This window comes from Microvirga splendida, assembly GCF_016427565.1.
GTDB classification, from domain to species: domain Bacteria; phylum Pseudomonadota; class Alphaproteobacteria; order Rhizobiales; family Beijerinckiaceae; genus Microvirga; species Microvirga splendida.
In genome coordinates this window covers 55,773-104,809 of record NZ_JAELXT010000014.1, presented here as the reverse complement: position 1 = coordinate 104,809, position 49,037 = coordinate 55,773, and the positions used below count along the sequence as shown (strand labels likewise).

General features: G+C 66.5%; 57 protein-coding genes and 1 tRNA gene (1 of these 58 only partly in view). 37 read left to right on the top strand and 21 right to left on the bottom strand.

Features of this window, described 5'->3' with window-relative positions:
- The first annotated feature begins 87 nt into the window (after positions 1-87).
- On the top strand, positions 88-972 hold the full coding sequence (locus tag JAO75_RS14615) for an RluA family pseudouridine synthase (protein ID WP_199049869.1): 885 nt from the start codon (positions 88-90) through the stop codon (positions 970-972).
- 161 nt (positions 973-1,133) lie between these two features.
- On the opposite strand, the gene mtaB is transcribed toward JAO75_RS14615, so the two are convergent.
- From mtaB to JAO75_RS14600, 3 genes are all read right to left on the bottom strand, one after another.
- Complete coding sequence (gene mtaB / locus JAO75_RS14610) at positions 1,134-2,444, bottom strand: tRNA (N(6)-L-threonylcarbamoyladenosine(37)-C(2))-methylthiotransferase MtaB (protein WP_246742509.1); 1,311 nt, start codon at positions 2,442-2,444, stop codon at positions 1,134-1,136.
- Positions 2,444-3,328 (bottom strand): diaminopimelate epimerase, encoded by an 885-nt coding sequence (gene dapF / locus JAO75_RS14605; protein ID WP_199049868.1) that lies wholly within the window; start codon positions 3,326-3,328, stop codon positions 2,444-2,446. Before dapF ends, mtaB begins: the two co-directional genes overlap by 1 nt.
- Positions 3,329-3,395: 67 nt before the next feature.
- A complete protein-coding gene (locus tag JAO75_RS14600; RefSeq protein ID WP_199049867.1) occupies positions 3,396-4,136 on the bottom strand; it encodes a sulfite exporter TauE/SafE family protein in 741 nt (246 codons plus the stop codon).
- Between the two features lie 214 nt (positions 4,137-4,350).
- Between JAO75_RS14600 and JAO75_RS14595 the strand changes: the two genes are divergently transcribed.
- Positions 4,351-5,145: a GyrI-like domain-containing protein gene (locus JAO75_RS14595; protein WP_199049866.1), complete on the top strand. Its 795-nt coding sequence runs from the start codon at positions 4,351-4,353 to the stop codon at positions 5,143-5,145.
- Between the two features lie 8 nt (positions 5,146-5,153).
- Positions 5,154-5,825 carry an HAD family hydrolase gene (locus JAO75_RS14590; protein ID WP_199049865.1) on the top strand — a complete coding sequence of 224 codons (672 nt, stop codon included), beginning with the start codon at positions 5,154-5,156 and terminating at the stop codon, positions 5,823-5,825.
- On the opposite strand, the gene JAO75_RS14585 is transcribed toward JAO75_RS14590, so the two are convergent.
- Positions 5,782-6,846: an MBL fold metallo-hydrolase gene (locus JAO75_RS14585; protein ID WP_199049864.1), complete on the bottom strand. Its 1,065-nt coding sequence runs from the start codon at positions 6,844-6,846 to the stop codon at positions 5,782-5,784. The genes JAO75_RS14590 and JAO75_RS14585 overlap by 44 nt on opposite strands.
- Positions 6,847-7,229: 383 nt before the next feature.
- Here JAO75_RS14585 and JAO75_RS14580 point away from each other — a divergent pair, with 383 nt between their 5' ends.
- The 5 genes from JAO75_RS14580 (at position 7,230) to trmD (ending at position 10,858) form a co-directional block, all read left to right on the top strand.
- Positions 7,230-7,445: an eL24 family ribosomal protein gene (locus tag JAO75_RS14580; RefSeq protein ID WP_199049863.1), complete on the top strand. Its 216-nt coding sequence runs from the start codon at positions 7,230-7,232 to the stop codon at positions 7,443-7,445.
- 2 nt (positions 7,446-7,447) lie between these two features.
- On the top strand, positions 7,448-8,995 hold the full coding sequence (gene ffh, locus JAO75_RS14575) for a signal recognition particle protein (RefSeq protein ID WP_199049876.1): 1,548 nt from the start codon (positions 7,448-7,450) through the stop codon (positions 8,993-8,995).
- A gap of 68 nt (positions 8,996-9,063) precedes the next feature.
- Positions 9,064-9,429, top strand: a complete 366-nt coding sequence (gene rpsP, locus JAO75_RS14570; protein ID WP_199049862.1) for a 30S ribosomal protein S16 — start codon at positions 9,064-9,066, stop codon at positions 9,427-9,429.
- 8 nt (positions 9,430-9,437) lie between these two features.
- Complete coding sequence (rimM, locus tag JAO75_RS14565; protein WP_425523192.1) at positions 9,438-10,169, top strand: ribosome maturation factor RimM; 732 nt, start codon at positions 9,438-9,440, stop codon at positions 10,167-10,169.
- Positions 10,166-10,858, top strand: a complete 693-nt coding sequence (gene trmD, locus JAO75_RS14560) for a tRNA (guanosine(37)-N1)-methyltransferase TrmD (protein ID WP_199049861.1) — start codon at positions 10,166-10,168, stop codon at positions 10,856-10,858. The genes rimM and trmD overlap by 4 nt, the downstream gene beginning before the upstream one ends.
- On the opposite strand, the gene JAO75_RS14555 is transcribed toward trmD, so the two are convergent.
- Entirely contained in the window at positions 10,839-11,747 is a 909-nt protein-coding gene (locus JAO75_RS14555) for a DMT family transporter (protein WP_246742508.1), read from the bottom strand. The two genes, trmD and JAO75_RS14555, sit on opposite strands and share 20 nt — an antisense overlap.
- A gap of 96 nt (positions 11,748-11,843) precedes the next feature.
- Between JAO75_RS14555 and JAO75_RS14550 the strand changes: the two genes are divergently transcribed.
- On the top strand, positions 11,844-12,320 hold the full coding sequence (locus tag JAO75_RS14550) for an Lrp/AsnC family transcriptional regulator (RefSeq protein ID WP_199049860.1): 477 nt from the start codon (positions 11,844-11,846) through the stop codon (positions 12,318-12,320).
- 10 nt (positions 12,321-12,330) lie between these two features.
- Here the strand turns inward: JAO75_RS14550 and JAO75_RS14545 are convergent, their stop codons facing one another.
- Complete coding sequence (locus tag JAO75_RS14545; RefSeq protein WP_199049859.1) at positions 12,331-13,284, bottom strand: PLP-dependent cysteine synthase family protein; 954 nt, start codon at positions 13,282-13,284, stop codon at positions 12,331-12,333.
- A gap of 105 nt (positions 13,285-13,389) precedes the next feature.
- Here JAO75_RS14545 and JAO75_RS14540 point away from each other — a divergent pair, with 105 nt between their 5' ends.
- The 4 genes from JAO75_RS14540 (at position 13,390) to JAO75_RS14525 (ending at position 16,859) form a co-directional block, all read left to right on the top strand.
- Positions 13,390-14,061, top strand: a complete 672-nt coding sequence (locus JAO75_RS14540) for a winged helix-turn-helix transcriptional regulator (RefSeq protein ID WP_199049858.1) — start codon at positions 13,390-13,392, stop codon at positions 14,059-14,061.
- 333 nt (positions 14,062-14,394) lie between these two features.
- On the top strand, positions 14,395-14,772 hold the full coding sequence (rplS, locus tag JAO75_RS14535) for a 50S ribosomal protein L19 (RefSeq protein ID WP_199049857.1): 378 nt from the start codon (positions 14,395-14,397) through the stop codon (positions 14,770-14,772).
- A gap of 228 nt (positions 14,773-15,000) precedes the next feature.
- Positions 15,001-16,404, top strand: coding sequence for a 3-isopropylmalate dehydratase large subunit (gene leuC, locus JAO75_RS14530; protein ID WP_199049856.1), 1,404 nt, complete (start codon positions 15,001-15,003; stop codon positions 16,402-16,404).
- A 14-nt stretch (positions 16,405-16,418) separates the two neighbouring features.
- Positions 16,419-16,859 (top strand): hypothetical protein, encoded by a 441-nt coding sequence (locus tag JAO75_RS14525; RefSeq protein ID WP_199049855.1) that lies wholly within the window; start codon positions 16,419-16,421, stop codon positions 16,857-16,859.
- A 66-nt stretch (positions 16,860-16,925) separates the two neighbouring features.
- Here JAO75_RS14525 and JAO75_RS14520 read toward each other — a convergent pair whose 3' ends face one another.
- Entirely contained in the window at positions 16,926-17,219 is a 294-nt protein-coding gene (locus JAO75_RS14520; protein ID WP_199049854.1) for a hypothetical protein, read from the bottom strand.
- Between the two features lie 119 nt (positions 17,220-17,338).
- Here JAO75_RS14520 and JAO75_RS14515 point away from each other — a divergent pair, with 119 nt between their 5' ends.
- The 11 genes from JAO75_RS14515 (at position 17,339) to leuB (ending at position 25,456) form a co-directional block, all read left to right on the top strand.
- Entirely contained in the window at positions 17,339-17,614 is a 276-nt protein-coding gene (locus JAO75_RS14515; RefSeq protein WP_199049853.1) for a hypothetical protein, read from the top strand.
- 3 nt (positions 17,615-17,617) lie between these two features.
- The gene (locus tag JAO75_RS14510; protein WP_199049852.1) at positions 17,618-18,025 is read left to right on the top strand and encodes a metallopeptidase family protein; all 408 of its coding nucleotides are present in this window, start codon (positions 17,618-17,620) and stop codon (positions 18,023-18,025) included.
- Positions 18,026-18,170: 145 nt separating this feature from the next.
- Positions 18,171-18,386: a hypothetical protein gene (locus tag JAO75_RS14505; protein ID WP_199049851.1), complete on the top strand. Its 216-nt coding sequence runs from the start codon at positions 18,171-18,173 to the stop codon at positions 18,384-18,386.
- Between the two features lie 200 nt (positions 18,387-18,586).
- Positions 18,587-19,189 carry a 3-isopropylmalate dehydratase small subunit gene (gene leuD, locus JAO75_RS14500; RefSeq protein ID WP_199049850.1) on the top strand — a complete coding sequence of 201 codons (603 nt, stop codon included), beginning with the start codon at positions 18,587-18,589 and terminating at the stop codon, positions 19,187-19,189.
- 31 nt (positions 19,190-19,220) lie between these two features.
- Positions 19,221-19,601 (top strand): cupin domain-containing protein, encoded by a 381-nt coding sequence (locus tag JAO75_RS14495; RefSeq protein ID WP_199049849.1) that lies wholly within the window; start codon positions 19,221-19,223, stop codon positions 19,599-19,601.
- Positions 19,602-19,683: 82 nt separating this feature from the next.
- The gene (locus JAO75_RS14490) at positions 19,684-20,874 is read left to right on the top strand and encodes a lytic murein transglycosylase (RefSeq protein WP_199049848.1); all 1,191 of its coding nucleotides are present in this window, start codon (positions 19,684-19,686) and stop codon (positions 20,872-20,874) included.
- Positions 20,875-20,978: 104 nt separating this feature from the next.
- Positions 20,979-21,458 (top strand): hypothetical protein, encoded by a 480-nt coding sequence (locus tag JAO75_RS14485; RefSeq protein ID WP_199049847.1) that lies wholly within the window; start codon positions 20,979-20,981, stop codon positions 21,456-21,458.
- Between the two features lie 87 nt (positions 21,459-21,545).
- Complete coding sequence (locus JAO75_RS14480; protein ID WP_199049846.1) at positions 21,546-22,286, top strand: metallophosphoesterase family protein; 741 nt, start codon at positions 21,546-21,548, stop codon at positions 22,284-22,286.
- Between the two features lie 3 nt (positions 22,287-22,289).
- Positions 22,290-23,699: a serine/threonine protein kinase gene (locus JAO75_RS14475; RefSeq protein ID WP_199049845.1), complete on the top strand. Its 1,410-nt coding sequence runs from the start codon at positions 22,290-22,292 to the stop codon at positions 23,697-23,699.
- A 92-nt stretch (positions 23,700-23,791) separates the two neighbouring features.
- Positions 23,792-24,181: a RidA family protein gene (locus JAO75_RS14470; RefSeq protein ID WP_199049844.1), complete on the top strand. Its 390-nt coding sequence runs from the start codon at positions 23,792-23,794 to the stop codon at positions 24,179-24,181.
- A 168-nt stretch (positions 24,182-24,349) separates the two neighbouring features.
- On the top strand, positions 24,350-25,456 hold the full coding sequence (leuB, locus tag JAO75_RS14465; protein WP_199049843.1) for a 3-isopropylmalate dehydrogenase: 1,107 nt from the start codon (positions 24,350-24,352) through the stop codon (positions 25,454-25,456).
- Positions 25,457-25,500: 44 nt separating this feature from the next.
- Here the strand turns inward: leuB and JAO75_RS14460 are convergent, their stop codons facing one another.
- Positions 25,501-25,821: a hypothetical protein gene (locus JAO75_RS14460; protein ID WP_199049842.1), complete on the bottom strand. Its 321-nt coding sequence runs from the start codon at positions 25,819-25,821 to the stop codon at positions 25,501-25,503.
- Positions 25,822-25,963: 142 nt separating this feature from the next.
- Between JAO75_RS14460 and JAO75_RS14455 the strand changes: the two genes are divergently transcribed.
- Positions 25,964-27,079, top strand: a complete 1,116-nt coding sequence (locus tag JAO75_RS14455) for a sulfite oxidase (protein ID WP_199049841.1) — start codon at positions 25,964-25,966, stop codon at positions 27,077-27,079.
- Here JAO75_RS14455 and JAO75_RS14450 read toward each other — a convergent pair.
- Positions 27,057-27,851: a hypothetical protein gene (locus JAO75_RS14450; RefSeq protein WP_199049840.1), complete on the bottom strand. Its 795-nt coding sequence runs from the start codon at positions 27,849-27,851 to the stop codon at positions 27,057-27,059. The two genes, JAO75_RS14455 and JAO75_RS14450, sit on opposite strands and share 23 nt — an antisense overlap.
- Before the next feature lie 117 nt (positions 27,852-27,968).
- Between JAO75_RS14450 and JAO75_RS14445 the strand changes: the two genes are divergently transcribed.
- The gene (locus JAO75_RS14445) at positions 27,969-28,451 is read left to right on the top strand and encodes a GNAT family N-acetyltransferase (protein WP_199049839.1); all 483 of its coding nucleotides are present in this window, start codon (positions 27,969-27,971) and stop codon (positions 28,449-28,451) included.
- Between the two features lie 265 nt (positions 28,452-28,716).
- Positions 28,717-29,748 (top strand): aspartate-semialdehyde dehydrogenase, encoded by a 1,032-nt coding sequence (locus JAO75_RS14440; RefSeq protein WP_199049838.1) that lies wholly within the window; start codon positions 28,717-28,719, stop codon positions 29,746-29,748.
- Between the two features lie 48 nt (positions 29,749-29,796).
- Here JAO75_RS14440 and JAO75_RS14435 read toward each other — a convergent pair whose 3' ends face one another.
- From JAO75_RS14435 to JAO75_RS14415, 5 genes are all read right to left on the bottom strand, one after another.
- Positions 29,797-30,477, bottom strand: a complete 681-nt coding sequence (locus JAO75_RS14435; RefSeq protein WP_199049837.1) for a carbonic anhydrase — start codon at positions 30,475-30,477, stop codon at positions 29,797-29,799.
- Between the two features lie 66 nt (positions 30,478-30,543).
- Positions 30,544-30,855 carry a DUF190 domain-containing protein gene (locus tag JAO75_RS14430; RefSeq protein WP_036346595.1) on the bottom strand — a complete coding sequence of 104 codons (312 nt, stop codon included), beginning with the start codon at positions 30,853-30,855 and terminating at the stop codon, positions 30,544-30,546.
- A gap of 26 nt (positions 30,856-30,881) precedes the next feature.
- A complete protein-coding gene (locus JAO75_RS14425; RefSeq protein WP_343234620.1) occupies positions 30,882-31,862 on the bottom strand; it encodes a sodium-dependent bicarbonate transport family permease in 981 nt (326 codons plus the stop codon).
- 49 nt (positions 31,863-31,911) lie between these two features.
- Positions 31,912-32,850, bottom strand: coding sequence for a threonine/serine dehydratase (locus JAO75_RS14420; RefSeq protein WP_199049835.1), 939 nt, complete (start codon positions 32,848-32,850; stop codon positions 31,912-31,914).
- Complete coding sequence (locus tag JAO75_RS14415; RefSeq protein WP_199049834.1) at positions 32,847-33,587, bottom strand: DUF429 domain-containing protein; 741 nt, start codon at positions 33,585-33,587, stop codon at positions 32,847-32,849. The genes JAO75_RS14420 and JAO75_RS14415 overlap by 4 nt, the downstream gene beginning before the upstream one ends.
- Before the next feature lie 169 nt (positions 33,588-33,756).
- Here JAO75_RS14415 and JAO75_RS14410 point away from each other — a divergent pair, with 169 nt between their 5' ends.
- Positions 33,757-34,638 (top strand): HpcH/HpaI aldolase/citrate lyase family protein, encoded by an 882-nt coding sequence (locus JAO75_RS14410; protein ID WP_199049833.1) that lies wholly within the window; start codon positions 33,757-33,759, stop codon positions 34,636-34,638.
- A gap of 54 nt (positions 34,639-34,692) precedes the next feature.
- On the opposite strand, the gene JAO75_RS14405 is transcribed toward JAO75_RS14410, so the two are convergent.
- From JAO75_RS14405 to JAO75_RS14390, 4 genes are read right to left on the bottom strand one after another with little or no spacing between them, the layout of a single operon-like run.
- Positions 34,693-34,908 carry a Trm112 family protein gene (locus JAO75_RS14405; protein ID WP_199049832.1) on the bottom strand — a complete coding sequence of 72 codons (216 nt, stop codon included), beginning with the start codon at positions 34,906-34,908 and terminating at the stop codon, positions 34,693-34,695.
- 11 nt (positions 34,909-34,919) lie between these two features.
- Positions 34,920-35,591 carry an LON peptidase substrate-binding domain-containing protein gene (locus JAO75_RS14400; RefSeq protein WP_199049831.1) on the bottom strand — a complete coding sequence of 224 codons (672 nt, stop codon included), beginning with the start codon at positions 35,589-35,591 and terminating at the stop codon, positions 34,920-34,922.
- Between the two features lie 28 nt (positions 35,592-35,619).
- Positions 35,620-36,516 carry a thioredoxin gene (gene trxA / locus JAO75_RS14395; protein WP_199049830.1) on the bottom strand — a complete coding sequence of 299 codons (897 nt, stop codon included), beginning with the start codon at positions 36,514-36,516 and terminating at the stop codon, positions 35,620-35,622.
- A gap of 38 nt (positions 36,517-36,554) precedes the next feature.
- Positions 36,555-37,094, bottom strand: coding sequence for a prolyl-tRNA synthetase associated domain-containing protein (locus JAO75_RS14390; protein WP_199049829.1), 540 nt, complete (start codon positions 37,092-37,094; stop codon positions 36,555-36,557).
- A gap of 149 nt (positions 37,095-37,243) precedes the next feature.
- On the opposite strand from JAO75_RS14390, the gene JAO75_RS14385 reads away from it, so the two are divergent.
- Positions 37,244-37,318 (top strand) — tRNA-Gly (locus tag JAO75_RS14385).
- A gap of 70 nt (positions 37,319-37,388) precedes the next feature.
- Here JAO75_RS14385 and JAO75_RS14380 read toward each other — a convergent pair.
- Positions 37,389-37,883 (bottom strand): Lrp/AsnC family transcriptional regulator, encoded by a 495-nt coding sequence (locus tag JAO75_RS14380; protein ID WP_199049828.1) that lies wholly within the window; start codon positions 37,881-37,883, stop codon positions 37,389-37,391.
- A gap of 125 nt (positions 37,884-38,008) precedes the next feature.
- On the opposite strand from JAO75_RS14380, the gene JAO75_RS14375 reads away from it, so the two are divergent.
- A complete protein-coding gene (locus tag JAO75_RS14375) occupies positions 38,009-40,402 on the top strand; it encodes a transketolase-like TK C-terminal-containing protein (protein ID WP_199049827.1) in 2,394 nt (797 codons plus the stop codon).
- A 157-nt stretch (positions 40,403-40,559) separates the two neighbouring features.
- Positions 40,560-42,341 carry an ABC transporter ATP-binding protein gene (locus tag JAO75_RS14370; protein ID WP_199049826.1) on the top strand — a complete coding sequence of 594 codons (1,782 nt, stop codon included), beginning with the start codon at positions 40,560-40,562 and terminating at the stop codon, positions 42,339-42,341.
- A gap of 32 nt (positions 42,342-42,373) precedes the next feature.
- On the opposite strand, the gene JAO75_RS14365 is transcribed toward JAO75_RS14370, so the two are convergent.
- Positions 42,374-43,096, bottom strand: a complete 723-nt coding sequence (locus JAO75_RS14365; protein ID WP_199049825.1) for a fused DSP-PTPase phosphatase/NAD kinase-like protein — start codon at positions 43,094-43,096, stop codon at positions 42,374-42,376.
- Positions 43,097-43,405: 309 nt separating this feature from the next.
- Between JAO75_RS14365 and JAO75_RS14360 the strand changes: the two genes are divergently transcribed.
- From JAO75_RS14360 to JAO75_RS14340, 5 genes are all read left to right on the top strand, one after another.
- The gene (locus JAO75_RS14360) at positions 43,406-43,687 is read left to right on the top strand and encodes an acyl carrier protein (protein WP_009490841.1); all 282 of its coding nucleotides are present in this window, start codon (positions 43,406-43,408) and stop codon (positions 43,685-43,687) included.
- Positions 43,688-43,878: 191 nt separating this feature from the next.
- Positions 43,879-44,340, top strand: a complete 462-nt coding sequence (locus tag JAO75_RS14355) for a 3-hydroxyacyl-ACP dehydratase FabZ family protein (RefSeq protein ID WP_199049824.1) — start codon at positions 43,879-43,881, stop codon at positions 44,338-44,340.
- Positions 44,340-45,461 (top strand): beta-ketoacyl-ACP synthase, encoded by a 1,122-nt coding sequence (locus JAO75_RS14350; protein ID WP_199049823.1) that lies wholly within the window; start codon positions 44,340-44,342, stop codon positions 45,459-45,461. The genes JAO75_RS14355 and JAO75_RS14350 overlap by 1 nt, the downstream gene beginning before the upstream one ends.
- A gap of 10 nt (positions 45,462-45,471) precedes the next feature.
- Complete coding sequence (locus tag JAO75_RS14345; protein ID WP_199049822.1) at positions 45,472-46,752, top strand: beta-ketoacyl-ACP synthase; 1,281 nt, start codon at positions 45,472-45,474, stop codon at positions 46,750-46,752.
- Between the two features lie 3 nt (positions 46,753-46,755).
- On the top strand, positions 46,756-47,502 hold the full coding sequence (locus JAO75_RS14340) for an SDR family NAD(P)-dependent oxidoreductase (protein ID WP_199049821.1): 747 nt from the start codon (positions 46,756-46,758) through the stop codon (positions 47,500-47,502).
- Positions 47,503-47,604: 102 nt separating this feature from the next.
- On the opposite strand, the gene JAO75_RS14335 is transcribed toward JAO75_RS14340, so the two are convergent.
- Entirely contained in the window at positions 47,605-48,108 is a 504-nt protein-coding gene (locus tag JAO75_RS14335; RefSeq protein ID WP_199049820.1) for a hypothetical protein, read from the bottom strand.
- A 147-nt stretch (positions 48,109-48,255) separates the two neighbouring features.
- Here JAO75_RS14335 and JAO75_RS14330 point away from each other — a divergent pair, with 147 nt between their 5' ends.
- Positions 48,256-49,037, top strand: partial view of a zinc-binding dehydrogenase gene (locus tag JAO75_RS14330; RefSeq protein ID WP_199049819.1) — the 5' portion only. It continues 241 nt past the right edge of the window; 782 of the gene's 1,023 nt are visible here — the first part of the coding sequence; it begins with the start codon at positions 48,256-48,258; its stop codon lies beyond the right edge, outside the window.

Below are 49,037 nucleotides of genomic sequence, written 5' to 3'. Positions count from 1 at the left end.
TCATCCTGGCCAATGCACTCTTGCGAGATCAGCGAAACTGGTCCCCAAAACCCGCTTGATCAAGACGGATACTCTAGCCGAGGCCTCATGAATGCGGAAGAGATAGTAAGCCGATTGCTGTATCGCGATGCCCTGATGCTCGTGATCGACAAACCCGCCGGTCTGCCGGTGCATCCGGGCCCCAAGGGCGGCGAGACCCTGTTTCATCATCTCGACGCTCTGCGCTTCGGCCTGCCGCGCCGCCCGGAGGCCGCGCACCGCCTCGACAAGGACACCTCCGGCTGCCTCATACTCGGCCGGCACCCGAAAGCCATCGCGCGCCTCAACGAGATGTTCAAGAAGGCGGAGATCGACAAGATCTACTGGGCCGTGGTCGAGGGCGGACCCGAGGCCGACGAGGGAGAGATCGACTTAGCTCTCGCGCCGAAATCGCCGGATCGCGGCTGGTGGATGAAGGTGGACCCGAAGGGCCAGCCCTCGCTGACGCAATGGCGGGTCCTGGGGCGCACGCACACCTCCCCCTTGAGGGGGGAGGTCGCGCCGGAGGCGCGGGAGGGGGTGGAAACACGACCGTCGTCGGCGCTGCCACCCCACCCCGGATCGCTGACGCGCTCCGACCCTCCCCCACCCAAGTCGGATGTTTCCGACTTGGGAAAGCAAGAACGGATTTCGGGAACACCCGAAATCCGAGGGGAGGATGACAGGCGCCTCACCCTGCTCGAACTGCGCCCCGTCACCGGCCGCACCCATCAGCTGCGCGTCCATTGCCAGGCTTCGGGTTTCCCGATCCTGGGCGATCCGATCTACGGCACGGCGCCCCGCTTCGGCGGACCAGGCCTGCACCTGCATGCCCGCAGCGTCACCGTGCCGCTTTACCCGAAGAAGCCGCCAATCCTCGTGGAGGCGCCGGTGCCGGCCCATATGCGCGAGCGGGTGCAAGCGTGTGGCGTCGTCCCGGACGGCGCAGACTAGAACCTCCCGTGTCATGGCCGGGCTTGTCCCGGCCATCTCGACTGGAAGGGCGCTACGCTTTTTCGACCGGGATCACCGGCACAAGGCCGGTGATGACGTGGTGCTGGATTGATGAGAGCGATCCCGGATCTCCGCTGCGCTCCGTCCGGGATGACGGCGTCTTACGCGGCCAGCAATTCCTTGCCGTCATGCCCGGCGATGGTCACCGGCACGATCTCGCCCGGCGTCACTGCCTGTGCGAAACGCACGAGCGTGAAACCTTCCGTGCGACCGAGCTGGTTCGACTCGATCAGCACGTTGCGCCGCGCGCCGACCTCCTCGCGAAGATGCTTCAGCAAGGCGGCCTCGCCCTTTTCGCGAAGCCTGCGCGCCCGGTCCTTCACCACGTCGCGGGCGACCTGCGGCATGCGGGCTGCCGGCGTGCCGGGGCGGGGCGAGAACGGGAAGACGTGGAGATGCGTGAGGCTGCATTCCTCGACGATGTCGAGGGAGCGGGCGAACATCTCCTCGGTCTCCGTCGGGAAGCCCGCGATGATGTCGGCGCCGAAGACCATGTCGGGGCGCAGCCGCTTCACCTGCTCGCAGAACGCGATGGCATCCTGGCGCAGATGACGGCGCTTCATGCGCTTGAGGATCATGTCGTCGCCGGCCTGCAGGGAGAGATGCAGATGCGGCATCAAGCGACCGTCGCTGGCGATCACGTCGAAAAGGTCGTCGTCCGCCTCCACCGAATCGATGGACGAGATGCGCAGGCGCTCCAGCTCCGGCACGTGGCGCAGCAGGCCTTTCACCAGGGTGCCGAGCTTCGGCTCGCCCGGCAGGTCCTTGCCGTAGCTCGTGATGTCGACGCCGGTGAGCACTACCTCGCGGGAGCCGTGCTCCACGAGGGTGCGCACCTGATCCACCACCGCGCCCATCGGAACGGAGCGGGAGTTCCCCCGGCCATAGGGAATGATGCAGAAGGTGCAGCGGTGGTCGCAGCCGTTCTGCACCTGCACGAAGGCGCGGGTGCGCCCGCGCATGCCGTCGATGAGGTGAACGGCGGTTTCCTTCACCGCCATGATGTCGTTGACGAGAACCCTCTCCGAGGCACCGACGCCGAAGTCGCGCATCCCGGCCCAGGTCTCGGCCTTCATCTTCTCGTGGTTGCCGACAACCTGGGACACCTCAGGCATGGCGGCAAAGGTTTCGGGCTCCACTTGAGCCGCGCAGCCCGTCACGACGATGCGGGCGCCGGGCTTCTCGCGGGCGATCCTGCGGATCGACTGGCGCGCCTGGCGCGTCGCCTCGGCCGTCACCGCGCAGGTGTTGACGATCACGACCTCGCCAAGGCCGGCATCCTGCGCGTGGCGCTGCATGGCCTCCGACTCGTAGGTGTTGAGCCGGCAGCCGAAGGTGACCACTTCGACGCCACCCGGCGACGAAGTGGGCATCCCCGGCGAGCGCAGCGAGGGAAGGGGATCCCGGTCCATCAGGCCACCTCCGAGAAGAGGGCAGGCGAAAGAATGCCCTCGTGCTCCAGCTCGGTCGGGCCGGTCATGAGCACATGGTCGTCGCTCTCGCGCCATTCGATGACGAGATCGCCGCCGGGCAGCGCCACCACGGCCCTGCGGCCGGTGAGCCCCTTGCGGGCGGCGGCCACGAGGGTGGCGCAGGCGGCCGAGCCGCAGGCGCGTGTTGCACCGGCACCGCGCTCCCAGACACGAAGCACGATGTGCTCGGGGCTCTGAACCTGAGCAAACGAGATGTTGGCGCGCTCCGGGAGAGCCGGATCGTGCTCGAAGACCGGGCCGATGGCGGCGAGATCGTAGCCTTCCGCATCCGCGACCCAGAAGATCACATGCGGGTTGCCCATGCTGACGGCCGACGGAGCCTGCAGCTCGGGCGCCTCGGGCAGCCTCGTGTCGAGCGCGATGGTGCGGGTGTCCGGATACGGATCGCGCAGAGGGATCTCGTTCCAGGCCAGCCGCGGCGGGCCCATGTCGACGGTGAAGACCCGGTCCGAGACGCGCTCCACGGGCAGGAGCCCGGCCGTGGTCTCCAGCACCAGGTCGCGGTCCTGAGGCCGGCTCATGATCGGATCGGAGGTCATTGCCCAGGCGACGCAGCGGGTGCCGTTGCCGCAGGCGCCCGATTCCGAGCCATCCGTGTTGTAGATGCGCATATAGGCATCGGTGCCCGGGGTCACGGGATCGTGCAGCACCATGAGCTGATCGAAGCGCGAGCGCGGATCTGCCGCGATGGCGCGCGCTTCTGCGGCGCTCACGCGATGGGGGGAGCCGCGCAGGTCCAGCACGGTGATCTCGTTGCCGAGACCGTTCATCTTCAGGAAGCGGCTGTTCGAAAGGGCACTCATGCGGGCGTATATGGCCGAAAACGTCGGAAATCGCGAGAGGGAACGAAAAGCCCTGCGGCAATAGGATCTAAAAAGCCTGGACGATCCGGGGAATGCTGGTGGCGATGATGAGCAGGCCGACGACCACCATCAGCGGACGGGTCGGCACGCGGCTGACCACCAGCCCGCCGAGGGGAGCCGCCAGGACGCCCCCGACGATGAGGCCCGCCGCCGAACTCAGCTCGGACCAGCCGAGCGTCACGATGAAGGTGGCGGAGATGACCGTCGTGACGAGGAATTCCGTGAGATTCGTGGAGCCGATCACCTGCCGGGGCGCATGGCCCCGGCCGATCAGGGAACTCGTGACGATGGGTCCCCACCCGCCGCCGCCCATGGCGTCGAGCAGGCCGCCGCCGGCCCCGATCCAGGGCACCAGCCAGTCGCGCACCTCCCTGGGCCAGAGAGGTCGGAAGGCCTTGAACAGGATGTAGAGGCCGATCGCCATGAGATAGGCCGAGACCAGGGGCTGGATGGTCCTGGCGTCGATATTGGCCAGGATGAAGGCCCCGACGCCGCCGCCGATCATGCCGGCCGGCGCCAGCCGGGCGACGAGGCGCCAGTTCACGTTGCGGTGGATCACATGGGAGGTGCCGGAGGCCGCCGTGGTGAAGATCTCCGTCACGTGGGTGACGGCACTGGCGGTCGCCGGCGGCACCCCGAAGGCGAGGAGGCTTGTCGTGGAGAGCACCCCGAAAGCCATGCCGAGCGCCCCGTCGACGAGCTGCGCCCCGAAGCCGATCAGCGCAAAGATGAGGAAGTCTTCCGTCATGAAGCAGCCCGAGGTGAGAAGACGAAGCCTGAGCATAGGCCACCGGGCCCAGGGTCCGTCAGGGCATAGGATTGTCAATCAGACCAATTGTTGTGCAGCCCTGCTGCAATCAGTCTCTCCACAGCGGCCTGTGGATGCTCTCGCCGCATGGTTCAAAGCCCCATATGGTGCAGCAAGGTATCCCTTCGTGATTCGCGGGTAAGGCGTTCTTCTCATGCGGCTGCGCTTCTCTCTTCCTGTTCTCGTCCTGGCCCTCTGCTCCGGGGTGGCGCTGGCGCAGACGCCTCCGCCGGCGAGCCCGCCACCGGCGGCAACCGAGACGCCCGCGACCACGCCACCGCCCGCCGAGCCCCCGGCGGCTCCAGCCGCACCTCAGCCTGCGCCGCAGGCCCAGACGGCTCCCGCTCCATCGGAGACCCCGGCCCAGCCCGAGGCTCCCGCGACGGCCCAGCCCGCTCCGGCCACCCCTCCGGCGCCCGCCAGCCCGGCTCCGGTGCAGGAGGCGGGCCGCTCCACCCTGTTCCCGAATCCGAGCGATCCGACCGGGGTCGAGGAGGGGGTGCTCGTTGCCAAGAACACGGTGGTGCTCGCCGGCATCAGCGCCTGGGACGAGGCCTACGACAATCTGAAGAATGCCTTCGCCAAGATCGACGCCGAGATGAAGAAGGCCGGGATCGCGCCCGCGGGCCGGCCGCTCACGATCTTCATCGACACCGACGACAACGGCTTCAAGTACGAGGCTATGGTGCCGATCGCGAGGGTGCCGGAAGGCAAGACCGAGCTCACGCCGGAGATCAAGTTCGGCCGCACGCCGGAGGGCAAGTCCTTCCGCTTCGTGCACAAGGATGCATACGACGAGATCGACGGCACCTACGAGACGATCACGGCCTATCTCGACATCAAGGAGATCGTGGCCAAGGACGCGTTCATCGAGGAATATGTGAGCGACTTCACGGATTCGCAGGACACCAACTTCGAGGTGAACATCTACGTTCAGCCGAAGGAATAACGCCCGCGATGATCGCTCTCTTCGATCTCGACGGGACCCTGACGGACCCGAAGGTGGGCATCACCCGCTCGGTCCAGTACGCCCTGGACAGGCTGGGACGCCCTGTTCCGGAAGCGGACGAACTGACCTGGATGATCGGCCCGACGATTTTTGCAAGCTTCACGGAGCTTCTGGGCGGAGCGGACGAGGTGCAGGAGGCCGTGCGCCTTTATCGCGAACGCTACGGCACTATCGGCCTGTTCGAGAACGAGGTCTATGCGGGCATCCCGGCCTTGCTTGAGGATCTTCGGGAGAAGAACGTTCGCCTTTATGTGGCGACCTCGAAGCTCCAGGTCTTCGCGCGGCGGATCCTCGATCATTTCGACCTGTCGCGCTTCTTCGTCGAGATCTACGGCTCGGAACCGGACAACCGCAACGCCGACAAGCGCGATCTCATCCGGCACATCCTCAAGCAGGAGCGCTTCGACCCAATGGGCGCCGTGATGATCGGCGACCGGAAGCACGACGCCATCGGGGCGAAGGCCAATGGGCTTACAAGCATCGGCGTGACCTGGGGCTACGGCTCCCGGCAGGAACTGATTGAAGCAGGCGTCGCCTGCCTCGTGGATGCTCCGCAGGACCTCGCTGAGCCGATCCTCACGCTGACGCAGACCACGCCTCGCCGGGCCGCAACGCCCTGAACCGGTCGCCCGGAATTTCGGCGGCCTGAAGCGCGGTTGCGAGTTCCTGCTGCGGCTCCTCGATACCTTCGTCGGTGAGCCGGAACGTGCCCCAATGGTGGCCCAGCGCCTGCTCGGCCTCGATGATCCGCAGCACCTTCACGGCATCCTCCGGGTTCATGTGCTGCGGCTTCATGAACCAGCGCGGCTCGTAGGCTCCGATGGGCAGATGCGCGAGGCGCGGTTGGCCGAAGCGCTCGCGCACCGCATGGAAGATCTTGCCGTCGCCGAAGCCCGTATCGCCGATGTGGTAGATCACGCCGGAAGGCGTGGTGAGCACGAAGGCGCACCAGAGCGCCATGCGCCGGTCGTTGATGCCCCGCGCCGACCAGTGATAGGCGGGCTCCAGATGGGCCAGGACGCCGTTGCCGAGGTCCACCGACCCGCCCCAGTCCCGCGTCTCGACCGGGATCTCCGGATGCTCGGCCCGGATCACCGCATCGTTGCCCAGCGGCGCCACGAATTTCGGTCGGTGCCGCTGCCAGAGACGGCCGAGCGTGTCGGTGTCGAGATGGTCGTAGTGGTTGTGGGTGATCAGCACCACGTGGATCGGCGGCAGGTCCTCGAAGGCAATGCCGGGCGGGTTGACCCGCGTGGGGCCGGCGAAGGAGACCGGGCTCGCCTTCTCGGAATAGACCGGATCGGTCAGGATATTGAGGCCGGCTACCTGGATCAGGAACGAGGCGTGGCCGATGAGCGCCGAGCGCAGGCCCGGCACCTCTGCCGGGGGCTTGTCCCGGAACGGGCTCGGAAAGCTCTCCGGCCAGTCCTTGCGCCCGCCGCCGAGCCGCCAGCGGGCGAGTTCGAGCAGGCCCTTGTCCTGCGGCTGGCCCGGCGTGAAGAAGCGCACTCCGTCGAAATGGTCGCTGACCGGACCCTCGTAATAGCGGTTCTTCGAGCGCGCGGCGGTCATCCAGCCCAGCGCCCCGGTAGCGGCGACAACGGGAAAGCCAAGCGCTTTGATCAGGGTGCGGCGGTTCATGGGTGCAGGGATCCTCGGCGAAGCTTTAAGCGTGGGGATGAGGAGGCGAATCGGCAAGGGTTCAAGGTCAATCCTGTAGAGCGTCATCCCGGACCCCAAAGGCGATCCGGGATCGCAAGACGAGAACGGCGCTTTGTCCTGAACACGATCCCGGATCTTCGCTGCGCTTCGTCCGGGATGACGGTGCCGCCGACCCCAGGGCTCCCAATGCCCGGCCTTTTTCTTGACTCTCGTGCCATTTTCCCTTATCGGCTGGCCGCAAATCTGTAGAGCGAGCCCTTTTTGAGCCGCCGACCAGCCCGAGAGGCTGGAGGTCAACGTCCGACAGCGCGATGCGCCCTCGGGCGCGCTTTCATTTGGGTTTCGCGTTGGGATGGTCACGAATGTCGGACAGCGCTTTACGCATCGAGGACGCAGTCAACGAGACCTGCCCGTGGTCGGGAAAGCCGATCGCGGCGGACTCGCTCACCCTCTATCGCGGCGAGGTGGTCGGCTTCTGCAATCCCGGCTGCCGCGACAAGTTCGAGGCGGCCATCCGCCACTTTGAAAAAGCCATCGAGGATCGCGATGTACCTCTCATCGCAAGAGGAATTGAGTGATCATGTTCGAAGGCCTGTCCGATAAGCTTTCCAATATCCTCAACGGGCTGACGCGCCGCGGCGCGCTCACCGAGGACGATGTCAACGCGGCCCTGCGTGAGGTCCGCCGCGCCCTGCTCGAGGCGGACGTGGCGCTGGAGGTGGTGCGCTCGTTCACGGACAAGGTGCGCGCCCGCGCAGTCGGTGCCGAGGTGGTCAAGTCGGTCTCGCCCGGCCAGCAGGTGGTCAAGATCGTCCACGACCAGCTCGTGGAGATGCTGGGCGCGGACGCGGAGGTCATCAGCCTCAACGCGGTGCCCCCCGTGGGCATCCTCATGGTCGGTCTCCAGGGTTCGGGTAAGACGACGACCACGGCCAAGATCGCCCGGCGCCTGAAGGATCGCGAGAGCCGCAAGGTGCTCATGGCCTCCCTCGACACCCGCCGCCCGGCAGCCCAGGAGCAGCTCGCGGTGCTCGGCAAGCAGGTCGGCGTCGACACGCTGCCGATCGTCGCCGGCCAGTCGGCGGTGCAGATCGCCCGGCGCGCCATGGAGGCTGCCCGCCTCGGCGGCTACGACGTGGTCATGCTCGACACCGCCGGCCGCGTCACCGTGGACGAGGCCCTGATGGTGGAAGCAGCCGAAGTGCGCGCCGCCACCGGCCCGCACGAGGTGCTGCTCGTGGCCGATGCGCTTACCGGCCAGGACGCGGTCAACACCGCCCGTGCCTTCGACCAGCGCCTCGGCGTGACCGGCATCGTGCTGACCCGCATGGACGGCGATGCCCGCGGCGGTGCGGCCCTGTCCATGCGCGCCGTGACCGGCAAGCCGATCAAGCTTATCGGCACGGGCGAAAAGGTCGATGCGCTCGAGGAGTTTCATCCCTCCCGCGTCGCCAACCGCATCCTCGGCATGGGCGACATCGTCTCGCTCGTGGAAAGGGCGGCCGAGAATTTCGACGCCGAAAAAGCCCAGCGCATGGCCGACAAGATGCGCAAGGGCAAGTTCGATCTCGAAGACCTGCGCGACCAGCTCGCCCAGATGGAGAAGATCGGCGGCATCGGCGGGATGCTCGGCATGCTGCCCGGCATCGCCAAGATGAAGTCGCAGCTCGAGAACGCCAATCTCGACGACAAGGTCATCAAGCGCCAGCGCGCCATCATCGATTCCATGACCCCGGCGGAGCGCCGCAACCCCGACATCCTCAAGGCCTCGCGCAAGAAGCGCATCGCGGCCGGTGCCGGCATGAAGGTCGAGGACATCAACAAGCTGCTCAAGATGCACCGCCAGATGGCCGACATGATGAAGATGATGGGCGGCGGCAAGGGCAAGGGCATGGCCGGCCAGCTCGGCAAGATGTTCGGCCTCGGCGGCGGCATGGGTGGCATGCCCCAGCCGACCCCGGAGCAGATCGAGGCCCTGCAGAAGCAGATGGGCGGCAAGCTCCCCGACTTCCCCGGTGGCGCCGGCGGACTTCCGTCGATGCCGAAGGGTGTGCCGGGTCTTCCGGGACTTGGCGGGCCGAAGGGCCTGCCGGGCATCGGCGGCTTCCCGTTCGGGAAGAAGAAATAGGTTTCGTCGCTCCGGGCTGATCCGGAGCGGCACAAGGTTTGATCACAGGACACCAAAAGGAGTATCCCATGTCCCTGAAGATCCGTCTCACCCGTGGTGGTGCGAAGAAGCGTCCCTACTACCGCATCGTCGTCGCCGACTCGCGCTCCCCGCGTGATGGCCGCTTCATCGAGAAGGTCGGCACCTACGACCCGATGAAGCCGAAGGATGACGCCGGCCGCGTCGTTCTCGAGACCGAGAAGATCCAGGCCTGGCTCGCCAAGGGTGCCCAGCCGACCGACCGCGTCCTGCGCTTCCTCGATGCCGCCGGCCTCCTGAAGCGTCCGGCCCGCAACAACCCGCAGAAGGCTGTCCCGGGCAAGAAGTCCCAGGAGCGCGCCGACGCCAAGGCCGCCGCGGCTGCCGCTCCCGCCGGTGAAGGCGAGGCTGCGTAAGCTTCGATATGAAGCGGGGGCGTTCGAACAAGCAGGACCTTCGCCCTCTCCCCGTAGCGGGAGAGGGTGGCCCTCGCGTCAGCGAGGGTCGGGAGAGGGGCCGTGCTCGAACTTCGGACTCCCCCTCTCCCGGCTCACTGCGTTCGCCACCCTCCCCCGCAAAGGGGGGAGGGAAGGCGCTGCAGTTCGTTAGAAACGACCTCGTCCTTGTCGGCGAGTTCGGCCGCGCTCATGGCCTGAAAGGCGAAGTGCGGCTGAAGTCCCATACCGGCGATCCTCAGGCGATTGCCGATTACCGGCCGCTCATTGCGAGCAACGGCCGGACCTATTCCTTGAAAAACGCTCGCCCCGCTCCCGGCGACGCACCCGATCTGCTGATCGCGGTCGTCGATGGCATCACCACGCGCGAAGCCGCCGAGGCGCTCAACCGCGTGCAGCTCCATGTGGAGCGCGACAGGCTTCCTCCCCCCGACGAGGAGGACGAGTTTCTGCTTGCCGACCTGATCGGCCTGTCGGTCCAGACCGAAGCCGGCGAGATCATCGGCACCGTGGTGGCGGTGCCCAATTACGGCGGCGGCGATCTTCTCGAAATCGCACCCGCGCAAAAGGGCCCGACCGCGCTCCTGCCCTTCACCAAGGCCTTCGTGCCCGTGGTGGATGTCGCGGGGAAGCGCATCGTGGCGGCACCTCCGGACGATCTGTTCGAGCCGGCGAAGCCTCAGCCTGAGGACGAGGCGTGAGTTTTTCCGCCACCATTCTCACTCTTTATCCGGACATGTTCCCAGGCCCGCTCGGGATGTCGCTCTCCGGCGATGCGCTGGCGCGCGGCGTGTGGTCGCTTGAGGCGAGGAACATCCGCGATCACGGTCTTGGCCGTCATCGCACCGTCGACGACACGCCGGCCGGCGGCGGTCCCGGCATGGTGCTCCGCTGCGACGTGCTGGGAGCGGCCATCGACGATGCCGTGCCGGCCGACGACCCGCGCCCGAAGCTGCTCATGAGCCCGCGCGGAAAACCGCTCACGCAAGCCTATGTACGCGACCTCGCGGCAGGTCCCGGCGTCGTCATCGTCTGCGGCCGGTTCGAGGGCGTGGACGAGCGCGTGATCGAGGCGCGTGGGCTGCAAGAGGTGTCCATCGGCGACTATGTGCTGTCCGGCGGCGAGATGGCCGCCATGATCGTGCTCGACGCCTGCGTGCGCCTGCTCCCCGGTGTCATGGGCAAAGAGGCCTCCGGCACGGAGGAGAGCTTCGAGTCGAACCGCCTCGAATACCCTCACTACACGCGCCCTCGCGAGTGGGAAGGGCGGCCCATTCCCGACGTGCTGCTCTCCGGCAACCATGCCATGATCGAGCGCTGGCGTCGGGAAGAGTCGGAGCGCATCACGCGCGAAAGAAGGCCGGATCTGCTCAAGACCGGGCGGGATTGATTTCCGGACGACCGAGCCTCAGCCGCCACTTCAGGTTCACCCCGGCGCTGCCGAGCAGAATCAGCCCGATGCCGCTCCACTGGCCGAGGGACAGCTCACGGCCATAGGCCAGGTAGTCCACCAGAATGGCGACGGCCGGATAGGTGAACGAGAGCACGGCGATTATCGGCGTCGGCAGCTTCTGAAGCGCCGCATAGAGCAGGATGTACATGATGCCGGTATGCACGACGCCTAGTGCCACCAGGTATCCCCATTGCGTGGACGCTGCCGGCAGAGCCGAGAAGTCCGCGAGCGGCAGGAGCATCAGGGTGCCGAGCATGGCTTGCACGAGCGCGATCAGGTGCGGCGGGATGCCCTTGAGCTGCTTCACGATGACGGATGCCACCGCATAGAGAAAGGCCGCGCCCAGGGCCTGCACGAGCCCGATTCCATAGCCGCCCGTCAGGGAGAGGCCGCCGGCCTCGATCTGCGTCACCATCAGGAGCCCGGCAAAGGCCAAGGCGATGAAGCCGAGCGTGTCCGGTGTCGGCCGCTCGCCGAACAGGATCGTCCCGAGCAGGATCAGGAAGAACGGCTGGGTGTTGTAGACGGCCGTGGCGATCGAGATCGACGCATGCTCGTAGGACGAGAACAGCAGCACCCAGTTGAGCACGATGGCCACGCCGCTCAAGAGCGCGAGTCCCAGGGTGCGGGCGGAGAAGCGCCAGGGCGTGAGCAGGCCCTTGGCCCAGCAATAGGCGAGCAGGCTCAAGGCCCCGAACAGGCAGCGGAAGAACGCCACGTTCCAGACGCTCTGGCCGGATTCGACCACGAAGTACCCGATGGTGCCCGAGAGCGCCATCGCGGCGATCATTTCCAGCCGTCCCGACAAACCCATCTGTAAATTCATGGCTGCACCTCCATCAACGAGGGCCAACTTTATCTTTTGCCGGGCTAGGCGTACTGTCGGGTTAGAAAGCGCAATGGATGATCGGCCTTCGAAGCAATGGCGATTTCAGCAAAGAACCTTAAAAGCAAAAATGCTGCCCTGGACGAGATCGACCGGGCGCTGATCGCGCTGTTGAGCGACAATGCCAGGCTCTCCACTGCGGAGCTCGCCCGCAGCGTGGGCCTGTCGGCTCCGAGCGTCGCCGAACGGCTGCGGCGGCTGGAGGAAGACGGCGTCGTCAAAGCCTACACGGTCGAACTCGACCCGAAGGCCCTGGGCTATACCCTGACGGCCATCGTGCGCATCCGGCCTCTGCCGGGACAGCTGCACCACGTGGAGAAGCTCCTGATCGAGAGCCCCGAGGTGATCGAGTGCGACAAGGTCACCGGCGAAGACTGCTTCGTCGCCCGCTATCTCCTGCGCTCCATCGACGAGCTCGATCCGGTCCTGGAGCGGATCGCCCAGAGGGCGCAGACCAGCACGTCCATCGTCAAGGCATCTCCGGTCAAGCGCAGGCTGCCGGCCCTTCCCTGATGCGACGGAGTCAGGCGTGCTGGTTCGTCTCGATGCGCGCGCCAAAGGTCTTCAGGTACTTCATCCCCGTATCGCACATCACGGTGACAATGATGGCATCCGGCCCGAGCTTTTCCGCAAGCCGCAAGGCCGCGAGCACATTGGCGCCGGTGGAGGTTCCGGCGAACAGGCCTTCCTCGCGGGCGAGGCGGAAGGCCATCGCCACGGCCTCTTCCGTCGAGACGCGTTCGATGTCATCCGCAATCGCCGGCTGCCAGAGCGGCACCACATAGCCTGCGCCGATACCGTCGATCCTGTGCGCGCCCGAAGGGCCGCCGGAGAGCACTGCGGATTCGGCCGGCTCCACGGCGACGATCCTGACCCCGTCGCGATGGCGCCGCAGGCCCTCCGCGATGCCGCGCAAGGACGCCGCCGTGCCGACGCTCTGAACGAAGCCGTCGACCCTGCCGCCCGTCTGGCTCCAGATCTCGTCCGCCATCCGATGATAGGCGGCGATCTGGTCCCGGTTCTTCATCTGGTCGGTCCAGAAGGAGCCTTTCGCCTCGGCGATGATCCGCGCCTGCTCGATCATGTCCCTGGTGAGCTTTTCGGTCATGCGCCCGCCGTCGCTTTCCACAATGTGCAGCGTCGCGCCAAGCAGCCGCATGTGATCGAGCTTCTCGCGCGAAAAGGCATCGGAGGTCACGACGTCGAGCGGGTATCCCTTCACGGCGCAGACGAGCGCCAGGGACACTCCGGTGCTGCCGCCGGTATATTCCACCACCGTGCCGCGGGCCTTCAGGCGACCGTCGGCTTCGGCCGCCTCGATCATGGCGAGCGCCATGCGGTCCTTCATGCTGCCGGTGGGGTTCTCGTTTTCCAGCTTCATGAGAATGCGGGCGCCGTTGGCCGGCACGAGGCGGCGCAGGGGGATCAGCGCGGTGCCGCCGATGCGCTCGAGGATGGTGCGGGGCTGTGCGGTCATGGATGCCCTCCGGGTTGGTGCATTCCGGTTAGACCGGGACGGCCGCCCCGTCAGGTCCGGAATCCGGACTTCTGTGCGCCGTGCCGCCATGCTAGCGGTTGGCCCATGGCAGATTACGGTCAGTTCTGTTCCGTGGCCCGCGCCCATGAGGCGGTCGGCGGGCGCTGGACCCTTCTCGTGGTGCGCGAGCTCCTGTGCGGCAGCCGGCGCTTCAACGACATCCGCCGGGGCATCCCGCGCATCTCCCGCACCATGCTGTCGGAGCGCCTGCAGGCACTGGTGCATGTCGGGGCGGTCTCGCGCATCGAGGGCGAGCATGGGCCGGAATACGCGCTCACCGACGCCGGCCGGGAACTGATAGACGTGGTGAGCGCGCTCGGCACCTGGGGCCAGCGCTGGCTGCCGCGGCACGCGGAGGCGGAGGATCTCGATCTCGAGCCCGTCCTCGTCGACATGCAGCGGCGGGTGCGGGTGGAGGCCCTGCCCAGGGAGCCCCTCGTCATCCGCTTCGAGGTGGAGGGGCAGCGCCAGCCCCGCTTCCTGCTGCTGAAGGAGGGGGAGGTCTCCCTCTGCACCCAGAATCCCGGCTTCCCGGAGCCGCTGTGCATCCGCACCGGTCTGGCGGCCTTGGTTGCCTGGTGGCGGGGCGACGTGAGCTTTGCCGAAGCACGGCGGATGGGGCTGACAGTGGAGGGGCCACGAACGCTGGCAAAGGCATTTCCGGACTGGTTCGAGCGGTATCTGTTTGCCGAGGTCGAGCCTGTCGCGAAGGCTTGAACCTTGGTCATCCCGGACGGCGCAAGCCGATCCGGGATCGCGTTCAAAGTGTAGCTCGGGTACTCCCTCTCCCGGATCTCGGGTGTTCCCGAGATCCTTCTTGCTGACCCAAGTCGGGAACACCCGACTTGGGATGGGAGAGGTGAAGAGGCGCCACGCTCGTCATACGATCCCGGATCTGCGCTGCGCTTCGTCCGGGATGACGGAAGGGGGCAGAGGCTCGACAACCCCCCCGATCTCCTGTATAGGCGCGGCCTCAACTTAAAACAGGACGCCGAAATCCAGCGGGTCCGGGGCTTGCCCTGAGGCCACGCAACGGCAGGAGTTAAGACCATGAACCTCATTCAGCAGCTCGAGCAAGAGCAGATCGCCAAGCTCGCCAAGACCATTCCCGATTTCCAGCCCGGCGACACCGTCATCGTCAACGTGAAGGTGAAGGAAGGCGAGCGCTCGCGTATCCAGGCCTACGAGGGCGTCTGCATCGCCCGTTCGGGTGGCGGCCTCCAGGAGAGCTTCACCGTCCGCAAGATCTCCTACGGCGAAGGCGTCGAGCGCGTGTTCCCGATCTATTCGCCCAACGTCGACTCGATCAAGGTCGTGCGCCGTGGTGCCGTCCGCCGCGCCAAGCTCTATTACCTGCGCGACCGTCGCGGCAAGTCGGCCCGTATCGCCGAACGCGCCGAGAAGAAGACCCAGGCTGCAGCCGAGTAAGGTTTTTTCCTCAAGCGTACAGTTTCAAAAGCGCGGCTCGTCCCGCGCTTTTTTGTTAAGCAACCGAGCTTTGCCGGATTGCGGCGCGACAAAAATATTATTGCGTGCTCCATCCTGTCTGCTATGCGAACGTTTCAAGGCTGTGTGCATCCAGGACATCTTCTCTTGGATGGCGTAAGCCGCTAAACACGCTGAAACCTCTGTTGTCGAGACCGTTGGAAGAGAACCATGGCCAAAGCCCGCACCCTCTATGACAAGATCTGGGACGATCACGTCGTCGATCAGCAGGATGACGGGACGTGCCTTCTCTATATCGACCGTCACCTCGTCCATGAGGTGACCAGCCCCCAGGCCTTCGAGGGCCTGCGCATGACGGGCCGCAAGGTGCGCCAGCCGCACAAGACCCTGGCCGTCGTCGACCATAACGTGCCGACCTCCGACCGCTCGCACGGCATCGAGGATCCGGAGGCCGCCACCCAGGTTGCGGCTCTGGCCCAGAACGCCAGGGATTTCGGCGTCGAGTATTTCAACGAGCTCGATACCCGCCAGGGCATCGTCCACGTGGTGGGCCCCGAGCAGGGCTTTACGCTGCCGGGCATGACCATCGTGTGCGGCGACAGCCACACCTCGACCCACGGCGCCTTCGGCTCGCTCGCTCACGGCATCGGCACGTCGGAGGTGGAGCACGTGCTCGCCACCCAGACGCTGATCCAGAAGAAGGCCAAGAACATGCGCGTGACCGTGGACGGGCAGCTGCCCGCCGGCGTCACCGCCAAGGACATCATCCTGGCCATCATCGGCGAGATCGGCACCGCCGGCGGCACCGGCCACGTGATCGAGTTCGCGGGCGAGGCCATCCGGTCCCTGTCGATGGAAGGCCGGATGACGGTCTGCAACATGGCCATCGAGGGCGGCGCCCGCGCCGGCATGGTGGCCCCCGACGAGAAGACCTATGCCTATCTGAAGGGCAAGCCCAAGGCCCCCAAGGGCGAGGCCTGGGATGCGGCCGTGCGCTACTGGGATTCCTTACGCACCGACGAGGGCGCGTTCTTCGACACCGAGATCCGCCTCGATGCCGCGAACCTCCCCCCCATCGTCACCTGGGGCACGTCTCCTGAGGACGTGATCTCGGTCACCGGCGTGGTGCCGAACCCGGACGACATCCAGGACGAGAACAAGCGCCGCTCCAAGTGGCGCGCGCTGGAATATATGGGCCTGACCCCCGGCACGAAGATCACCGACATCGCGCTCGACCGCGTGTTCATCGGCTCCTGCACCAACGGGCGTATCGAGGACCTGCGGGCGGTGGCCAAGGTCGTCGAGGGCAAGCGCGTGGCCGAGAGCGTCAGCGCCATGATCGTGCCCGGCTCCGGAATCGTGAAAATGCAGGCCGAGGCCGAAGGGCTGGACACAATCTTCAAGGCAGCCGGCTTCGACTGGCGCGAGCCCGGCTGCTCCATGTGCCTGGCCATGAACGCCGACCGCCTCGCGCCGGGCGAGCGCTGCGCCTCCACGTCGAACCGCAACTTCGAGGGCCGTCAGGGCTTCAAGGGCCGCACCCATCTCGTGTCGCCCGCCATGGCGGCGGCGGCGGCCATCGCCGGCCGCTTCGTGGACATCCGCACATTCTGATATAGTATTCGGCCATGACATACCGCTCGTGGCCGATCCTTCTCTTCGCTCTTCTTCTCATCCCCCTGTCCGGTGGGGCCGCTGTCGCTCAGAAGCGCGACGACGGTGCCAGAAAGCACTCCTGGGAATGCACGAAGAAGCAGATCGAGTTCGAGCGAACGCTCGGCGCGCTGCGGCAATACCCGGATGCCGAGATTCGATTTTACCTCGCCAACAAGGCGGGTACGAAGCCCGACTATCCGGTGTGCTACAACCGGCGTGAACGACTGAAGAGAGACATAGAAATCGCTCAGTGGCGACAGTCGAATTTCCCCGAATGCCGAGCTGTGTTCCGCGAGCGGGAAGCCAAGTTGGACAGAGACGCAAAACAACGCGGCAGGCCGCGAAAACCCATCCAACAGCAAATCGCCGAGTACAACGAGGCCTGCTCGCACACGATGGCAGGCACGCTCTGACGAGAAAAAGAAAAGGCCGTGACTCGCCCGAGTCACGGCCTTTTTCATTCAGACAGCTCTACAAGCTCAGTCCACATAGACCCGGCGATTCGCCACCACCTGGCGGCAGCGCTCGACGGGGCGGCGGACGATCACGCCGTTCGGGCGGACGCGCTCCTCCATCACCCTGCGGCACACGGTGCGGGTGCGGGCGGGACGGACCACGCGGCGCTCGATGATGCGCTCGCGATAGACCGGGCGATCCTGCACCACGCGAACGCCGTTCGGGCCGATCTGCACGCCCACACCCTGGGCCGACGCCGTGCCGGCGCCGAGAAACGTCAACCCGGCCACGGCCAGGACACCAAGAATCATACGCATTGTTGCCTCTTCAAGAATTGGTTATCCGGGGCTGTTAACGGCCGAGGCTCAGAGCCGTTCCGTTGCGAAGCCGCCGTTCAGGCGCCATGGTGAAGCGATTGTCGAGCCGGGAGGAATCCATGAACGACCGCGAGCGGGAAGCCCGCGAAGCCGCCGAGGCCCGCGAGGCGCTGGAGCGTGTGCAGCGGGACACGGACACCCTCGGCTCCTCCGCGATGGCCCGCATGGGCCGGCGGGCCGGGGATCACTTCGGAGGTCGGGATGCCATCGGTTCGGCCGCTGACGGTGGCACCGACCCGATCGAGCTCTGGGGCCGCCGCATCGGGCGCATCCTGTCCCTGATCGGCGTCGTCATCCTCGGTCTCTGGCTCCTCGTTCAGCTCGAGATCCTTTAAACCATGACCGCTCTCGCCAACCTTCAGGCCCCCTCCCTCGACGATTTCGAGGCCCTGGCGCAAGACGCCTATGCCCGCCTGCCGGAGGAGTTCCGCGCCCTGTGCGAGGGTGTGGTGATCCGGGTCGAGGATTTCCCCGATGACGAGACCATGCGCGAGATGGGCTGCGAGACGCCGTTCGATCTGCTCGGCCTCTTTCGCGGCATCGGCCTCGCCCAAGGCGGCGCCATGATGCAGACGGGCCAGTTCCCCAACATGGTCTGGCTCTATCGCCGCCCGATCCTCGATTACTGGGCCGAGCACGAGGAAACTCTGGGCCACATCGTCACCCACGTGCTGGTCCACGAGATCGGCCACCATTTCGGCCTCTCCGACGAGGACATGGAAGCCATCGAGGCAGCTGCGGGGTGAAGGCCCCTTAAGTTGCTACCCGTTCCGGTCAGGGGCGCGGCCTTGAAAACGCCCAGCTTACTTCTACGTTACTGAACGTAATAACCTTGGAGGGCCTCGGTCCTGCCGCAGGTTGCGGAACTGAAAAATGACGAGGATAGCTTCCATGACCAAAACGGATCGGCCTAGGCGCTCCATTATCGCCCGGCTGAACGATTCCTCGAACAGGGATGCTCAATTCGAAGCGTCCATCGAGGCTATCAATGTCCTGCTCGGCGCCATCCAGCGCCTCGAGCGCGAGATCGTGGAACTCCGCAAAGCCGTTCCGCCGCACAAGACCGGCGTGGCGGTCGGCAAGACGGTTGCGGGCGATATGTCCTGAGGGGCCGCCCCTGCAATCCAAGCGGATGGGAACAGCACCGCATCGGACCGGCGGAATGGCCTCAGAAGATTACGTCTGCATGCGCGTAGACGAAAAAATCTTGCGGCCCGCGACCATCATGAGTCTAGTCGCCTCGCAAGGCCTTTGCTAAGAGGCCTTCCACAGCGGCCGACCATGCCGCCTGAAGGGATGTGAGGACCATGGACAAGTTCACCGTGCTGGAAAGCGTCGCGGCGCCGCTGCGGATCATCAATATCGACACCGATATGATCATCCCCAAGCAGTACCTGAAGACGATCAAGCGCACGGGGCTCGGCACCGGCCTGTTCTCCGAGATGCGTTACCGCGAGGACGGCTCGGAGAACCCGGACTTTGTCCTCAACCAGCCGGCCTACCGCAATGCCCAGATCCTGGTGGCGGGCGACAACTTCGGCTGCGGCTCCTCGCGCGAGCATGCCCCGTGGGCGCTGCTCGATTTCGGCATCCGCTGCGTGATTTCCACGAGCTTCGCGGACATCTTCTACAACAACTGCTTCCAGAACGGCATCCTGCCGATCAAGGTCTCGCCGGAAGACCTGGAAAAGCTCTTCGACGACGCCAGCCGCGGCGCCAACGCCACCCTGACGGTCGATCTCGAAAACCAGGAGATCCGCGGCCCCGACGGCGGCAAGATCCATTTCGACATCGACCCGTTCAAGAAGCACTGCATGCTCAACGGCCTCGACGGCATCGGGCTCACCATGGAAAAGGCCTCTGCCATCGACAGCTTCGAGAAGAAGCTCTCGGAGCGCGCCTGGGCTTAAGCTATCATCCTCATGAACATGAGGATGAGCAATGATTCAGGGCAAGCCACGGGTTCTCGACCGCGCCGACTGGGCGACCCATCCCGATCTTTTCTGGAAAGGCCATGTCGAGGGGCACACCCTCGGCACCGGCGTGACCGTGCTGTTCTATTCCACGGAAGAGGTCGGCGTCGGGCCGAAATGGCACGTTCACCCCTATGACGAGGTCTTCATCATTCGCGAGGGGCGGGCGCTCTTCACCGTGGGCGACGCGCGTTTCGAATGCGAAAAAGGTCAGGTGGTTTTCGGACCGGCCCATGTTCCGCACAAGTTCGTCAATCTCGGCCCGGGTCGGCTGGAAACCACCGACGTACATGTGAACGACCGCTGGATCCAGTGCAATCTGCCCGATCCGGAGATCGAGGCCGGCTGAGCCGAGGCTCCTGTCATGACGAATGCGTGAGGTGCGGCCCCGTTTTCACAAGATTAACCAAATTCCCTGCAATCTGCCCGGCATGAAAAAGCTTCTTGCCCCCGCTCTTCTCGCTCTCGCTGGCCTCAGCCTTGCCACTCCCGTTGCCGCGCAGGCCGATTTCGGCTCCTGCCTCGCCCGCCTGAAACCCCAGGCCGCCGCCAAGGGCATTTCCGGCCAGGCTTTCGATGCCGCAACCCGCGGCATCACGCCGGACCTGACGATCCTCGACCTCATGAACAACCAGCCGGAGTTCAAGACGGCGATCTGGGACTACCTCTCGGCCCTTGTCGACGACGAGCGGGTTCAGGACGGCCGCGCCGCCATGCAGCAATGGGGCCGGGCCCTGGCTGCGGCCGAGGCGCGCTTCGGCGTCGACCGCCACGCGATCGCGGGCGTCTGGGGCGTCGAATCGAATTTCGGCAAGGATATCGGCGGCCGGCCGCTCGTGCAGTCGCTCACGACGCTGGTCTGCTACGCCCCCCGCCGCAACGAGTATTTCAAGGGCGAGCTGATGGCGACGCTCAAGATCGTGCAGGACGGGGACATCAACCCGGCCAATCTGCGCGGCTCCTGGGCCGGCGCCTTCGGCCACACCCAGTTCATGCCCTCCACCTTCCAACGCCTTGCCGTCGACGGCGACGGCGACGGGCGCCGCGACATCATGAACTCGGTGCCGGATGCGGTGCATTCCACGGCCAACTTCCTCAAGAAAGCCGGCTGGGTGAACGGGCTGCCCTGGGGCTACGAGGTGCGCCTGCCGGCGAACTTCAATCCGGGCCTGGCCGGGCGCAAGAACAAGAAGCCGCTCTCATCTTGGGCCGCCATGGGCGTGCGCCGTGTCGACGGGCGTCCGCTCGAGGGCAACTATTCGGCCGGCATCCTCATCCCGGCCGGCGTGAACGGCCCGGCCTTCGTCGTCACCAGGAACTTCGACGCGGTCTATTCCTACAACGCCGCCGAGTCCTATGGGCTTGCCATCGCGCTCCTCGGCGACCGGCTGAAGGGCCTGCCGGGCATCCAGGCCGCCTGGCCCACGGACGATCCGCCCCTGTCGCGCGCCCAGCGCCGCGAGCTGCAGACCCTGCTCGCCGCCCGCGGCTACGACATCGGCGAGGTGGACGGCAAGATCGGCTCCAAGACCCGCGAGGCCATCAAGGACGTGGAGCGCCGCATCGGCCTCGAGCCGCGCGGCCGGCCCGGCGGCAAGGTGCTGCAGGCGCTCCGGGGCTAACTTGGCTGCATCATTCTCGTGTGGGATTCGTGAGACCGCGCACAGGGCCTTGTCTCAAAACGTGATGTTATGGAGTTCGACTAACGTCGCGTTTGGAGGCAGCTGTGAAAGTCTTCCTTTGTCTTGCCGCCATGTTTCTCGGAGTCGCTGCCGCCCGGGGGGCGGATTTCCAGCCTGATCAACCGGTTTGGAGCATGTGTGCGGACAAGGAACAGGCATTCATCGCCTATGCCGTTCCCGAGAGCGACGTTGGGTTGATGTGGATCTATTGCGCCCGGAAGAGCGGCCGGATCACGGTGGTCCCCGATCTTTCGACGTCGACCCTGAACGAGGGCGATGCGCTCACGGTGACCCTTGCAAGCGACGGGGGACACACAAGGCTGATGGCAAAGGCATCTCGAAACCGCTTCGGCGATCTTCAGATTTCCGGGCTGCTGCAAGAGCCCAAACATCTGTTGCAGCTGTTCTCGAAAGGCCGAACACTGAAAGTTAGCCTTTCCGGCAACTCGGTTGTCATGCCTCTCAACCGCCAAGCCCATCGGGTTTTTGCCATCTTCCGCAAGTCCTGTCCGTCTCTTCGATAGGCCGACGTCGTCGCACTCCGTTCGCTTCGTCGCTTGCCAGCCATTCGCCAGTTGCGGCTTTGGAGCATTTGGAGTTGAACTGCTCCCATGCTCATCGCCATTCTCACCGACATCCACGGCAACCGCGAGGCGCTCTCGGCCTGCCTCGCCCATGCGCGCCTGCTTCACGTCGACCGCTTCATCTTCCTCGGCGATTATGTCGGCTACGGCGCCGATCCGGCCTGGGTGGTCGACACGATCAGGACCATGGTGGACCAGGGCGCCGTCGCGCTGCTGGGCAACCACGATGCGGCTATCGACGGCTCCGACGAGGACATGAACGGCACGGCCCGGGAGGCGCTGCGCTGGACCCGCGGGCAGCTCGGGCCCGAGCAGTGCCGGTTCCTGGCGGACCTCCCCCTCGTCCACGAGGAGGGAAACGTTCTCTACGTGCATGCCAACGGCTATGCGCCGCGCAACTGGGACTATATGGACGGCCCCATGGAGGCCATCCGGCACTTCTCCCGGGTGGAGGCCCACATCACCTTCTGCGGTCACGTGCACGTGCCCATGCTCTATCACATGAGCACCACGGCGAAGGTCGGCACCTTCTCGCCGGTGGCCAACAACGACATCCCGCTTCTGCCGACCCGCACCTGGCTCGCCGTGATCGGCGCCGTCGGGCAGCCGCGGGACGGGGTGGCGGCGGCCAATTACGCGGTGTTCGACACCGCCCGCCAGACCCTGCGCTACCTGCGCGTGCCCTACGACACGGCCACGGCCGCCCGGAAGGTGCGGGAGGCGGGACTGCCCGAGAAGCTGGCGCTTCGCCTCGAGCAGGGCCGCTGACGGATGCGCTGGCGTCTCGAACCGGGCATGGTGATCGACGGCTTCGAGCTCCGGGAGCACCTGGACACTGGAGGCATGGCGCTCCTCTGGTCCGTGACCCGTGAGGGCGATCCCACTCCGCTCGTCATGAAGATCCCGCTGCTCCTCGACAGCGACGATCCCCTGCCCATCGTCTGCTTCGAGACCGAGCAGATGATCATGCCGCGCCTCTCAGGCCCTCATGTGCCGCGCTTCGTGGCCGCCGGCCCCCTCGACCCGATGCCCTACATCGTCATGGAGCGGATCCCGGGCGAATCGCTCAAAGGCCGCCTCGGCGAGGTACCGCTGCCCTGGCCGGAGGTGGTGGCGATCGGCGCGAAGGTGGCCAAGGCTCTCCACGACCTGCATCTGCAGAAGGTGATTCATCTCGACATCAAGCCGAGCAACGTGATGATCCGCGAGACCGGCGAGGCCGTGCTCATCGATTACGGCTTCGCCCGGCACGAGCAATTGCCCGATCTTCTCGCCGAGGAGTTCCGCGAGCCCTTCGGGACCACGCCCTACATGGCCCCCGAGCAGGTGCTGCAGGACCGCGCCGATCCGCGCAGCGATCTCTTCGCGCTCGGCGTGATGCTGTATTTCTTCGTCACCGGCGAGCGCCCCTTCGGCAACCCGCGCGGCGGGCAGATCCGGCGGCGCCTGTGGCGCGATCCGGTGCCGCCGCGGGCCCTGCGGCCCGATTGCCCGCCCTGGCTGCAGGAGATCATCCTGCGCTGCCTGGAGGTCGACCCGCAGGACCGCTACGCGACCGCCGCCCAGCTCGCCCTCGACCTGGACAATCCCGAACAGGTGACGCTCACCGAGCGGGCCGAGCGCCGGGAGCGGGACAGCGGGATGAAGACCTTCCGGCGCTGGCTCAAGGCCCGAAAGGCGCAGCCGCTCGAGACGCCCAACATCGCCGGCCAGCTCTCCCGCGCGCCCATCGTGCTCGCCGCCGTCGATCTCTCGCCTGGAGCTGAGGATCTCGCCGAGTCCCTGCGCATGATGGTCCAGCGCGTTCTGTCCATCGAGACCGAGGCCCGTATCGCCTGCGTGAACATCCTCAGGACCTCGCGCATCGCCGTCGACATCCTGGAGGACGCGGAGGGCAACAGCCTCCATGTCCAGCGCCTCGTGCAGCTCAGGCACTGGGGCTCGTCCCTGGAGATCCCGACGGAGCGGATCTCCTACAGCGTTCTGGAGGCGCCGGACCCGGCGGCGGCGCTCGTCGACTACGCCCGCCACAACAATGTCGACCACATCGTGATCGGCGCGCGGGCCTCTTCGGCGCTCAGGCGCTATCTGGGGAGCGTCTCGTCCCAGGTGGTGGCCGAGGCCCCGTGTTCGGTCACGGTGGTGCGGACCCCGAAGGACCGGCGACCGAACGAGGCCTGACGGCTCTCCCTATCGTCATGACCGGGGTTTTCGCAGAGCCTTGCAGATGACGGGATGCTATTGCTACGCTCGCCTGAGATTGGGAGACTGTTATGACGCGCCGACTTCTTTCCTCCGGCTCTTCCATGGAAAAGGCTTATGGATACTCACGCGCCGTGGTGCAGGGGCCATGGGTCTTCATGGCCGGCACGACAGGCTACGATTACGAGACCCAGCAGATACCAGGCGACGTCGTGCAACAGACACGCAACTGCTGGAAGACGATCGAGCACTACCTCAAGGAAGCGGGTTCGAGCCTCGAGGAGATCGTTCGCGTAACCTACTACGCGACCGATCTGGAGGATGCCGAAGCTATTCTCGGCGTCTGCGGCGAGGTTCTTCGTGACATCCGTCCGGCATCGACCTTCCTCGTCGTCAAATCTCTCGTCCTCCCAGAGATGAGAATCGAGATCGAGGTCACGGCCCTGAAAGCCTCCGCCTAACGACCAACACGACAGATGCTTGCAAGGCAAGGGGCACGCGCCTAAACCCTCCCGTCATGGCCGGACTTGTTACGGCCATCCACGTCTTCAAAAAAGCAGAGCCGCCAAGTCGTGGATCCCGGAACAAGCCCGGGAATGACGAAGCACAATCGAGCAAGGACACCGATCATGGCAACGCATAAGCTCCTCCTTCTCCCCGGCGACGGCATCGGCCCGGAGGTCATGCGCGAGGTCGAGAAGATCGTGGGCTGGTTCCGCAAGCGCGGCGTGGGCTTTGAGACCGAGACGGACCTCGTCGGCGGCTCGGCCTATGACGCCCACGGGGTGGCGATCTCCGAGGACGCCATGAGCCGGGCTCAGGCAGCCGACGCCGTGCTCTTCGGCGCAGTCGGCGGCGCGAAGTGGGACAGCGTGCCCTACGCGGTGCGCCCGGAGGCGGGCCTGCTGCGCCTGCGCAAGGATCTCGGCCTCTTCGCCAATCTTCGCCCCGCCATCTGCTACCCGGCGCTCGCCGATGCCTCCTCGCTCAAGCGCGAGGTGGTGGAGGGGCTCGACATCATGATCGTGCGCGAGCTCACCGGCGGCGTCTATTTCGGCGAGCCGAAGGAGATCGTGACCCTGGAGGACGGCTCCCAGCGTGCCGTCGACACGCAGATCTATCACACCCATGAAGTCGAGCGCATCGCCCGCGTCGCTTTCGACTTGGCAGGCAAGCGCCGCAACAAGGTCTCGTCGGCGGAGAAGTTCAACGTGATGAAGACCGGCGTGTTCTGGCGCCAGGTGGTCACGCGCATCCACAAGCAGGAGTTCTCCGGCGTCGAGCTCGAGCACGTGCTGGCCGACAACTGCGCCATGCAGCTCGTGCGCTATCCCAAGCAGTTCGACGTGATCGTCACCGACAACCTGTTCGGCGACATCCTGTCGGATATCGCCGCGATGCTCACCGGCTCGCTCGGCATGCTCCCGTCCGCATCGCTGGGCGCCGAGGATCCGGCCAGCGGCCAGCGCAAGGCGCTCTACGAGCCGGTCCACGGCTCGGCGCCGGACATCGCCGGCAAGGGGCTCGCCAACCCCATCGCCATGATCGGCTCCTTCGGCATGGCGTTGCGCTATTCCTTCGGCCTTCTCGACGAGGCGGATCGTCTGGACCGGGCCATTGCCAACGTGCTCGCCTCCGGCACCCGCACGAAGGACATCGCGGGCCCCGGCATGAATGCGGTGGGCACGCAGGATGTGGGCGACGCCATCGTCAAGGAGCTGGAAGCGCAGCGCTGATCATGAAAAGCCCCGGAGCGATCCGGGGCTTCTTGCTGATGGAGCTAGCGGATCGACCCGGTGGTCTCGATGTCCGAGAACGGGTTGCGCGCACCCACGAACGGCCCGCCGATCGGATCCGGCAGGGCGCCCTCGCCGAAGCGGTCGCGCATATGGTTCCATGGCGGATTGGTCATGTAAGACAGCATGGGCTGCGTGGCGTAGCGGTTGAGCGAGCCCGGCTCGACGACGCGGCCTGGATCGAGGAAGCTGCGGGGCTGCACGCGAAGAACGAGGGGGCGGTCCTGGGCCTGCGCATCCGCCACCATCGGGACGGTCGTGAGCGCAGCCATTGATGCCAGACCCAGAAGGGCGAAGCGGCGCATGGGATAACCTCCAGGGGCGGCGCGCCGGGTCGATCTGCCGGGCGCCGTCGATACGTGTGAAGACTGTCAGAACAAGCCGACCTCGTTAAAATGGTTCCTTCGAACCACCAGGTTCACCGACAGGTGAAAAGGATCGTGAGCAATGCAGCACGGGCATGAAGGCCTCGAGGGCAAGGACGGGTTGAGCCTGCTGGGCGACGTGCCCCTCGTGGCCGAGACGCCGGAGGAATGTCTCGACGACGAGACGACGCCGGTCGGGCGCTTCTTCGTGCGCAACAACGGCCTGCTGCCGGAGCCCGCAACGGACGCCGAAGGCTGGACCTTCACCATCGACGGCGAGGTGGAGCGCCCGCTCAATCTCACCGTGTCGGAACTCAAGAGCCGCTTCCCGCACAAGACCTTTCGCATGGTGCTCGAATGCGGCGGCAATGGCCGCTCCTTCTTCGAGCCCAAGGCGGAGGGCAATCCCTGGACCAATGGCGGCGTCGGCTGCGCGGAATGGACGGGCGTGTCGTTGGGCGACGTGCTGCGCGAGGCGGGCCTGAAGAACAGCGCCCTGTTCACCGGCCATTTCGGCGCCGATCCGGACAAGAGCGGAAGCTTCGAGCAGCAGGCCATGTCGCGCGGGGTGCCCATCGCCAAGGCCCTGGAGGAGCATACCCTTCTGGTCTGGGCCATGAACGGCGAGCCGCTGCCGTTCATCCATGGCGGCCCTTTACGCCTCATCGTGCCGGGCTGGCCCGGATCGCTCAGCCAGAAATGGCTCAAGCGCATCTGGATCCGCGACCGCGAGCATGACGGGCCGGGCATGACGGGCCTGTCCTATCGCCTGCCGGTCCGCCCCCTGGCTCCGGGCCAGGACGGCAAGGATGTCGAGACCCGCATCATCGAATCGATGCCCGTGCGCAGCATCGTCACGGCGCCGGCGGATGGCAGCCGCCATCCGGTGGGCACGCGCACCATCGACATTCGCGGCGCGGCCTGGGCCGGAGACGACGAGGTGGCGCGGGTCGAGGTGACCCTCGACGGCGGCGCGACCTGGACCGAGGCGGCGATGACCCCGCCGCGCAACCGCTACGACTGGACGCGTTGGCAGGCGTCTCTCCCCCTGCCCGGCGATGGCCCCTACGAGATCTTTGCCCGTGCGACCGACACGCAAGGCCGGGCGCAGCCCTTCCGGGCCGCGAACTGGAACCCGAACGGTTACGGCTGCAACGTCATGCACCGGGTGGCGGTTACGGTCGGACAGGAGGCTTGACGGCCACGGAAGCGGTGCGGGCGCTTGGCCCGCAGGCATCCGTGCGGCTGCGGTCGGCCCGGGCGAAGAACGCCTTCAGGGAGGGGCTGGTGGCGCCGGCCAGCGTGATCCCGTCGATGAGACAGGCAAGCTGCGCGTCGTCGGGCACGGAGGAGCCGCAGAGCCAGCCCTGGAAGCTGAAATCGGCCTCCGCGTCGGCGAAGCGGAAAGCCTGGCAGGCCTGCTCGCCCTTGGCCGCCAGGGTCAGGGGCGCGGCTTCGACCGTGCCGAACTTCGTCGGCACCATCCGGCCTTGGCCCTGATGCGCCACGGCCAGACCCGCGCGGGCGGCGCGGCGCACGATATCGATGTAGAAGCTTCCCGCGGTTTCAGGGACACCCTGCACGAGCGAGACCTGGGCGTAGCGGAAGTCGCCGAAGCGGCCGAGCACGAGCGTATCCTCCCGCGCTCCGTTCGTATGCTGCCGCGCCTCCATGGCGACGGAACCCGAGGCGGCGCCGAGACCATAGAGGGCGGGGGAGGGGGAGATTGGCTTCCAGGCCGGCGCAGGCGCAACCAGAATGGAGGAGGGGACCTGCCCCGGGCGCTCGGCCGGCCGGCGTGCCGGTTCCTGCTGCAGGGCCAGATAGGCGAGGCCCGCGATGCTGCAGGCGGACATCAGGATCACCCGCAGCCACGGCAGGCGCGTGCGCTTCAGGCGACGGGCCGGACGCTCGTCGACCCAGTCGGCGAGATCCTCCTCGTCCCATTCGGCATATCCCGCCCTCGGCATCGCGCCACCACTCAAGCCCGCTGATCACGTCGTCCCCATGTTCTACCGTGACACTGGCCAGGGTTCGAAAGGTTTTGCTAAGCAAGGTAAACCGAAGGTTAACCCAGCCGAGTCCGCATGCCTCAGCCCCTCGTCCGCCTTGCTACTCTCGAGGATGCTGCCGACGTGGCGGCTTTGGTCCGGGCCGTCGACCTGCACTATGTCGGCCCTGAGGTGGCCCAGGCCCTGGAGCCGACGCAGGAGATGGTCGAGCGCTCGATGCGGGAACAGGAGGGCACCCGCTATGCCCTTGCCTATTGCGACGGGCATCCGGTCGGGCTGGCCTGCTTCGCGGTGCTGCGGCCAGGCTTCAGGCTGTCAGGGCTTCTCTTCGTCAAGGAGCTCTTCGTCGAGAGCCAAGCCCGAGGGCAGGCAGTGGGTGCCCTGCTGATGCGCTGGCTGGCGGATCATGCCCGGGCGCAGGGCCTCACGCGCATCGACCTCACCACGGATGGCACCAACACGGGCGCTCAGGCGTTCTACGAGCGCCTCGGGGCGGAGCGGATGAACAAGGTCTTCTACCGCTTCAATCTCTCGACCGATGTGCTGACGGGCGATTGAACGCGTCGAGCCCAAGGAAATGCTTGACGAAAGCGTGTCTTTGGTGTGTTTCTGGCGCGATCGAAGCCGCAACCAGGCTTTGGATGGACGATGGCAATGGCGCTGCTCACCCTGACGACGAGCAAAACGAAAACCGCCGCAACGACCGTGAAAACCACGGCCGAATAAGCCTCGTCGTCCCCGGTCCTCTCTCCCACGGGGCGAGAGGCAGCACCCGAGCAGGGTTTTCAAGATCTCCGGGGAGAGCCACAACAGGAGAAGTCACATGGGTTTCAAGATCGCCGTCGTCGGTGCGACCGGCAATGTGGGCCGCGAGATGCTGAGCATTCTCGCCGAGCGGGCGTTCCCGGCCGATGAGGTGGTGGCGCTGGCCTCCCGCCGCAGCCAGGGGTCGGAAGTCTCCTACGGCGACAAGACGCTCAAGACCAAGACCCTCGACACCTACGACTTCTCCGATGTCGACATCTGCCTCATGTCCGCCGGCGGGGAGGTCTCCAAGGAGTGGTCGCCGAAGATCGCCGCCCAGGGCGCCATCGTGATCGACAACTCCTCGGCCTGGCGCTACGACCAGGACGTGCCGCTCGTGGTGCCGGAGGTGAATGCCGAGGCGCTGCGCGACGTCAGGAAGGGCATCGTCGCCAACCCGAACTGCTCCACGGCGCAGCTCGTGGTGGCCCTGAAGCCCCTCCATGACCGCGCCACCATCAGGCGCGTGGTGGTGGCCACCTACCAGTCCGTTTCCGGCGCCGGCAAGGACGGCATGGACGAGCTCGACCGCCAGACCAAGGCGCTCTACTCCCTGCAGGACGTGCAGGAGAAGAAGTTCCCCAAACGCATCGCCTTCAACCTGATCCCGCACATCGACGTGTTCATGGAGGACGGGTACACGAAGGAAGAGTGGAAGATGATGGCCGAGACCAAGAAGATTCTCGACCCGAAGATCAAGCTCACCGCCACCTGCGTGCGCGTGCCGGTCTTCATCAGCCACTCCGAGGCCGTGAACGTGGAGTTCGAGAACCCGATCACGGCGGACGAGGCCCGCGACATCCTGCGCGCGGCTCCCGGCATCATGGTGGTCGATAAGCGCGAGCCCGGCGGCTACATCACCCCGCATGAAGCGGCCGGCGAGGACGCCACCTATATCTCTCGCATCCGCGAGGACATCACGGTGGAGAACGGCCTGTCGTTCTGGTGCGTCTCCGACAACCTGCGCAAGGGCGCGGCGCTGAACGCGATCCAGATTGCAGAAGCCATGGCCAATCGCGGGCTGCTCAAGCCGAAGAAGCAGGCGGCCTAAAAGGCTCGCCGAAGAAAACGAGAGGCCGCCTTCGGGCGGCCTTTTTGTTTACAGCGGTCCTGCGTCCTGTGCGGAGAACATCGACACGCGCGCCGGCATGTCTTCCACGGCCGGCATGAACGCGCCGGTTTCGGGATCGCGCACCAGCAGCACGCCGGTCGCCACGCCGAAATAGGCGCCGTGGAGCTGCAGCTTGCCGCGCTCCACCAGGATGCGCACGCACGGGAACGTCATCAGGTTCTTCAGGCTGTTCTCGACGGCCGCGAGTTCGAGCCGCGGCAGGTACTCGTCGAGGTTGCCGTCATGGGGCCCGAGCCGTTCGCCGGCGGGCTTGATCAGGTTCATCCAACGACCGATGAAATCGCCGGGCGAGAGCGGCGCGGTCTCGTCGGCGAACGCCCGCACGCCACCGCAGCGGGCATGTCCCAGCACCACGATGTGCTTCACCCGCAGGGCCTGCACGGCGAATTCCAGCGCCGCGGACGTGCCGTGGTAATCGCCGCCGGTCTCGTAGGGCGGCACGAGATTGGCCACGTTGCGCACCACGAAGAGCTCGCCCGGGCTCGCATCGAAAATCACCTCCGGCGAGACGCGGCTGTCGCAGCAGCCGATCACCATCACCTCCGGCGACTGACCCTTTTCGGCAAGCGCCTCAAAGCGGTTCTTCTCGCTTGGAAAGCGGGTGTCGAGAAAGGCGCGGTATCCTTCGGTCAGGCGGGTCGGAAACATGCGGTCGCTCCTGTGGGTCGGGGGCTTATAAGCCCCTCGGCCCGAAGCCTCAACCGGCCGGGGCTTTCAGAAGTGGTCCGAGCGGATGACCTGCACGTCGGAGATGGTGACGATGCCGATGTGGCGGGCCACCACCGCATAGACCTCTTCCAGGACCGGATCGAGCCGGGCGGGATCGGTGATGCAGATCACCATCATCATGCGGCCCGCATCGCCCGCGAGCCCTTCGCTGCTCCAGGGGCCGTCATGTCCGCGGCCCGCGAGCGCGGGGATCACGGTGTAGCCCGTGACCTGGGACCGGTCGAGGCGATCCAGGAGCCGCCGCAGGGCCGGATACTCGACGACGATTTCGATGCGCTTCTTCGGATGGGTCTGCATGGCCGTCTCTTCCTCCGGGAAGATGTCTACCCTGCCACGAGTCCGGCCAGGGCCAGATAGAGAGGGATCCCGATGGACAGGTTGAAGGGAAAGGTCACCCCGAGGGACAGGGTGAGATAGATGGCGGGTTTCGCCTCCGGCAGGGCAAGGCGCATGGCGGCCGGCACGGCGATGTAGGAGGCCGAGGCCGCAAGCGTGACGAACAGGGCCGCGCCCCCTAAGGAGAGGCCCAGCGGCCAGACCGCCAGGGTGGCGAGTGCTGCGCCGATCAGCGGCATGACGATGCCGAAGCCCAGGACCGGCGCCGAGAGATGGCGCGCCCCCTCGCGCATGCCGCGTCCCGCCACCAGACCCATGTCGAGCAGAAAGAGACACAGCACGCCGCGAAACGGGTCGACGATGAACGGGGCGATCAGCTGCAGCCCCTTGGGGCCGGTGGCCCAACCGATGAGAAACGAGCCCACCAGCATCACCACCGAGCCGTTCAGGCCGACCTCATGCAGAAGGGGGCCAAGCCCCTCGTTTCCGTTCCTGGCCGGCTGGCCGCTGCGGGCCAGCAGCAGGGCGGAGAGAATGGCGGGCGTTTCCATCACGGCCGCCACGGCGACGATGTAGCCCTCGAAGGGCAGGCTCTGCCCGCGCACGATCTCGGTGGCCGCGATGAAGGTGACGATGGAGATCGAGCCGTAATGGGCTGCCACCGCGGCCGCATCCACCCTGGACAGGCCGGAGACCGCGCGCAGGATCAGGAAGCCGATGACGGGAAGGGCGAAGGACAGGACGATGCCCATCCCCATCACGCCGACCATGCGCAGGGTGATGCCGTTTGCCGCCACCTCGACCCCACCCTTGAAGCCGATGGACAGCATCAGGTAGAGGGCTAGCGTCTTGGCCACCGCCTCGGGGATCGTCAGGTCCGAGCGGGCAAGCGCCGCCGCTAGCCCCAGGGCGAAGAACAGCACCATGGGCGACAGCAGGTTCTGGGCGGCAAGGTCGACAAGGTTCACGGCAACGGACCTGCGGATGGAAGACGATTGCGGCGGAGATCCCGGCTTCTCAGGAGGCGATCTCCGCGAGACGGACCAGCTCGACATTGGCCCCGCACAGGAGCACGCCGACCCGCTCGCCCGGGCGCGGCTTATAGGCGCCCGAGATCAAAGCCGCCAGGGCCGCCGCGCCGCCGGGCTCGGATGCGATGCGGTAGTCGCGCCAGAGCATCCTTTGCGCATCGCGGATGGCCGCATCGGTGACGAGGGCCACGTGATCGACCGCTTCGCGGCAGACTTCGTAGACCAGATCGCCGGTGTTCTTGGCGCCGAGCGAATCGGCCGCCACCGAATCGATCTCCACATCGACCGGACCGCCGGCTTCCAGCGCCGCATGGAGGGCCCGCGAGCCTTCCGGCTCCACGCCCACCACCTTGACCCGTCCCGCCCACCAGCTGGCAACGCCGCTGATGAGCCCGCCGCCGCCCACCGCCACGAGCACCGTGTCGAGAGCCGGTCCGTCCTGCTCCCATTCGAGCGCCGCCGTGCCCTGGCCGATCATGGTGCTTGCCGCAGCAAAAGGATGGATGCGCAGGGCGCCCGACTCCGCCACGTACCGGTCGCAGGCGTCTTGAGCGTCCGCATAGCGCGCGCCGCCGATCATCACCTCGGCGCCGTGCGAGCGGATGACCGCGATCTTCGCGGGGCTCGAGATCTCCGGCACGAAGATGCGCGCCTTCACGCCAAGCTGCTTGGCCGCATAGGCCACCGCCGCCCCGTGATTGCCGCCGGAGGCCGCCGCCACGCCGGCCGACGGCACCTCCTGCGACAGGAGGGCGTTGAAGGCGCCGCGCGTCTTGAACGAGCCCGCATGCTGCAGGAATTCGAGCTTCAGGCTCACCGGCCCGTCATGACCGAAGGCCCCTGCCTGGTTCAGGACGGGCGTGCGGCGCACGTGCGGGGCGATGCGGGCATGGGCGGCTTCGATGTCGGCGCGGGTGATGGTCATGAGCGGCGCAGCGTCCAGATGGCGACCGGCAGGCCGTGGGCATCGCGGCCGGGCGGGTCGGGAAAGGGTTGTCCTCCACCTCTCGCGATATCCAGCGCCACGGTCAACCCCGCCAGCGCATCGAGCAGGTCGTCCTCGGCCGCGCCGCGAGGGGGAGGCGCGTGGATCAGGCTCTCGGGCAGGAGACCGGACCGCGCGAGCAGCGCCCGCCGCAGAGTCATTCCCGGTCCGTACGGCGTGCCCTTGACCTTCTTCGGCCGGTCGAGCGCCTTGGCATCGTTCAGGACCCAGAAGGCGAGTTCGGGATGCACCTCGTAGACGCGTGAGACCAGTTCAGGCCGGGCGCGCAGCAACGTGTCGATCTCGCGGATCTTGGGAAAGATCGCAAAGCCCTGTCGCGACACCTTTCGCGACGGCTCGGAGGTGGCGGCGGCCATCGCGCAGGCCTGCCCGTAATCCTCGGCCTCTACGGCGCGGCGCGAGGGAATGGCGAAGACGGAGGATTGCCTTTGGCCGAGCAGTGGGCGGATCAGCTGCTCCGGCAGCCGCCCCGATCCTTCCGTGCGCTCGGGCAGGCCGATGGGCATGTCGACGGCGATCACCCCGGGCTTTTCAGGCGCATCGGCGATGGCGGCGAGCGTCGGCGCCGTCACGATGCGATGGGATTGCGGATCGTCCACCCGCATGAGCACCGCAATCCATCCGGCCCGGCAGCCGTCGACGCCTGCAACCCACATTCTTTTTGCCTCTGCCTGTCATCCCCGGCGAGCGTAGCGAGGGAAGGGGATCCACCCGCACGCTCAGCGCTATGGATTCCCTTCCCCTCCGCTGCGCTTCGGCCGGGAATGACACTGTTCTTCAATCCTGAGCATGATTACAACCGATCTGCCGTTCCAGGAAAAAGCCATGACCACGATCCGCCCGCGCCGTTCTGCGCTCTACATGCCGGGCTCCAATGCCCGGGCCATCGAGAAGGCGAAGACCCTTGCCGCGGATGTGGTGATCTTCGATCTCGAGGACGCGGTGGCGCCGGACGTGAAGGCTGAGGCGCGCGAGCAGGTCTGCGCGGCGGTGCAGGCCGGCGGCTACGGCAGGCGCGAGCTCGTCATCCGCGTCAACGCCCTCGACACCTCCTGGGGTGAGGCGGATCTGGCGGCGGCCGTTGCGGCGGCGCCCGACGCGATCCTCGTGCCGAAGGTATCGTCGGCGGAAACGCTCGCGGCCGTGGGCCTGCGCCTGCGCAAGCTCGGTGCTGCTGAGCGCACCCGCGTCTGGGCGATGATCGAGACGCCTCTGGCGATCCTGCATGCGGAATCGATCGCGAGCGCGGCCCGCGACGTGGACACGCGCCTCGGCTGCCTCGTCATGGGGACGAACGATCTTGCCAAGGACACCCGCGCGCGCCTGCTGCCGGGCCGCGCCGCGATGTTGCCTTGGCTCATGACCGCGCTCGCCGCCGCACGGGCGCATGGCATCGACATTCTCGACGGGGTCTACAACGATCTCTCCGATGCGGACGGCTTCCGCAGCGAGTGCGGGCAGGGCCGCGATTGCGGCTTCGACGGCAAGACGCTGATCCACCCGGATCAGATCGCCGCCGCCAACGAGATCTTTGCGCCGTCACCGGATGAGGTGGACAACGCCCGCGCCATCGTGGCGGCGTTCGAGCGGCCGGAGAATGCCGGGAATGGCGCGATCAACCTGGGCGGCCGCATGGTCGAGCGGCTCCATGCGGAGATGGCGAGGCGGACGCTCGCGCTGGCGGAGGCGATTGCGGAACGCACGTAAGCGTCATCCCGGACGAAGCGCAGCGCAGATCCGGGATGACACCGGGGAAAAGCTTCAATCCCCCAGCGGCCGCGCCTCTTCCGGCAGCATGATCGGGATTCCGTTGCGGATCGGGTAGGCGAGCTTGGCGCGGCGGCTGATCAGCTCCTGCCGGCCGGCGTCGTATTCCAGCGTTTCCTTGGTGAGCGGGCAGACGAGAAGTTCCAGGAGCTTGGGGTCGATCCGCGTCGCCTCGACGGGCTGGGGCGCCTCGGGTGTGTCGGGAACCATCGGGATCATTCCTATTGCATGGTCGAGTCGGAGCCGGCGCCGCTGCGGGCGAGCTCGATCTCGGTGAGGGCGATGAGAACCTCCGCCCGGGTTTTGAGGTTGGGCGCTTCCAGCAGCGCCTGCTTCTCGCGCACGCCGAAGGGGCTCATCATGCACAGGGCGTTCACGAGGGCCTCGTTGGGCGCTTCCTCGATGCCGCGCCAGTCGACCTTCACGTGCACGGCGTCGACGAAGTCGCGCAGGGCCTTCACCACGCCGGCCCGGTCGACCTCGGTCTCGCCGGCGCGGGCCGTGAAGTCGGACGCGAAGGGCTCGAAGCTCACGCGGCAGCGGCGGAACAGATCGACCGGCGGCAGCTCCTCGTCGATGCGGAAGCGCGCGACGCCGATGAGCGTGATGAGATAGCGCCCGTCGCCTGTCTCGGCGAACTGGGTGATGCGGCCGGCGCAGCCGACCTTGTAGAGCTTCGGAATGGTCGCATGGGGGTCGTTGTCGGCATCGGGCTGAACCATGCCGATGATGCGGTCGCCCTTCAGCGCGTCATCCACCATCGCCACATAGCGCGGCTCGAAGATGTTGAGCGGCATCTGCCCGCGCGGGAGAAGAAGCGCGCCGGGAAGGGGGAAGACCGGGATGACCGACGGGCAATCCTCCGGCCCTCGGTATACCGCGTTCATTCCCATTCCGATCTCCTCAACAACCAGGGCGGCGTCAAGAGAACAGGAACGAGGAAAGTCTCCGCCGTCCTGCCAGCGTCATCTCGTCCATCGGGCCCCAGGCCTCGAAGAACTGAACGAGCTGCTTGCGCGCGCCGTCATCGTTCCAATTGCGGTCGCGCCGGACGATTTCAAGGAGGTGGTCGACAGCTTCTCCCCGCCGCCCGCGGGCGTTCAGCCCGATGGCGAGATCGAACCGCGCCTGATGGTCCGCGGGGTCCGCCTCGATCCGGCGCTGCAGGTCCGCGAGGTCGCCCAGCGAGCCTGCCTGCTCGGCGAGCTCGATGGCCGCCCGGGCGCCGGCAATCGCCGGATCGCCCGCCTTCTCCTGCGGAGCCATGGCGAGGAAGCGCTTGGCGCCCTCGAGATCGCCCACCTCCACGTGGAGCTTCACGAGGGCGGCGAGCGCCGCGACGTTCTCCGGGTCCTGGGACAGCACGGCCGCGTAGAGCTCGGCCGCTCCGCCCATGTCGCCGGCCTCGGCCAGGCGGTCGGCCTCGGCGAGGATCTCCTCGGCGGCGCTGGGGCCGAGCGGGCCCACGAGGCGCTCGATGAAGCTCTTGATCTGGCTTTCCGGCAGGGCGCCCATGAAGCCGTCCACCGGCTGGCCGCGCTGGAAGGCGAAGACGGCGGGAATCGACTGCACGCCGAGCTGGCCCGCGATCTGCGGATGCTCGTCGATGTTCATCTTCACGAGCTTCACCTTGCCGCCGGCGGCGCGCACGGCCTTTTCCAGGATCGGCGTGAGCTGCTTGCAGGGGCCGCACCAGGGCGCCCAGAAATCCACCAGCACCGGCTGCTGCATGGACTCGGCCAGCACGTCCTGGCGGAAGGCCGCCGTGGTGGTGTCCTTCACGAGATCGTCGGAGGGGGCGGGGTTGTCGGAGAGCATGCGATCCTCGAAGGGTGGAGGCGTGAGAAGAACCTCCCTTAGATGGGAGCTTGAGCGTCGTCTGGCAATTCCGCCGGCGGCTCCGGCAGGCGCAGAATGAGCGGGTCGTGGCCCGTGGCGCGCAGGAACGCGACCAGATCCTCCCGCGACACGCCGGTGGTCATGGAATTGACCAGGGGATGAAAGTTCACCCGCTCATGCTCCATGAGGTTGGCGTCGAGCACCATGGTGACCTTGCCGTCCGTGTCGTTCACCACCGCGAAGGCCGTGACCGAGCCGGGCTCCACCCCGAGCAGGGCCCGCATCTGCTCGGCGGAGCCGAAGGAGAGGCGGCCCGAGGCGCCGAGGGCCTCGTGCGTCCGCTTGAGGTCGATGGCCGTGTCGTGCTTGGCGGAAATCAGGAAGAAGCGGCCCTTCTTGTCCTTCACGAACAGGTTCTTGGAATGGGCGCCCGGAATGCGTTCCTTGACGGATGCCGACTCGGCCACCGTGAACACGGGCTCGTGCTCCACGGTCTCAGCCTTGATGCCGAGAGCCGACAGACGCTCCAGGAGTTCCTGCGGGGAGAGATGGGCCAAGCTTGCAACCTCCGTGTCGGCTCGCCTTCTAGCGACCGGATGAAGCAGGCTCAAGGCTTCCTTCGAAAAGATCGCCAGGACCCTCTTGCCAAGCGAGCGGTTTTGGGGCACATCAACGGCCTCGCAACGGTGCCTCGGCATCGCGGAGCGCGGGTGTAGCTCAGGGGTAGAGCACAACCTTGCCAAGGTTGGGGTCGAGGGTTCGAATCCCTTCGCCCGCTCCAATTTCCGGACACCCACCGGAACCACAAGAACCGCCTTCGGGCGGTTTTTTGTTGCGCGCTCGAGGCCTGCTCAATCCGTGCGTTTCGATGAGGAATGAGGAATCGGCAGCGCGTTGGACCGCTTCACCTGTCCCAGGGCAAAGCTCGATTCGATGGAGGCCACGCCGTCGAGGCGGGTCAGCTTGTCCTTGATGAAGCGCTCGTAGGATTCGAGATCGCTCACCACGATCCGCAGCAGGTAATCCCGCTGCCCGGTCATCAGGTAGCAATCGACCACCTCGGGCCAGCGGGCGACCGCCTGCGAGAAGCGGTCGAGGTCGTCCTCCCGCTGCCGCTCCAGCTTGACCGAGGCGAAGACGCTGATCGGCAGCCCGACCTTGGCCTGGTCGATCACCGCCACATAGCCCTTCACGACCCCGGCCTCCTCCAGAAGGCGCACGCGCCGCGCGCAGGGAGAGGGGGACAGGCCGACCCGGTCGGCGATCTCCTGGGCCGTCATGCGGCCGTCGGCCTGCAGGGCGGCGAGGATGCGGCGGTCGATATCGTCGAGCTTGCGATCTGCCATGATTCACCAACAAAGCACGCATGATTGGTGAATCGGGTTAAAACATTCATCAATCGAGCGCCAATTTGATCTCGCCAGCCAAGCGGGCCGCATTAGACTTGTCCCAAGAATAAAGGGAGGGACCCATGGCTGACGCACGGCACCTGAGCATCTTGAAGGACCTCGAGCGCAAGGTGCTCTGGCTGTCCACATGGACCATCCACAACGCCAATCACCTGCGTCCCAACGAGGACGGGATGAAGGTCGGCGGGCACCAGGCCTCCTCCGCGTCCCTCTCCACCATCCTGACGGCGCTCTACTTCTCCGCGCTGCGCCCCGAGGACCGGGTGGCGGTGAAGCCCCATGCGAGCCCGATCTACCACGCGATCCAGTATCTCTTCGGCCGGCAGACCCGCGAGAAGCTCGAAAACTTCCGCGGCTACAAGGGCGCGCAGTCCTATCCCTCCCGCACCAAGGATATCGACGACGTGGATTTCTCCACCGGCTCGGTGGGCTTAGGCGTCGCCCAGACGCTATTTGCCAGCCTCGTGCAGGACTACGTGAAGGCCCATGGCTGGTCGAAGGACATGCCGGAAGGCCGCATGATCTCCCTGGTGGGCGATGCGGAGATGGACGAGGGCAACATCTTCGAAGCCCTGCTGGAGGGCTGGAAGCACGGCATCCGCAACACGTGGTGGATCATCGACTACAACCGCCAGAGCCTGGATGCGGTGATTCGCGAGGGCCTGTGGCAGCGCTTCGAGGCGCTGTTTCGCAATTTCGGCTGGGACGTGGTGGTGCTCAAGCACGGCTCGCTCATGCAGGAGGCGTTCAAGGAGCCTGGCGGCGAGAAACTGCGCGACTGGATCGATTCCTGCCCCAACCAGCTCTATTCGGCCCTGACCTTCCAGGGCGGCGCCGCGTGGCGCAAGCGGCTCCTCGACGATCTGGGCGATCAGGGGCCGGTCACCCGCCTCATCGAGAAGCGCTCGGACGAGGAGCTGGCGCAGCTCATGTCGAATCTCGGCGGCCACGACCTGCCGAGCCTGCTCGACGCCTTCGAGAAGGCACGCCAGCACGACCGCCCGGTCTGCTTCCTGGCCTACACCATCAAGGGTTTCGGCCTGCCGCTCGCCGGCCACAAGGACAACCATTCGGGCATGCTGACGCCGACCCAGATGGAAGCCTGGCAGAAGACGCAAGGGGTGCGCCCCGGCCATGAATGGGACAAGTTCGAGGGCTTGAAAACGCCGCAGGCGGAGATCGAGCGTTTCTTAAGCGAAGTGCCGTTCATCCAGAAGGGCACCCGCCGCTACACGGCGCCCCAGGTGCCAGTGCCGGAGAAGCTCGCCTTCCCGGCCAATCCGGCCATGTCGACCCAGCAGGGCTTCGGCTTCATCCTCAACGAGCTGGCGCGTTCCGACAACGCGCTCGCCTCGCGCATCGTCACCACGGCGCCGGACGTGACGGTCTCGACCAATCTCGGCGCCTGGGTGAACCGGCGCGGGCTCTATGCCCGCGAGAGCCTGGTCGACACCTTCAAGAAGGAGCGGATTCCCTCCACCTACAACTGGGAATTCTCGCCGTCGGGCCAGCATATCGAGCTTGGCATCGCCGAGATGAACCTGTTCATCGTGCTCTCGGCGCTTGGTCTGTCCCACTCCCTCTTCGGCGAGCGCATCCTGCCCATCGGCACCCTCTACGACCCGTTCATCTACCGCGGGGCGGATGCCCTGAACTATGCCTGCTACCAGGATGCCCGCTTCATGATCGTCGCCACGCCGTCGGGCGTGACGCTGGCCCCCGAGGGCGGTGCGCACCAGTCCATCGGCACGCCGCTGGTCGGCATGGCCCAGGATGGTCTCGCCTCCTTCGAGCCGGCCTTCGTGGACGAATTGGCTGTCATCATGCGCTGGGCCTTCGACTACATGCAGCGCGAGGGTGGCGAGCCCGACGAGAGAACCTGGCTGCGCGACGAGACCGGCGGCTCGGTTTATCTGCGCCTCTCCACCCGCACCCTGGAGCAGCCGCAGCGCGAAATGACCGCGGAACTGGCCGACGACGTGATGGCCGGCGCCTACTGGCTGCGCAAGCCCGGCCCGAATGCCCAGGTCGTGGTGGCCTATACGGGCGCGGTGGCGCCGGAAGCCATCGAAGCGGTGGGCCTCATGGCCGAGGACCGGCGCGACATCGGCCTGCTCGCCATCACCTCGGCCGACCGGCTCAATGCCGGCTGGACGGCGGCGCAGCGCGCCCGCGAGCGCGGCCTCGTCCATGCCCGGTCCCATGTGGAGCGCCTGCTCGGCGACGTACCGCCTCATTGCGGTCTGGTGACGGTGATCGACGGCCACCCGGCGACGCTCGCCTGGATGGGCTCGGTCATGGGCCACCGCACCCGCTCGCTCGGCGTGGAGCATTTCGGCCAGACCGGCACGGTCAAGGACCTCTATCGCCATTTCGGCATCGATGCGCAGGGCATCATCGCGGCCGCCGAGCTCATCGCCCCCGGCCGGCCCATGCGCCACCTGCGGGCGGTGTAGCGGGACCGGAGGTCAGGCCGGTCCCGAATCCCCTGCGCGCTTGGGAGTGCACAGGGCGGCAAAGCAGCGCTGAGGCCCTGTGAGCCTTCCGAAAGATTTGCGGCCGAATGGTTCACATGCTAACCGCGAGCCTCCAATCGGGAATTTCAGAGAGTCCATGGCGTCCAAGAGCATCCTTCGGGGGGACACCCTTCCCTTGATCAGCCGCCTGTGGCGGGACTGGATGCGTCCGCACCGGAAGACGCTGGCCGTGGTGCTCGTGCTGGTCGCCCTGGTGTCCGGCGCGACGGGGCTCTACCCGGTCCTCATCAAGGCGGCCTTCGACGCCTTCGACATGAAGGATGCGCAGGCCATCATGCTGGCCCCGCTCTTCGTGATCGCCGTGACCTCCGTGAAAGGTTTCTCGCTGCTCGCGCTCACGGTGCTCACCAACAAGGTGGTGACCCGGATCGAGGCCGACATGCAGACGGCGCTCTACGGCCACATGATCGAGGCCGACCTGTCCCAGATCGATCGCGAGAGCCCGGCGGCCCTGACCCAGCGCTTCACCACGGATTTCGCCTTCATCCGGGAGGCGCTCACCCGCCTGTCGACGGTGTTCCTGCGCGAGACCACGACCCTGATCGCCCTGATCGCCGCCATGCTCTGGATCGACCCGGTCCTGACCATCGTGGCGGCCATCATCGCGCCCTTCTTCGCCTACCCGGTCAACAAGATCGGCCGGAGGCTGCGCCAAGTGGCCGCCTCCACCCAGGAGCAGACCGGCGTGATGGCGAGCCTCATCACCGAGAGCCTTGCCGGCACGCGCATCGCCAAGACCTATGGGCTGGAGCGCTACCTGAAGGCCAAGGCCGCCAAGACCTTCGACGACGTGCGCGGCCTCAAGATGAAGGCCGCCAATGCCCGCGGGCGGATGGATCCGGTGCTGGAAACGGGCGGCGGCCTCGCGGTGGCGATCGTCCTCATGCTGATCGGCCAGCGCATCCTCGCCGGGGACAGCACCGTGGGCGACTTCACGGGCTTCGTCAGCGCCCTCGTCATGGCGGCGCATCCGGTCCGGGCGCTCGGCAACCTCAATGCCATTGTCCAGGAAGCGGCGGCGGCCCTGCAGCGCACCTTCCACATGATGGATCAGGCGCCCCGGATCCAGGACAAGCCGGGCGTGGAGCCGCTGCGGCTGAACGGCGGCGAGATCCGGTTTGCGGACCTGTCCTTCTCCTACGATGGAGAGGCCGCGGCCCTCGACCATGTCAGCCTTACCGCCGAGGCCGGGCAGACCACGGCCTTGGTCGGCCGCTCCGGCTCGGGCAAGTCGACGCTCCTGTCCCTCGTGCCGCGCCTCTACGACGCGACCCAGGGCACGGTCCTGATCGACGGGCAGGACGTGCGCGACGTCTCCCTGGCGAGCCTGAGGCAGGCCGTTGCGGTGGTGAGCCAGGACGTGATCCTCTTCGACGACACGATCCGGGCCAACATCGCCTTCGGCCGGTCCGGCGCCTCCGACGAGGAGATCGTGAACGCCGCCAAGGCGGCGGCGGCCCACGACTTCATCATGAGAATGCCGGAGGGCTACGATACGGTGGTGGGGCCGGGCGGCGGCCGCATGTCGGGCGGCGAGCGCCAGCGCATTTCGCTCGCCCGCGCCTTCCTGAAGGACGCGCCGATCCTGCTCCTCGACGAGGCGACGAGCGCGCTGGATTCCGAATCGGAGCGGCTGGTGCAGGATGCCATCCGCAAGCTCATGAAGGGCCGCACCACCCTGGTGATCGCCCACCGCCTCTCGACGGTCCGCAATGCGGAGAAGATCGTCGTGATGGAAAAGGGGCGGGTTGCCGAAACCGGGTCGCACGAGGCCCTCATCGCCAAGGCGGGCGCCTATGCCCGCCTGCACCGCCTGCAGCTGTCCGACGACAGCGAGCCGAGCCTGGCGGCGTCCTGACCTCAGTTCCTTAGAGGCTGGCCCATAGCGGCCTACTCGCGCCGCATGATCCTGTCGACGAGAAGGTGGGACCAGAAGCCGTAACGGAAGTTCCGTTCCAGGTCGTCCGCGTCGTACCGGGTCTCGATCCAGGTGAGGAACGGGATGCCCTTGGCTTCGCCGTCGCGGCGATAGAGATCGAAGAACTCGTCCAGGATGCCGGTCTTCGAGAAGCGGAAATGTCCGTAGCGCATGGACAGCTGCCGCTGGGCCTCGTCGATGGACTTGCCCTCATAGACCACGAGGTAGAGGGCGGCCACGAAGCCGGCCCGGTCGGCGCCGGACTTGCAGTGCAGGACCGCCGGGTATTCGATCGTGTCGAAGAATTTCTTGGCCGAGAGCAGGGTCTCCCGGTCCGGTGCGCCGCGGGAGCGCACCACGAACTCCTCCAGGTGGATGCCCAGCCGCTCGCAGGCCTCCTTCTGCAGCTGCCACGAGCCGTGCTCCCGGCCGCCGCGCAGGTTGATGATCGTCTTGATGCCTTCGGCCTTCAGGGCGGCGATCTGGTGCGGGGCCGGCTGGGCCGAGCGCCAGAGCCGGTCCGTGACCGGGTGCTTGTTCAGGTAGAAGAGGCGGAAAACGCCGTGATCGGCGATGAGCATATGGGCCCAGGCGCGCAGGCGCCCGGACAGCCCCTCGACGGGTCTGTCCCAGCGGGCGATCCGGGCCATGCGGCGGGCATAGCGGATTTCAGGCTTGAGGAACCTGTTGAACACGTCGATCCAGCAATCTGTTTTTATGTAAGATCATTCGGTGCAAGGGCCGAAGGCCGCCTTATCGACGATGGGAGCCGATTAATCAATCGTCTCCTCCCATATGCCGTTGCCGCGGCCGAAGTTCCCACCCCCGGTTAAGGGAGATCCGGCGAGATGCAACCAATCGGTTGCCGGTCTGCCGCCTGTCGTGTAAGGGGTGCGCTCTGAAACAACCCTCCTCGACGAATAGTGCGTCTGGACACCGGGCCTTCCTTAAGCTTGCCGGCGCCGCATCGTTGAGACCAACAAGCACTTCAGGAGAGCGGCGTCATGTCGTCCACCTTCGAGACCGTCGCCGGCATCATTTCAGAGACCGCCGATATCCCGCGCGAGCAGATCACTCCCGAGAGCCACGCCATCGAGGATCTGGGCATCGACTCGCTCGCGTTCCTCGATATCGCGTTCGCCATCGACAAGGCCTTCGGGATCAAGCTGCCCCTGGAGCAGTGGACCCAGGAAGTGAACGAGGGCAAGGCTCCGGCCGAGGAGTACTTCGTCCTGAAGAACCTCGTGGCGCGCATCGACGCGCTGGTGGCGGCCAAGCAGGCCTGAAGACAAGACAACCGTCCCGGCGGTTAGGCCCTGGGGGGCTTGTCGGGATGGTAGGCGCGACGCAGCCCTCCTCCCCCTTGTGGGGAGGAGTTGGAGGTGGGGGTGTAAGCGTCACACTGGTCCAGTTTATCGCCGGCACCCCCGCCCCTAGCCCCTCCCCACAAGGGGGAGGGGGACAGGTTTTGCGAAAAATGCGCCTCGAATATTTTGAAATGATCGACCGGGTGACGACCCTCGACCGCGAGACCAAGCGGATCGAGGTGTCCTCCGTCGTCCCCCAGGAAAGCCCCGTCTTCGAAGGGCACTTCCCCGGCCACCCCCTCGTGCCCGGCGTTCTCCTCACGGAGACCATGGCCCAGGCCTCCGGCTATCTGGTGCTGGGCGTCATGGGCTTCACCCACATGCCGTTCCTGATGGGCGTCGACAAGGCGCGCTTTCGCACCTTCGTCGGACCGGGTACGGTGCTGAACGTCACAGCGCAGCTGGAGCATGAAGGCTCGGGCTATGCGGTGACCAAGGCCAGGATCACGGCCGAGGGCAAGCCGATCTGCGACGCCGAGCTGCGCTTCCGGATCATGCCCTTCCCGGAAGGCATGGACGGCCTGATGCGCGCGCAAGCCAGGCGCATCGGTCTTCTCGAGGAGACGGTTTGATGCGCGATGTCGTCATCACGGGAGTAGGCCTCGTCTCTTCTGCCGGCGAGGGCCTGGACGCGCACCTGACGGCGCTCGCCGACGGTGCCCCGTACACGGATGCGGCCACGTTCGAGCCCTTCCCGGTCCACCCGGCGGCCCCCCTGGAATGGGACCGGCAGATCCCGAAGAAATCCGACCAGCGGCAGATGGAGCCGTGGCAGAAGCTCGGCTGCTATGCGGCGGGCCTCGCCCTCGATGCGGCCGGCGCCAAGGACGATGCGGCTCTCAAGGGCCGCATGCAGCTCATCGTCTCGGCCGGCGGCGGCGAGCGCGACTATGCAGTCGACGGGCAGATCCTCACCGGGCTGCGCCAGGCGAACAATCCCGGCGTCTTCCTCAACGAGCGCCTGATGGGCGACCTGCGTCCGACCCTGTTCCTGGCCCAGCTCTCCAACCTGCTCGCCGGCAACATCTCCATCGTCCACGGCGTCACCGGCGCTTCGCGCACCTTCATGGGCGAGGAATCGAGCGGCGTTGATGCCCTCCGCATCGCCCGCGAGCGCATCGCCTCGGGCCAGGACGACATCTTTCTCGTCGGCGGCTCCTACAATGCCGAGCGTCCCGACGTGCTCCTCATCTACGAGATGGGCGGCTTCCTCTGGAAGAAGCCCTACGCTCCGGTCTGGGAGCGCCCCGCGCAGGGCGGCGGCATGATCCTCGGGTCCGGGGGCTGCTTCCTGGTGCTCGAATCCCGTGAGCACGCCGCTGCGCGGGGCGTGACGCCGCTGGCAGCGATTGCCGGCGTCGCCTCCGACCGCAGCCGCCGCAAGCCCGGCAGCGTCGAGGGCGCCCTTCACGCCCTGACGAAGCAGCTCGGCGCCAAACCCGATGTGGTGCTCTCCGGCGCCACCGGCATTAAGGGCATCACCGACGAGGAGCAGGCCGCGCTCCGGGATATCGCCCCGGGTGCCGCCCTGCACGCGACCGGCGATCTCGTCGGCCACACCATGGAGGCCCAGGCGCCCATCGGCGTCGCGCTGGCCGCCGGCCTGATCGCCAGGGGCGGGCCGAGCGAGGCGCTCGTCACCTCCATCGGGCATTGGCGCGGCGAAGGCGCCATCCGGCTCACCAAGGCTTGAGGAGAACGCTATGGCGCTTCGCGACAAACAGGGCCGCCCGCTCGTCGCCGTCACCGGCATGGGCGTGGTCACGTCCCTCGGCCAGGGCAAGGACGACACCTGGGCCGCGCTGACGGCCGGCCGGTCCGGCATCCACCGCATCGAGCGCTTCCCCACGGACGGCCTGCGCACCACGATTGCCGGCACCATCGACTCGGTCGACGTGGAGCCGTTCTGCGCCCCCATGCTGTCCGAGCGGCTTGCCATGCTGGCGGCCGAGGAGGCGGTGGGCCAGTCGGGGCTGAACCAAGAGGATTTCCCCGGCGCGCTGTTCATCGCCGTGCCGCCGGTCGAGATGGAATGGCCGCAGCGCGAGGCTTTGGCCAAGGCCTCCGGCCAGGACGGCGACGTCACCTACAAGGATCTGCTGAAGGCTGCGGCCTCGGGCGAGTTCAAGCCGTGGCACGATCTGTTCATCTTCGGCACCGTGGCCGACCGGGTCGCCGACCGCTTCGGCACCAGGGGCTCGCCGATCTCGCTCTCCACCGCCTGCTCGTCCGGCGCCACGGCGATCCAGCTCGGCGTCGAGGCGATCCGCCGGGGCGAGACCGATGCGGCTTTGTGCATCGGCACCGACGGCTCGGTGAACCCTGAATCGCTGGTCCGCTTCTCGCTGCTCTCCGCGCTCTCGACCCAGAACGAGAACCCGGAAGGGGCGTCAAAGCCCTTCTCCAAGAACCGCGACGGCTTCGTCATGGGCGAGGGCGGCGCGGCGCTCGTGCTGGAGGATGCCGAGAAGGCGAGGGCGCGCGGCGCCAGGATCCTCGGCTACGTGCTCGGCTGCGGCGAAAAGGGCGACGGCTTCCACCGCACCCGCTCGTCGCCGGACGGCATGCCGGCCATCACGGCGATCCGCGAGGCCCTGACTGACGCGGGCCTCGCGCCGGACGACATCGACTACGTCAACGCCCACGGCACCTCGACGCCGGAGAACGACAAGATGGAGGCCATGAGCTGCACCGCCGTGTTCGGCGAGCGCATGGCGAGCGTTCCGATCTCCTCCAACAAGTCGATGATCGGCCATACGCTGACCGCCGCCGGCGCGGTCGAGGCCGTGATGTCGCTCATGACCATCGCGACGGGCCGCATTCCGCCGACGATCAACTATCAGGTGCCGGATCCGGCGATTCCGCTCGACGTGGTGCCCAACGTCGCCCGCGACGCGGAGGTGCGTTACGTGCTCTCCAATTCCTTCGGCTTCGGCGGCCAGAACACCTGCCTCGTCTTCGGGGCCGAGCCGAAAGGGGCTTGAGATATGACACGGGTTCTGGTGACGGGCGGCGGCAAGGGTGTCGGTGCCGCCATCGTGCGGGCGCTTGTGGCCGCAGGCCACGACGTCGACTTCACCTACCGCTCGTCGGGAGACGCCGCGAAGGCGCTGAGCCAAGAGCTGATGCAGGCGAATTCCGGCCGCACCGTCACGGCCCACGAGGTCGATCTCGCCGACAAGGCGGCGCTGGAGGCCTTCTGCGAGGGGATCGAGGGCGAGAGCTTCTTCGGGCTCATCCACAATGCCGGCCAGCCCTACGATGCGCTTGCCGCCATGATGCAGCAGGACAAGGCCGAAACCGCCATGCAGGTGAACTTCTGGTCGTTGACCCGCATCGCCAAGGCGCTCATGCGCGGCATGATCCGCGCCAAGCAGGGGCGCATCGTGGCCATCGGGTCGGTGGCGGCGCTCCAGGGCAATCCGGGCAACGCGGCCTACGCGGCCTCCAAAGGCGCGCTGATCTCCTATTGCCGCACACTCTCCGTCGAGACCGCCAAGCGCGGCGTCACCGTGAACGTGATCGCGCCGGGCTTCATCGACACGGACATGATGGCGCCCTATGCCGCCTACCGCGAGAACATGGAAAAGCAGATCCCGGCCGGGCGCTTCGCCAAGCCGGAGGAGATCGCAGGGTTGGCCGCCTTCCTCATGAGCGAGCCCGCCGCCTACATCACCGGCACGGTGCTGCCCATCGACGGCGGCCTGACCTCGATGCTGGGCGTGCATCGGTAGGACCACGGCGTCATCCCGGACGGCGGAGCCGATCCGGGATCGCGCGACGAGAATGGTGCTGGCTCACCTCTCCCGGGGAGAGGGAGTGCAGTGCTCCATCTCTCACGGTCCGGCAGCGCGAAAATAGCGCGTCATGAGAGCGGCCCACCAGCCAACGCTCATTCCGGTTCCGAGACCGGTGACCGTGTAGGGCAGCAAGGTCACAAGATGTTCCTGGGCCGAGTTGCGGCCGAGGGCCGAGTAGACCTCGAGGGCATAGCGCATGCCGAACAGCAGAAGACCCGTCACGAGCCAGAACGCCGTGCCGGGCATTCGCAGATGTCCCTCTGCCCGGTCGATACCGATGGGCAGAAGCATGGCCCAGATGGCTCCGATCCCGATCCCCAAAAGGCCGCTGGCCAGCCAGAACGGAAGAGCTTCGGGAAGTCGAGACGAATGAAGAAGCGTTCCGAGCGCTACGGCTAGGAAAACGCCTGGAATAACGCTGAGACGCAGAGGGCTTCTGCTGCCGGGCTTGAGGGCGGTCATGCCGAGATAGATGACCAGTCCAAGAACGGCCCAGACCCACAGCGGGGTGCCCGCAATGATCGCCCATATCGTATTCACGCCCATCCCCATCGAACGCAGAGATGTATTGTTATATGGACTTGGTTGAGCCGGGAAGCTCGCCTATCGGCTTGTCATTCCGGGTTCTGCCCTTTAAGCGGCGACGACACAGAATTCCGTTCAAAGCCTTTCGAAGAAAGCCAGTTCATGCGCTCCCTCCAGCTTTTCGGCGACCGTGACCTTCGCATCACCGAGATCGACGCCCCGCCGCCTCCCGGTCCGGGCGAGGTGCAGGTGCGGGTGAAGGCGCTGGCGCTGAACTTCCTCGATGTCTGGGGCTTTCGCGGCATGGCGTTCGCCAAGCGCAAGATGCCCCAGGCCGTGGGCGTCGAGGCCTCGGGCGAGATCGCCGCGGTGGGCGAGGGCGTCACCCGGTTCAAGGCGGGCGATCCGGTGACCATGTACGGGGCCGAGACCTGCGGCCATTGCAGCGCCTGCCGGAAAGGCTGGGACAATCTGTGCGAGAACGTCGCCGGCATCATGGGCTTCCACATCGACGGCTTTGCCCGCGAGCTGATCAATCGGCCCGAGCGCCTCGTGATCCCGGTGCCGCAGGGCGTCTCCTTCGAGCAGGCGGCCTGCGCGCCCATCGGCTTCGGCACCGTGCAGCATATGCTGTTCGACAACGCGAAGCTGGAACCGGCTGAGTCGATCCTCGTCCACGCGGGCGGCTCGGGCATCGGCACGGCGGCGATCAAGATGGCCAAGGCCATCGGCTGCACGGTCTATACCACCGTGGGCGACGACGAGAAGGGCGAGAAGGCGAAGGCCTTGGGCGCCGATTACGTCGTCAACTACCGCACCGAGCGCTTCGAGGGCGAGGTCCGGCGGCTGACCAAGCGCAAGGGCGTCGACGTGGCGTTCGAACATGTGGGCGCCGAGACCTGGAACGGCAGCTTGCTGTGCCTCAAGCGCGGCGGGCGCCTCGT

Coding starts and splice junctions, on each gene's coding strand:
- JAO75_RS14490 (WP_199049848.1), top strand. CDS start 19,684: ATGAAAAAGCTTCTTGCCCCCGCTCTTCTCGCTCTCGCTGGCCTCAGC.
- mtaB (WP_246742509.1), bottom strand. CDS start 2,444: ATGGACCGGGATCCCCTTCCCTCGCTGCGCTCGCCGGGGATGCCCACT.
- leuD (WP_199049850.1), top strand. CDS start 18,587: ATGGACAAGTTCACCGTGCTGGAAAGCGTCGCGGCGCCGCTGCGGATC.
- JAO75_RS14470 (WP_199049844.1), top strand. CDS start 23,792: ATGACGCGCCGACTTCTTTCCTCCGGCTCTTCCATGGAAAAGGCTTAT.
- JAO75_RS14370 (WP_199049826.1), top strand. CDS start 40,560: ATGGCGTCCAAGAGCATCCTTCGGGGGGACACCCTTCCCTTGATCAGC.
- rplS (WP_199049857.1), top strand. CDS start 14,395: ATGAACCTCATTCAGCAGCTCGAGCAAGAGCAGATCGCCAAGCTCGCC.
- ffh (WP_199049876.1), top strand. CDS start 7,448: ATGTTCGAAGGCCTGTCCGATAAGCTTTCCAATATCCTCAACGGGCTG.
- JAO75_RS14415 (WP_199049834.1), bottom strand. CDS start 33,587: ATGTGGGTTGCAGGCGTCGACGGCTGCCGGGCCGGATGGATTGCGGTG.
- JAO75_RS14455 (WP_199049841.1), top strand. CDS start 25,964: ATGCAGCACGGGCATGAAGGCCTCGAGGGCAAGGACGGGTTGAGCCTG.
- JAO75_RS14430 (WP_036346595.1), bottom strand. CDS start 30,855: ATGCAGACCCATCCGAAGAAGCGCATCGAAATCGTCGTCGAGTATCCG.
- JAO75_RS14445 (WP_199049839.1), top strand. CDS start 27,969: ATGCCTCAGCCCCTCGTCCGCCTTGCTACTCTCGAGGATGCTGCCGAC.
- JAO75_RS14375 (WP_199049827.1), top strand. CDS start 38,009: ATGGCTGACGCACGGCACCTGAGCATCTTGAAGGACCTCGAGCGCAAG.
- JAO75_RS14505 (WP_199049851.1), top strand. CDS start 18,171: ATGACCAAAACGGATCGGCCTAGGCGCTCCATTATCGCCCGGCTGAAC.
- JAO75_RS14550 (WP_199049860.1), top strand. CDS start 11,844: ATGGCGATTTCAGCAAAGAACCTTAAAAGCAAAAATGCTGCCCTGGAC.
- JAO75_RS14380 (WP_199049828.1), bottom strand. CDS start 37,883: ATGGCAGATCGCAAGCTCGACGATATCGACCGCCGCATCCTCGCCGCC.
- JAO75_RS14435 (WP_199049837.1), bottom strand. CDS start 30,477: ATGTTTCCGACCCGCCTGACCGAAGGATACCGCGCCTTTCTCGACACC.
- JAO75_RS14460 (WP_199049842.1), bottom strand. CDS start 25,821: ATGCGCCGCTTCGCCCTTCTGGGTCTGGCATCAATGGCTGCGCTCACG.
- JAO75_RS14400 (WP_199049831.1), bottom strand. CDS start 35,591: ATGGGAATGAACGCGGTATACCGAGGGCCGGAGGATTGCCCGTCGGTC.
- JAO75_RS14600 (WP_199049867.1), bottom strand. CDS start 4,136: ATGACGGAAGACTTCCTCATCTTTGCGCTGATCGGCTTCGGGGCGCAG.
- JAO75_RS14525 (WP_199049855.1), top strand. CDS start 16,419: ATGACATACCGCTCGTGGCCGATCCTTCTCTTCGCTCTTCTTCTCATC.
- JAO75_RS14350 (WP_199049823.1), top strand. CDS start 44,340: ATGCGCGATGTCGTCATCACGGGAGTAGGCCTCGTCTCTTCTGCCGGC.
- JAO75_RS14355 (WP_199049824.1), top strand. CDS start 43,879: ATGCGCCTCGAATATTTTGAAATGATCGACCGGGTGACGACCCTCGAC.
- JAO75_RS14450 (WP_199049840.1), bottom strand. CDS start 27,851: ATGCCGAGGGCGGGATATGCCGAATGGGACGAGGAGGATCTCGCCGAC.
- JAO75_RS14515 (WP_199049853.1), top strand. CDS start 17,339: ATGAACGACCGCGAGCGGGAAGCCCGCGAAGCCGCCGAGGCCCGCGAG.
- JAO75_RS14540 (WP_199049858.1), top strand. CDS start 13,390: ATGGCAGATTACGGTCAGTTCTGTTCCGTGGCCCGCGCCCATGAGGCG.
- JAO75_RS14510 (WP_199049852.1), top strand. CDS start 17,618: ATGACCGCTCTCGCCAACCTTCAGGCCCCCTCCCTCGACGATTTCGAG.
- JAO75_RS14480 (WP_199049846.1), top strand. CDS start 21,546: ATGCTCATCGCCATTCTCACCGACATCCACGGCAACCGCGAGGCGCTC.
- JAO75_RS14420 (WP_199049835.1), bottom strand. CDS start 32,850: ATGACCATCACCCGCGCCGACATCGAAGCCGCCCATGCCCGCATCGCC.
- leuC (WP_199049856.1), top strand. CDS start 15,001: ATGGCCAAAGCCCGCACCCTCTATGACAAGATCTGGGACGATCACGTC.
- trxA (WP_199049830.1), bottom strand. CDS start 36,516: ATGCTCTCCGACAACCCCGCCCCCTCCGACGATCTCGTGAAGGACACC.
- rpsP (WP_199049862.1), top strand. CDS start 9,064: ATGTCCCTGAAGATCCGTCTCACCCGTGGTGGTGCGAAGAAGCGTCCC.
- JAO75_RS14495 (WP_199049849.1), top strand. CDS start 19,221: ATGATTCAGGGCAAGCCACGGGTTCTCGACCGCGCCGACTGGGCGACC.
- JAO75_RS14410 (WP_199049833.1), top strand. CDS start 33,757: ATGACCACGATCCGCCCGCGCCGTTCTGCGCTCTACATGCCGGGCTCC.
- JAO75_RS14345 (WP_199049822.1), top strand. CDS start 45,472: ATGGCGCTTCGCGACAAACAGGGCCGCCCGCTCGTCGCCGTCACCGGC.
- JAO75_RS14585 (WP_199049864.1), bottom strand. CDS start 6,846: ATGAACCGCCGCACCCTGATCAAAGCGCTTGGCTTTCCCGTTGTCGCC.
- rimM (WP_425523192.1), top strand. CDS start 9,438: ATGAAGCGGGGGCGTTCGAACAAGCAGGACCTTCGCCCTCTCCCCGTA.
- leuB (WP_199049843.1), top strand. CDS start 24,350: ATGGCAACGCATAAGCTCCTCCTTCTCCCCGGCGACGGCATCGGCCCG.
- dapF (WP_199049868.1), bottom strand. CDS start 3,328: ATGAGTGCCCTTTCGAACAGCCGCTTCCTGAAGATGAACGGTCTCGGC.
- JAO75_RS14405 (WP_199049832.1), bottom strand. CDS start 34,908: ATGGTTCCCGACACACCCGAGGCGCCCCAGCCCGTCGAGGCGACGCGG.
- JAO75_RS14520 (WP_199049854.1), bottom strand. CDS start 17,219: ATGCGTATGATTCTTGGTGTCCTGGCCGTGGCCGGGTTGACGTTTCTC.
- JAO75_RS14580 (WP_199049863.1), top strand. CDS start 7,230: ATGTCGGACAGCGCTTTACGCATCGAGGACGCAGTCAACGAGACCTGC.
- JAO75_RS14545 (WP_199049859.1), bottom strand. CDS start 13,284: ATGACCGCACAGCCCCGCACCATCCTCGAGCGCATCGGCGGCACCGCG.
- JAO75_RS14595 (WP_199049866.1), top strand. CDS start 4,351: ATGCGGCTGCGCTTCTCTCTTCCTGTTCTCGTCCTGGCCCTCTGCTCC.
- JAO75_RS14590 (WP_199049865.1), top strand. CDS start 5,154: ATGATCGCTCTCTTCGATCTCGACGGGACCCTGACGGACCCGAAGGTG.
- JAO75_RS14340 (WP_199049821.1), top strand. CDS start 46,756: ATGACACGGGTTCTGGTGACGGGCGGCGGCAAGGGTGTCGGTGCCGCC.
- JAO75_RS14615 (WP_199049869.1), top strand. CDS start 88: ATGAATGCGGAAGAGATAGTAAGCCGATTGCTGTATCGCGATGCCCTG.
- JAO75_RS14440 (WP_199049838.1), top strand. CDS start 28,717: ATGGGTTTCAAGATCGCCGTCGTCGGTGCGACCGGCAATGTGGGCCGC.
- JAO75_RS14360 (WP_009490841.1), top strand. CDS start 43,406: ATGTCGTCCACCTTCGAGACCGTCGCCGGCATCATTTCAGAGACCGCC.
- JAO75_RS14475 (WP_199049845.1), top strand. CDS start 22,290: ATGCGCTGGCGTCTCGAACCGGGCATGGTGATCGACGGCTTCGAGCTC.
- JAO75_RS14555 (WP_246742508.1), bottom strand. CDS start 11,747: ATGAATTTACAGATGGGTTTGTCGGGACGGCTGGAAATGATCGCCGCG.